The sequence below is a fragment of the Agrobacterium sp. genome, from assembly GCF_032092815.1.
Taxonomy (GTDB): Bacteria; Pseudomonadota; Alphaproteobacteria; order Rhizobiales; family Rhizobiaceae; genus Agrobacterium.
Window position 1 is genome coordinate 311 of record NZ_DAMDBP010000033.1, and the last position, 40,906, is coordinate 41,216.

The window sequence follows — 40,906 nt, forward strand, 5'->3', positions numbered from 1 at the left end:
AGACGCCCTCCGCGATATCCGGACACTTTTGGAACAGATACAACAATCACAAAAGGACTGGGCTGAGATCGCAGAAGCAACGCGAAGGATTCGCCAGCTCCGCAATACGATTGTCCACACACTTGCGTCATCGGAAACACAGGACAAACCCCGCCCTGCCTACTCACTGGATGGGGATGACGATGCCTGACGTTTCCATTCTAAAAATACGTCTGCACGGACAAGAGATCGGCACCATCACCTATGTCGGCGGCGAAAAGACCCTGTTCGCTTTCAATGACGACTATATTGAGAACCCTGACAGGCCGATACTCGGCCTGCGGTTCAAGGATCAGTTCGGGGAACTCCTGACCGACTTTCGACCCTACAAGGTCAGGTTGATGCCATTCTTCTCTAACCTTCTCCCTGAGGGCCATTTGCGCAAATACCTTGCTGCGAAGGCGGACACCCATCCTGATCGCGAATTTTTCCTTTTTTGGGTACTTGGGCAGGATCTCGCAGGTGCTGTCAGCGCAGTGCCAGCCGATGGTGAAGCATGGCCGGACCAAGTTCACCAGGAACTCAATAAAGACGATGGTCAAGCGGCGGCGCGAGACGCATTGCGGTTTTCGCTGGCGGGAGTGCAACTAAAGTTTTCCGCTGTGAATGATGCGAACGCGGGACTGACAATCCCGGCGAACGGCATCGGTGGTGACTGGATCGTAAAACTTCCCTCACGAGAATTCGCTCATGTTCCCGAAAACGAGTTCTCAATGATGACGCTGGCCAAAATGGTCGGTATGGACGTACCCGCGATTGACCTAGTCGATGTGAGTTCGATCCGCAATTTGCCGAATGGTATCGAGCGGATAGGCCCCAAGGCGTTCATCATTGAACGGTTCGACCGTACCGAAGATGGCGGAGCGGTTCACATCGAAGATTTCGCCCAGGTCTTCGACGTTTACCCCGAAGACAAATACAAGAAGGCAAGCCTAGGCAATCTCGCGTCGGTCATCGCAACCGAGTCGGATCATGCTGACGTCGCCGAATTCATCCGTAGGGTGACATTCAATGTCCTGATCGGGAACGGTGACATGCACCTGAAAAACTGGTCCTTGATCTACCCCGATCGACGACATGCGCGGCTTTCGCCTGCATATAATTTCGTATCAACGATCCCGTACATCAAGAATGACAAATCCGCCCTAACGTTCAGCCGGACGAAGGACTTCACGGGGTACACATTCGACGAGCTTGAGCATCTTGCCGCGAGAGCTGCGTTGCCGCGTAAGCTCGTCAGAGATACGGCAAAGGAAACCGTAGCCCTGTTCATGGAGCAATGGACCAACGAAAAAGACCATCTTCCGATGGATGGCGCGGTGACGGAAACTATCGGCAAGCATCTTGCAACGCTGCCCATCGTGCAAGGAGCGAGCTGATATATCGACCGCTCCGACAGCGGCGGTGCAGCGCGGTTAAACTCTGCGGAGGCTGGGACGGTTCTTTTCTTGCACGATCATGTGCGATAGTTGCCTAAAGCGAGACACCAGGTCCACCAACGTCGTTTGCGCTGGAGAGGATTGCGCGAGAATCTTGTTTTCCATGCGTCTGGCATAGTCGGCGAGGACAAAGACATCGATCTTATCGGTCTTCGATAGCTGGCCACAGGCGCGGGCGAACTGCCTGATCTGTTTGGCATTCACGCTTGCCGCCGGCACGTGAGATGCCAGCAAGGCATCCACAACAGGTCGCTCATAGCCGCCAGTCGGTTCCAGCACCAGGCGCACAACGTTATCCAGCTGAGCGATGAAGGCAAGAAATTGGGCGATGCCGCAGGCGTCGTTGGGAAAGCTTGCCGAGTTGATCTCGGGAAGCACGCAGATATCGAATAAGGATTTCGATATGTCGATGCCGATAAAACGGTTAGTATAGGTCATGAGGCTGAAGTCTCCCTTATACGCGAGCGCGAAGCTCTCTCAACGGTTCGACCAAGCCTCGAAATGCGCAAAGGGTTATGCTTTTTTACGAACGAGCGTTCAGGCCCGGAAGGACCACCCCCTTTGCGCATCGTCATCACGGAATTGCAACCACCCTGGTGACAAACGAGGCCGGAACATCATAACCGATGTTCCGGCCTCGCAATGTATAAGCACGGGCCTATGTTCAAGCGCTACAAGCCCTTAGGTACGTTCTTTCTGATCTGCATAGGATTGTCGGCCTAGACCAGATTGTCGTGTCGTGGACGGCGGACAATACAACCTTCCGCCTCAATTCACAACGTTCTACCTGATGATGGGTATGTGCACCGTGTTGAGCCGGAAGTGCTTACAAAGAACGCACTCGATCCCCTATCGTTTGAGATTTACTAAAACATCAAGGAGTTCGGAACCTGTCTGGAACACCTTTGAGTTTGCCGAATAGATACGTTGGCTTTCGACCATTGCCGTGAGTTCTGTTGCGATATCAACATTGGAACCCTCAAGGGCAGCCGATACAATCGAGCCCATGCCACCGGAGTTTGGTGATGAAATCGTAACACCGCCAGTGGTGTTGCTCAGAACAAACGCGTTCCCGTTTATCGGAACGAGCCCATCTGGGTTTGGTACATTTGCCAGTCCAATTTGGGAGATCGGGACCAATGTACCATTGCTGTAACGAACAGAAACCAAGCCGTCATTAGAAATGACGAAATCTTCCGCAAAGCTTGGTAAACTTCCGTTAACACCGGCCGTGATGATAGAAAAAGGCGACGCAACCGACTTTGTCCCGGATAGATCAAGAGTTACCACCTCTCCATTTGGAATAATAATATCAAGCTGCTTTCCCTCAACAAGGCCACTTGTTGCTGGGTCAAACTCCAATAGCGTGGTCGCTAATGGACCAGAACTGTAGGGAAAACCGCCGTTGGTCGCATGATCTTTGTTGAAGACTGTTACCTCCCAGACGTTCTCCGTACCCTTGGTATAATAGATGTCGAGCGGAACGGGCCGTCCGGAGTAGTCGTAGGCAATGACCGATGTTTTCTCTGAATAACTGCTGGACGCCAAGTTGTCGGCTGGTGTTGAACCCAACACATATGGGTCAATGACAGCTGCTGTGGTCGGTAGGTTGAAGGCAACCTGCAAACTGTCTTCCCATCCACTGGACATATCCGGTATCGAGACCGATCCGCCAAAATCGATAGGCCAAAGATCACCACCCGGAAGGTTCACATTGACGAGTCCTCCTCCAATCAGGGCTCCAGAGATTGGATCAAACGTCAAGGATTGCTGCGCTAGCGGCGGATCGCCTGGACTTCCATATGGAAAGCCACCGGCTGTAGCCTTGGCCCTGTCATAAACAGCGACTTCCCAAGTGTCAGCACTGATCTTCGTATAGTAGATATCCAGGAACACATTACTGGCGAACCCGGCATAGCCGGAAATGGTTTGTTTTGAAAGGTACTCGGCACCCGCAACATTGGCTGATGCAGGTTCATCTCCAGCCCCAAGGTCGATTGGAACGACATCGGACGGCATATTTATCTTTATCTGCATTGACTGGGGCGATCCAGAACCGGAGGCTGAACTCTGCTGGGACAGATTGGAAAAGTCGAGGAAATATGGTCCGTCGGGTCGGGATAAATCCGAGGATCGCCATCGACAATGGCGCCTGTAACAGGATCGAATGTCAACGTAGTCGTTCCCATTACGACATTTCCACCAGCTAGGTCGTAGGGGAAACCAGTAGGAGTGCCAGAATACTGAACATAGGCCGTGATTTCCCATGAGTTGTCATCGAGTTTCGTGAAGTAAATATCACTGCGCCCGGTCTCATCAACCTGTACCGTATGGTAGTTGAACCCTGAATTTGGGCTGTTTTGCGAAGGTGGTAGATTTGCGATTGCTGTCCCAACGGCTACTGCCTCAACGGGCAGATTGACGTTAATTACCCCTTTGGTGGAGGGATTCGTAATCACTGTGCCATCATCCAGCTTTACAGGCGAAAGGCCATTGAAGCCACTCGTCGCGCTCTGCCTGCTGTCACCTTCGTAGGGGTACCCTAGAAGTTTATATCCAGCAGAATTGACGAGATAGCCATCACCATCTTTGACGAATGATCCTGCTCTCGTAAGATATGAGCTACCAACAGAACCTTCAACAACAAAGAAACCAGTGCCATAAATGGCAAGGTTTGTGTTCGTTGTTGTGTAGGAAAGCCCACCCTGCTCCGCAATTGAGTATCTTATATTGGATGCTACTCCCCCAGAGGAATAGTTGCTCTTAGATGATGGAAGAACCATCGACGAGAAATCAACAGAGGCGCGCTTGTAACCCGTTGTTCCGGAATTAGCGATATTATCACCAACTGTTCCAAGTCTATTTGCTTGGGCATTCATTCCGGAAACGCCAGTTTTCATTGTGCCGAATAAACTCATATGCAACCCCATCAACCCAAAGGTGCACTCTTGCTATCGCGCGAACCTTGCGTGAAGCTGCAACTCAGGGAGGTTTTATCCTCTCAAGTGAGTACGAACGGGATCCAAGCAGTTCGCTTACAGCCCCGACCGGCGGGTGAAATCGGAACCAGTTGAGCTTCAACAGACCGATTGTTCTTAGCGGGTCTTATTGTAAAGATTTCTCCATGTGGATTTTTACATTTGATCGTCGTGACCAGGCCGATACAAAGCTTCGTAATCTCAGCCACCGTAGAACACGTTGAGAATCTCCACGTCCTTTTCGGCGCGATACTCGATGACCGCTCGACGCTCAAACGGAACCGTTCGCAGACCCGGCTCAAGATCATCTCGTGGCGCTCCTCCATGAGGAGCATTCCCGATCTTACGACAACGCGCCATGATCCGATCCACGAAGTCAGACGCAACCTCATGGCTTCGGCTGACACCTGCCACGATGCGATAGATGTCTTTCAGGTCAGCAATCGCTTCCGGCCGATAGATGACCTTAGTACGCTGCATCAGGGAAAGCTTTAGCTTCATCTTTCATGAAGCGGTGCAATTCCGCCTCTGTCTCTGCGGCTGATAAGCTAGGGCGAGGATCATCAATCGAGCGGCGAACACGCGCACGGATGGCCTCAAGTCGCTCCGCGTCCTCGATGCGCTGACGCTGCCAGACCCGCACCGCATCGCGCATGGCTTCACTGGTGGTCGCAAACTCTCCGGCCTCGACACTTTCGCGGATGGCCTGCATTTGCTCACGCGCCATAGTGACGCTGACTTTTTCGGCGTTTTGCATGGTGAGTTCCTTTCATTACGCCCTTATATGGTAGGATAAAATCCTACCTGACGCCAGATTTTTCGTGAACGGGACCATGTTGCGGCAATATTGACCAATCGGGGGGCACCGTGATTGTAACAATGAAAGGCGCCGTGCAAGGATAACTCTATGGATGTGCTCGCGGGACTTCTCTGGCTCATTTCCGTCATGCTGCAAGGCATCTGGGCGGCGCTCTGCACCGCCCTTCTTCTTCCTTTCAATCTAAAGGGCACATAGGCTGCGCCGTAAGCCTCACGGCTAGGCGCGCTGAGCCAGCCGTTGGGAACACTGGTTACACAGCGCCATCCGCGGCGAGGGTGACCGACTACGCTCGCACGACCTGTAGAGCACCCAGCCGCGTCGTAAATCTGGGCGACATCATGCTTGCCTTCGTTTCGAAAGATTGTACTATTTCGAAGGGCTATGAGACAAACTCGTGGTGATTATAGCTTTTCGCGGAAGATTTCGTAAGGTTCTTCTCCCTTGAAAACTCCATGCGTCCTAGTTGTTTGGTCCCACGGTGTTATGGCGTATCATTATCGCGATCACACCGCGAGATGCTCATGGGCCAATTTCTTCATGGCAGCGCCAAGACCACGCACGCCATTCGAGCAGAGTTATAGCGATCGAAAGCTCCAACCCCGACGCTCGCACGGCGGTACGGGATCAGCGAAAAAACAGTGAGGAAACGGCGATCCAGGCCAAGCGTCGAGGATGATGCGATGGGTCGCAAAGAGCGTAGAAGTACGGCCTTGTCGGCGCTTGAAGAGGCCGCGATTGTTTCATTAAGAGTTCAGGCTCGGTTGCAACCCGACGACGTCTATATCGCTCTGAAAGATGCGATCCCCCATCTGCCCCGCTCGACCCCAATCGCTGTTTGCAGCGCCACGGCATCTCGCGTCTTCTGAAGGCGGATCGTGAGGAGCCCAAGCGGTTCAAATCCTAGAAGATCGGCTATTTCCATATCGATATTGCAGAGTTGCGATACGAGGGTGGTAAGGCTTTCCCTCTTTGTCACAGTCGACCGCACTTGACGTGCCCCCAATAAATTAGGCCATTTAGAACTGGAATTTTCCACTTATGATCCCTGCAAGGAAGAAGAGCATAATTCAATCAAGGCGTCCAAGGTTTCGGAAGTGCAGATCGCGTTTGTTTTGAAGCAGGCAGAGGATGGAACGCCAATAGGTGAGGTGTGCCGTGAGGCATAGCGCCTGATAATAGGCTTCTATTGCATCATCGAGCGTCACGCACGAGGCAGGTTTATCCCTTATAATCTGGCCTTAACTGGCTTGGAGAAGGCCGCGAGATTTGCGCGGCTGTCAGGCCGTTTAAAGGACCGGGCCGATCAAAGCAAAAACTTTGAATTAGAAAATCATATTTGCGCGAATTCGATGCGTTGAATTTGTTTTCGTGTGTTCAAACTCAAAGGGTCTTGTCATTTGTCGACATTTTGTATACTGAATTATCAACAGACAAAAGGAGACTGCGATGACCACTGGCTGGCGCGGCGTTTTTCCCGCGGTAACGACCCAATTCAACGAAGATTTTTCCATCGATTTCGAAAGCACGCGCCGCGTTCAGGACGCGTTGGTCAATGATGGCGTAAACGGCCTGATCATCATGGGCACCTGCGGCGAGAACAACTCACTCGACCCCGACGAAAAGCGCTCCATTCTCAAGGGTGCCGTGGAAGTGGTCAACGGCCGTGTACCAGTGGTAACAGGCGTCTCGGAATTTGATACACGCCGCGCCATTGCCTATGCCCGCGACGCGGAAAAGATCGGCGCGGATGGCCTTATGCTTCTGCCTGCCATGGTCTACGTGCCAAAGCCGGAAGAGCTGGTTGCTCATTTCAAGGCCGTGGCCGAAGCGACCTCATTGCCAATCATGCTTTACAACAATCCGCCGGCCTACCGCGTCAATATCGGCACCGATGTTCTGCGCCAACTCGAAGGCGTGAAAAACATCAAGGCCGTCAAGGAAAGTGCACCTGACACACGTCGTTTTACCGACCTGATCAATGCATTTGGTGATCGTTTCGATATCTTCGCCGGCCTGGATGACGTGGCACTCGAAGGCATGATGCTCGGTGCCAAGGGTTGGGTCTCCGGCCTGACAAGCGCCTTCCCGGAAGAATCCGTTCAGCTCATTGCAGCCTTTGAGCGCGGTGACATTGAAGAGGCGCGCAGCATCTACCGGTGGTTCATGCCTCTTCTGCACCTCGATGCAGAACATGACCTGGTCCAGACGATCAAGCTTGCAGAGCAGATCATGGGCCGTGGTTCGGAACGGGTTCGCATGCCACGCATGGCGCTGACCGGCGCACGCCGCGACGAGATCATCGCAATGGTCGAAAAGGCCGCAGCAACGCGCCCCTCCCATAAAGCCAAGGCTGCCTGATTGGCTCGGACCTGAGAAGATACAAGCCACCGGAGAAATCCGGTGGCTTTTTCATATTTTTTCGCACCTATCTACGAAACAAAGGTTCATAACTGAGCGAAGACCCGGCTGGGTGGATGACCCTCTCCGAGTTTAGCAATTTTTAGAATGACGGTTTGGAAACTTCCGGCGCGCTGTCCAGCCCAATTTCCAAGTCGCTGTCGATATCGACATCTGGGGTCGGTGTCAGCATCCGCCCATGGCGGATCAAAATGACGTCAACCTGGGAGCCATCGTAGATGTAGTCGAGGAGATAGTCGCCTGCCACCAACGTGAGGCTTCCGGCCACCTGAAGACCATGCATGCGGTTTCCTGCCTCAGGAAAGCTCTGAAGCGTCCGCTTGGCGTTCTTCATTGCCAATGAAAACTTCTTTGCCGCTACTGGATTTCGCTGTCGTAAGTACTCTGATTCCGCCCGGACGTAATTTGCTGCATCTCTCGAAAGCTTGACTGGAGTCATGCCACCTTCCCGGCAATAATCCGATCCATATCGGCGATGACATCATCCATGTCTTCGTACTCGCCAGTAGCAATCTGCTCGCGCCCCTTGAGAGCAGCGAGAATATCGGAGCCTTCATTGAGAAGATACGTTCTCAGTGCACGAACGATAATATAGCTCCTGGAGCGTTCTGTCGCTTCGGCGATAACCTCGATGTCCGACAGTACATCGAGTGGAACCCGCAGGGTGACTGATTCTGACATGTTGGTTTTGGCCATCAGTTGCTCCTCTCGCAATGTAAGACATTGTAAGACAGATCAGCCATTGATGCAAGCTTCATGGCGTGGATACCGACGGGGCAGATTTGAACCCTGGCGCAATCGGCGGCGGCCACTCCATCCCGCCCTTTGGGAAGCGTCGGACTTGTCGTCCGACAGCCTTCTTCAGAAGGTTCTTCAGTTGCTCCTCGAAGCTGATGTAGCTCAGCTCCAGCGACACGCGCCCGCCTTTCCGATAGGCTCTCCGTTTGATTTCCCGTTGGTTCATGCGGAAGATGATCTCGTCGATGTAACGTTGGAGATGGCGCGGACTGAGAAAGTGGAATACGCCTAGCTGCGCTCTCTTCAAAACGGACGCCAGGTTTTCGGCGGTATTAGAATGAACCTCGCCATCAGCGTATTCGTGATCACGGTGGGTCACCGTTTCATGTCCTGAAAATGCCTTCGCGGCGCGGCCGATTGCCGTGTCGTCGTCAGACATGATGACGGCATCCTTGGAGACAAATCGGTCGAGGAAGCGGCCTATCGTGCCTGCGTCCGCCCGATTGATAACCTGAGCGGCAACGCGGCCATCTCGACTGGCAGCGACGGCGATCTGCGGTCTTTTGGTTCCACGCCCGCGCTTGTGCTTGATCAGCGTGTTATCTCTTGATTTCTTCTTCCGCGGTGGAGCGCCCATGTAGGTCGTATCGACCTCGACGATCCGTCCCAGTAAATGGTTTTGGCCGTTCCTGCCGTCGGTCATTTCCCTGACGGCGTGAGCCATCTTCCACGCCGTCGATTGCCGGACACCGAGCTGTTTTCCCAGGATAACCGAAGACACACCCTTCGAGGACACGAGAATCAGATAAATAGCCTTGAGCCACAGTCTCAACGGCAGTTTGGTGGCGTGCATCGGTGTCTTGGTGGTGACGGTAAACTGGCGGCTGCAATGTTGACACTCGTAAAGTCCAGGTCTGGACTTCCTCCCCTTCTCACGGAAACGCCATGCTTCCGCCGATCCGCAATGGGGGCAGTGTGGTCCATCCGGCCAGACGAGGTTTTCGACGAATTCACGCGCCGCGTCTTCGGTCGGACATCGCCAGTCCAACCATGCCAAGCTATCGCGCCTCGGTTCCCTTGTCTTCGCCATGCCGTCCCTCAACCAAGAAGGCCAGCATGTGGGCAGAAACTGAACGAGATTCAACGGGCTAGCGGAATTTGGATAAAGGCTTGGTTAATTTTGGATATTAGGCAGAATGCCTTTGTTTCGCAGATAGGTGCGTATTTTTTTCACACGGATGCTGAAAACAACGAAACCCCGAGAGATCATCTCCCGGGGTTTTCATGGCAAAACGGTATTCGCACCTATCTACGATATTATGGTGCTTTGGTTTGATCTCCGAAATTAACCAAGCCTTTGTGCAGAATCCGAGTCCAACCGAAGACGCAACGCGGGAATTCGTCGAGAACCTGGTGTGGTCTGATTGTCCGCACTGCCCCCATTGCGGAAAGGCGGGCGTGTTTCGCTGGAACTGAGCTACCTCAGCTTCGAGGGCCAACTCAGAAACCCGCTACAGTGGGCCATCGGGCGACAAGTCCGCCGCTCTGTAGAGGGCGGGATTGAGTGGCCGCCTCCCATCGCGCCGGGATTCGGCTCAGCGCCATCGGCGACTTGACGTGACATCACATACGATATCATATTAACACCACGATTGTTGTTGATGCTAACGTCGTGCTATCAGCTCTGCGGTCGTCCAAAGGAGCGTCGCACCTGCTTTTGCGGGAGATGCTTGTTGGCAAAGTTCCCTTTGCTGTGTCACCCGCCGTGGCCTTGGAGTATGAGGACGTTCTGAAGCGGGAAGGAATTCTCGGTGATGACCCGTGGATACGTCAAGACGAGATCGGCACGGTGCTGGACGCGGTTTTCAGCCGGGCTCTTCTCGTGTCCCCCTGGTTTCGTTTCAGGCCGTTCTTGGCCGATCCGAAGGATGACATCTACATCGAATGCGCTTTGACGGCTGGTGCGACATTCATCGTAAGTAGTGACAGGCATTTCCGACATCCAGCCGTAGGGGCATTTGGTATGTCGGTCATGAGAGCCGGAGATTTTGTGGCCGAATTGACGAGAAGGAGACAGCCAACATGAGTACCTATCCTCTCAGAATAGCAGATCATGTCATGGAAGAAGCCAAGCGAGCAGCGGCGGAAGACAATGTTTCGCTCAACCAGTTGCTTTCAGCGTTTATCGCCGATGGCATCGGTCATCGCCGCGCCATTATGAACCTGAGAAATCGGGCGGCACGCGGAAATGTCGACGCCGCGCTTGCGATCCTCGACCGTACACCAGATGTAGCTCCCGACCCTGGCGATGAACTGGTCGAGGCGCAGGGATCATCAGGCGTTCGTCCGTTCCGTCCATAAATAGGCTAAAGGCGGCTCAATTCGCCGCCTTTTTTTGTCCCCGAGTGGCTTTGTTTGGTAGATAGGTGCGAAGATTTTACGATTCCTCAGTCAGTTGGCAAGCGAACGGCCGGTTTCGGCATCGAAAAGATGCATCTGGTTCATGTTAAGGGAAAACGGCATGACCGCCCCTGCCCGCAGCCCGTCCTGTGGCTCGATGCTGGCACAAAGACTTGCCGACCCCAAATTGAAATAAACCATGGTCGAGGCACCAAGCGGTTCAACCAGATCAATCGTTGCATCAAGAGACACATAACCCGGGCGTTCCTGCCTTGCAGAAATCGACTCTGGGCGAATGCCGAAGGTCACAGGCATGCCGGCATGGGCCGCATAACGGGCAACTTTTTCAGCCGGTACGGACAAACGTTTTCCATCCTCCAGCACAACGCAAAGCCCATCCTTTTCCGCTTCGAGTTTCGCTTCCATGAAATTCATTGATGGTGAACCAATAAAACCGGCAACGAACTTGCTGGCAGGGTTGAGATAAAGCTCCTGCGGTGGTCCCGCCTGCTCGACCAATCCCTGGTTCATGACAACCACACGATCTGCCATCGTCATGGCCTCGATCTGATCGTGGGTGACATAAACAGTCGTCGTTGGCAGCAATTGGTGCAGGCGCTTGATCTCCGTGCGCATTTTCACGCGCAATTTGGCATCGAGGTTCGACAAGGGGTCGTCAAACAAAAACACCTTTGGATTACGGACAATCGCTCGGCCCATGGCCACACGCTGGCGCTGGCCACCGGAAAGCTGGCCAGGGCGACGATCCAGGAGATCACTGATATGCAGTGTCTCCGCCGCTTGTTTGATACGCTGCTCGATCTCCGGCTTTGGCAGCCGCTGCTGCTCCAGGCAAAAGGAAATATTGTCCCGCACGGTCATATGCGGGTAGAGCGCGTAGTTCTGGAAAACCATGGCGATATCGCGTTTGCCCGGTCCAAGCTTGTTGACGACCTGATCGTCAATGATGATCTCGCCGCCGGAAATATGCTCAAGACCTGCGATCATGCGCAAGGTTGTGGACTTTCCGCAGCCGGACGGACCGACAAAAACCACGAACTCCTTGTCTTCGATCTCGAGGTCGATGCCACGCACCGCCTCATAGATGCCATAGGATTTGATGACGTTTTTAAGCTGCAATCGTGCCATCGTCCCCTCCTACTTCTCAGCCAGCCAGACTTGCATCGCGCCTTCATCACGATTGGCCCAGAGATGATAGGGAATTGCTTTGAAGGAGCGCGTTTTCAATGCGGCCGGGCTTGTCCGGTAGAGCGTGCCCTTCCAGTCGGAGACATCGGCTTCCAATGCCTCTCCTTCCAGCACGGTCGCACCACCCAGAAATCCGGCGTCAAATCTCGGTGCAAACGTTGCCTGCGGCGAGATGCGCAGCTGCTGTGGTTCCGCGCCGATATCCGTCTGTTCCACACAATAAACAACCGGGCCACGCCGCAACGCCACCCGGCCTGCGTCTTCACCCACCGCCGGATTGGCGTAAAGTCGCTCCACAGGCATCTCGAAGGATAGGCGAATTTCATCGCCATCCTTCCACATGCGGGATATCGAGACATACCCCTTCTCGATCAATGACGTGATATCGACGCTCTCGCCGTTAATGCTGACCTTCGCCGAACGGCACCAACCGGGGACACGCAGTTTGAGTGTAAAAGCACTGTCGACTGAGAGACCAAAAGACAATCTGACATCACCATCCCAGGGATAGCCGGTTTGCTGTCGCAAACGCAGGAAACTGTCTCCGATTGTCAGTTCAGAGGTGTTTTCACCGTAGAGATGAACCGCGAGTGTGTCTTCGTTGGCAGAATAAAAGTACTGACCAAGCGACGTGATAAATCGGGCGATATTGGTCGGGCAGCAAGGGCAATAATGCCACTTCCAGCGGCGGTGCTGACCATGGCTTTCCAGCGCATTTTCGTAGAAATAATGCTCTCCATCCCGCGAAATGCCAGACAGCGCACCATTAAACAGCACGGTTTCCAGCGCATCAGTGAATTTGCCGTCAAGATCGATCTGCGCCATGCGGTGGCTCCAGAAACCAAGCGCAACGGCAGCGCAGGTTTCAGCATAAGCCGTTTCATTGGGCAGGTCATATTCGCGGGTGAACCCTTCGTTTGAGGCCGATGGCCCAAGCCCACCGGTTACATAGAGCTGGCGACCGGTCAGATTATCAAACAGGCGATCACAGGCATCTTTCAGGCTCTGGTCGTCATTTTCATAGGCGAGATCTGCCATGGCGGAAAACAGATACATGGCACGTACGGCGTGGCCGACAACCTGTGTCTGTTCACGCACCGGCATATGCGCCTGGCTGTAAGCATAGGTCTGGTAGACATATTTTGCGGGATCATCGCCGCGCTTGCGCGCCTCTTCGTCATAATAGGACGGCATCTGGCCACGTTCATCGACAAAATAGGTGGCGAGTTTCAGGTGGCGTGGATCCCTCGTCACTCGGTAGAGCTTGACCAGTGCCAGTTCGATTTCTTCATGCGCATCGTAACCACGCAACTTGCCCGGTTCCGTGCCGAAGGTATCGGCAATATGATCGACCGCACGGATCATTACATCCAAAAACTTGCGTTTTCCCGTTGCTTCGAAATAGGCGACGGCACCTTCCAGCAAATGCCCCATCGAATACATTTCATGCAGGTCACGCAAGTTGGTCCAGCGGTTTTCAGGCTCCCGACGGATAAACCAGCTGTTGAGATAACCATCAGCCATCTGGCCCTGTTCCAGTTTTTCGACAATGCCATCGATCTTGGCTTCAACATCCGGATTGGGATGTTTTTTCAGCGTATAGCTTGCGGCCTCGATCCATTTTCCAAAGTCGGAATCGAAGAAATGCTGCATGGAAAGGCCACTCGGCTGGATAGGGCGGGCAAGCGGTCCGGCCGGTTTGCCAAAATCCAGAACCTCCAGAAACCCTTCTTCTTCAAGACGCTTGTGCTGCGTGGGAATGGTGACATCGCGAACCGTATCAGACCAACTTTTCCAGAAGCCGCCATCAAATGACACGTTGGAATGATCAACCGGCACCAAGCGCTTGAAGCGACGCTGTGGCTGGCTGGCGGCTTGTTTTTTGAGAGATGAAGACATGGGAACTCCTTGTCGCAGGATCACTGCGTATTTACTTTACGGCGCCAGCGGTCAGTCCGCGCACGTAATAGCGTTGCAAAGCGAGGAAAAGCAGGATGCACGGCACCATGGTCACGGTAATCCCGGCCTGAAGAGCACCCCAATCAATGATGCCGTAAATGCCCGAGGACACGTTGACGAGCATGATCGGAAGCGTGAACTTGTTCTGGTCCGACAGGAAAATCAGCGCCGCCAAAAACTCGTTCCACGAATTGAGGAACGCAAACATTGCTACGGTTGCGACGCCCGGCAGCGCCAGTGGCAGCAGGATGCGGCGCAACAATGTCCATTGTGACGCGCCATCAATACGTGCCGCTTCAATCAGGGCGCCAGGCACCGCATCGAAGGCATTGCGCATCATGAAAATGGAAAACGGCAGCTGGAAAGTCGTGTAAACCAGCACCAATCCGAAGAGGTTGTTCTGCAGCCCTAAAAACTTCAGGATCAGGAACAGCGGCGTCAGAATGGATTGAAACGGGATCATCATGGTGGCCATGACAATCACGAAGATCAGCGACTGGCCGGGAAAGCGGAATTTGGAAAACCCGTAACCGGCCGGCACCGCCACCAGCACAGTCAACAGAATGGTGCCAAGCGCAATCAGTACCGAATTGCCGGCATAAACATACCAGCCCGCGCCTACACCCTCGAGACGACGATAATTCTCCAGTGAAAAGGCCTTTGAAAACAGCGCCACCGGATTGGCGAGCGCTTCTGCGGCCGGTTTGAACGAGTTGGCGAAAGACCAGATGATCGGCATCAGGAAGAAGATGGCAAACAGCAGGGATACCAGAATGAAGGTGATATGGCCCAGCCGTTCGGCAACGGTTTTGTCCTGACCGTTGGAATAGAAAATCTTCATCGACCTTCCTCCGGGCGTTGACGCATGAAGCTGAGCTGGATTGAGCTGATGGCGACGAGAACGACGAGCAGTGCGAAAGACAAAGCTGAACCGTAGCCGAGCCGATAGGATGAGAACGACGCCAGATAGATGGAGAACACCGCCGAAATGGTGCTGTTGCCCGGCCCACCCTGGGTGATGATGAAGAACTGGTCAAAAGCCAGCATTGATGAGGTGATGTTGAGAATAAGCGCCAGCAGCAGCGAATTGCGCATCAATGGCAGGGTAATGCGACGAAACCGGCTGAACACACTTGCACCATCGATTTTCGCCGCCTCGATAACATCAGGCGATATGCTCTGCAGCCCGGTCAACAGAATGACCATGGTAAACCCGGCCGTCTTCCAGACCACCATCAAAATGATCACCGCAAGGGCCGGCCAGAAACTTTCCAACGGTCGCGGCGCACTGTCCACCAAACCCAGTCCCAACAGCAGTCTGGAAAACACGCCACTATCGGGATTGAGCAGCCACATCCAGAGCGTTGATGCGGCCCCAAATCCGGTTACAACAGGCATGAAATAAACCGTGCGGAAAAACGATGCACTGCGCAGCGGCCGATCCACCAGCAGCGCCAGCGGAAACGCAACCAACAGGATCGCGGCTGTCACCAGTGCCGTGTAGAGCAATGTGAACCCGAGCGAGTTCCACAGCTGCGTATCGCCCATCAACTCCACGTAGTTTTCAAGGCCGATGAACTTCTTACGGCCAAGCAGGGGCCAGTGATACAGGCTCATCCACACCGTCATGACGAGCGGAATGAGGAAAAGCCCGATGATCAGCACCATACTGGGCAAAAGAAAAGCAAGCCCGAGCCAGCCATGTGGCTCGCGTTCATGAACGCCTGTTTTGTCGGGGCTCGCTTGATTGGTCGGGAACTTGGACACCACAGTGCAAAGTCCTTCTCTAAGCGTGAACGGAATATGTCGGATCACGCGGCTCAGATCATCGGACCCGAGCCGCCATGTCTGCTCGATGTCTCGCCTATGCAAATGCGCGGCGAAACCAACGTGAAGCAATCATCAGATGGGTCGGACGAATAATATCCGACCCCGTCACGTATTAGGGGTTGGTGCGCTCAAGGATTTTGGTGAATTCGTCCTGCGCCTTCTTGATCGACCCATCGACATCGTCACCGAAAATCGCACTCTGAATAAGGTTCAGAAATGGACCGGTGCGGCTGACGAACAGCTCATCCGAGGAGAAGGTGTATGGTGTCTTGGCCTTAGCCAACACATCGTAGGCAATTAGGTTACGCTTGTCGAACTGCGCATAGGCCTGATCCGCCACATCGGTACGCGGTGGCATGCCGGATTCCCTGGTGATGTAAACCTGTTGTTCCGGTTGCATGTAGAAATTGACGAAATCCAGCGCTACCTTCTTCTTTTCCTCACTGACACCCTTGATGAGCGCCAGAGTGTCACCGCCAGCAAAGCTCGAAACGCCACCCTTTGGACCGGGGATCGGCGCGACATCGAATTTCACGTCAGGATATTTGCTGGTCAGAAGGTTGACGATGTAAGAGCCTGTCATCAGCACACCAACCTTGCCGGACGCAAAGGCTTCAACGGCATTGTTGCCGTTGCCGGAACGCGAGGTCGGATGGATGGCGCCAGCCGTCCACATATCACGATAGGCAGCGATGGTGTCACGCAGTGCAGGCGTATCAACCGTTGCTTCGCGCCCGTCTTCAGAGAGAATGTCGGCGTCAGCGGCCCAGAGATGCGGCAGGAAATCATAGATCAGCCAGCTGCCGGAATTGGCCACGAAATAAAAGCCGTAGGTGTCGTCACCCAGCGCATCAATCTTCTTGGCATCTTCGGCAATTTCTTGAAGTGAGGCAGGTGCCTTCTTGGGATCAAGGCCAGCCTTTTCAAAGAGATCTGTGTTGTATGCAATGATGGATGCGTCCGGCAGCGCGGGTACGCCGTAGATTTTGTCTTCATAGGTCGCAAGGCGAATATGCGATGGGCTCAACGCGTCGGCATAGGGCAGACCTTTGACGAAATCCGTAATATCCTCAAGGCTTTCGTTGGCAGCAAATGTTGGCAGGTAGATCAGGTCAAGAACGGCACCGTCGGGAGGTGCACCGCCGGCAATGGCAGCTCCAAGCTTTGGCACCATCTGTTCGGCCGTGATTGGCGTAACGATAACCTTGTCGCTGTGTGCTGCATTATACTGGTCGGCAAGCCCCTGAAGCACTGCTGCAGACGAGGTACGCACCCACAGTGAAATCTCTTCCGCACTTGCAAGAGACGTGGATGCCGCAAGCGAAAGCGCCGCGAGCATGAGTTTGGTCTTGTGCATCGCATTCCCCTTTTGGTTGTCGTCAAAACCCTTGTCCGGTTGACGTGACGACGACGGTATTCTAGATTTTTTTCGTTGTCGACAGTATGTACCCAAGAAAAATGCAGAAAAGTGAGAAAACCTTTTCCCAACATTGAAATCGTTTGATAAAAGGTTTTCTCAAAAGTTTATGGGAGTGTTTGCTTGAAACCTCTAATGCCTCGGCGCACCACAATTCACGATGTCGCGGAAGCGGCGGGCGTCAGTATTTCGACGGCCTCCAAAGCGCTGAATGACAACGGCAGGATGCATCCTGACACCAGGGAACGCGTCAAACGTATTGCCGCTGAAATAGGATTTCGCCCCAACACACTTGCCCGCGGGTTGTTAAGCAGACGCAGCCTGACAATCGGACTTTTGACGAACGATACCTATGGCCGTTTCTCCCTTCCAATGATGGCCGGGGTGTCAGAAGCGCTGCTTGACAATGGCGTTTCGGTTTTTCTGTGCGCGACGAACGACAATCCGGAGCTTGCCAAGCTGCATGTCGAAGCCCTTCTCGACAAACAGGTGGACGGCATCATTTTCTCAGCCACCCGTCTTGACCGCAAGCCGCCAATGGATCTGTCGAACCTGCCCATTCCCGTGGTCTATGTGTTTGCGGAAGGCCCTGCTGGCAGCGTGACCATCATTCCCGACGATGAACAGGGCGCACGCCTTGCGGTCAATCACCTGATAGAAAAAGGACGCAAGCGGATCGTGCACATTACCGGTCCGGAAGACTTCCGTGCTGCCCGAGCCCGCTCGGCCGCTTATCACCGCATTTGCGGCAATGACGAGCCGACACTTTATGGAGAATGGACCGAGACCTGGGGACATGAAGCGGTAGAACGTCTCTGGTCCCGCGACACGCCAGCGCCTGACGGCATTTTTTGTGGCAACGACCAGATCGCACGCGGAGTGATCGACGCGCTCAGGGATCGCGACATTCAAATTCCAGAAGACGTTTCGGTTGTTGGCTTCGATAACTGGGAAATCGTGGCCGAACAGACCCGCCCCGCCCTCACGACAATCGACATGGAACTCAAGGAACTGGGCAGACAGGCAGGGCTTGCCGTGCTCGCACTTTCGAAAGGAGAAGTCACCGTCGGCGGCACCCGGAAGCTGCATTGCAGCCTCATTACACGTCAGTCCTGCTGATAAGACCCTGTAAGAATTACCCTAATTTCTTTTGTGGGCAATCTGTCGACAAATAAGTTGACAGTTAGTTCGGAATATCCAGAATGCGACGTCAGCGGCCTCATCAAAGACGCCGTAACAATCCAGGGAACGACAAAAAGGGGAATGGACAGATGAGTTTTCGCACGAAAAAACATGCATTGGGTCTGGCTGCTTTTATGCTGGCTGCATCCTGTTCGACGCTGGCGCTGGCGGCAGATCCCCAAACCGGTGGCGCTCTGAGAATTCTCGGCACAGCTGATATCGACCATTTCGACCCGACATCCGGTGCCCTGGTCACCACCAACAATTTCCTGCGCGCTGTTAGCCGCCAATTGATCAGTTACGAGGCATCAACCGACGAAAATTCCCGCCTTGAGCCAAAGGGTGACCTTGCAACAGAAGTGCCGCAGCCAACCAATGACGGCCTGACCTACACATTCACATTGCGCGACGGTGTGGCCTGGAACACGCCATCCGGTGAGCGAGCACTCACCGCGCAGGATTTCGAGCGCGGCATGAAGCGCATGTGCAATCCCTCGCTCGGTTCTGCCGCATTGACTTATTATGTCGACCTGATCAAGGGCATGCGCGAATTCTGCGACGGCTTTGCCAAGGTCGAACCAACCGTTGATGCGATGAAGGCCTATATTGAAGGAAATGACATATCCGGCATCGAAACGCCTGATGACAAGACCGTCGTCATCAACCTGACAGAAAAGGCCGGCGACTTCGTTTACATGTTGTCGCTGCCAACTGCGGCACCGGCGCCCGTCGAAGTTCTCGATTATATGCCGGATGGGCCGGATTACCGCTCCAACTTCATCTCCAGCGGCCCTTACACGATCGGCGAATATGTGCCGGACAGCCGCTTGCAACTGGTGCGCAATCCGGCATGGAAGGCTGAATCCGACCCGCTGCGCAAAGCCTATGTCGATGAAGTCGAAATCACCTTCGGCATTCAGCCTGATGCGGCAATCCAGCAGCTTCAGGCGGGTGATGGTGACATGACCTACGACATCGTCATCCCGCCAGCCACGCTGCACATGTTGACGACAGCCGGCGATGAGAAGCTGATGACCATGTCGGTTGGCCGCACAGCCTTCATCTTCATCAACACCGTTTCAGACAACAATAAGGGCGCTTTGAAAGACCTGCGCGTGCGCCAGGCGCTTCAATATGCCATTGACAAGGCCGCAACCGTTCAACAGCGTGGCGGACCAACGGTTGCCAAGCCGCAACATGGCATCTTTGGACCCGGTGTTCTCGGTTACCACGACTTCGATCTTTATCCGTCGGAAGGCTCAAAGGGTGATCCCGAAAAGGCAAAAGCCCTGCTGGCTGAAGCTGGTTTCCCAGATGGCATCACGCTGAAAATGCCGTACCGCAACCAGAACGCCGAACCCGCCATTGCCCAGACCATTCAGGCCAGCATGAAAAAGGCAGGTATTGAAATTGAACTGACGCCGGTAGCGCCTGCCGACTATTATTCCAAGTTCATGACCAACCCGCTGAACACCAAGGAAGGCAATTGGGATATCGCACCGGTCGGCTGGTCGCCAGACTGGGTTGGCGGCGCTGCGCGCTCGGTCTTCCAGCCCCAGTTCACCTATAACGGCACACACCAGACCTACAACTACACCGACTATAACAATGAGGAAGCCAACAAGTTTGCCCAGCAGGCAATCAATGCCACCACGTCGGAAGAGGCTGCAAAGCTGTGGGCACAGGTGGATGAGTTGGTCATGAAGGACGCACCGGTCGTTCCGTTCATTTCCGAACAGGTCGTGCTCTACCACGGCGAAGCCGTACAAAACTTCCAGCCCTATGCCATCGGTGCGCAGGGCGACTGGACCAACGTCTGGCTGGATCGTTGATCAAAAGGCCACCTGCTCCATGCAGGTGGCCTTTTTCGTTTCCAACAGAACATGTGAGGCGTGCAATCGCCTCCCGTGTTGTTTGTTTCAATGGTGCTGTCCGGTTATTTTTTGAAAACCGGATACGCCTTTGCAACGGTTGAGTTTCAGGGAATTGATCCATGACCATTCTGGAAACCCGCAATCTGAACATCCAGATCCCGACGGAAGATGGTATTGTTCAGGCAGCGCGAAACGTTTCATTTGAAGTCAAGCAGGGTGAGCTTTTCGGCATTGCCGGAGAATCCGGTTCCGGCAAAAGCGTTTTGACACAGGCTGTTATGGGCCTGCTGCCCAATGCTGAAATCACAGGCGAGGTTCTGTTTCAGGGCAAAAACCTGCTGACTCTGTCGCAGCGGGAAATGCGCAGCTATCGCGGTGCCTGCATCGGCATGATTTTTCAAGACCCGCTGTCCAGCCTTCATCCCTACTACACGATCGGTGCGCAGATCACCGAGATGATCCATGCCCATGAACGCGTCAGTTCCGATGAGGCAAAAAAACGCGCCATATCAATGCTGGAGCGGGTCGGCATACCCAATGCAGCCAGCCGGTTTGACAGCTACCCTCACCAGTTCTCGGGCGGCATGCGTCAGCGTGTGATGATTGCCATGGCACTGGTGCTTAATCCGCCGCTGGTTATTGCCGACGAACCGACAACGGCACTGGATGTTACGGTTCAAGCCCAGATCATTGAATTGCTCAACGAAATGCGTCGCGAAACAGGCACCACCGTCATCATGATTACCCATGATCTCGGACTGCTTTCCAGCATCGCCGATCATGTGATGGTGATGTATGCGGGCAACCGCATGGAGCTTTCCTCCAGCAATGCGCTTTTTTCACAACCAGCCCATCCCTACACGGCAGGTTTGCTGAATTCGTCTCCGGCCAATTACACACCGGGAACGGAGCTTGTCCCCATCCCCGGCCGACCGCCAAGCCTCATCCACCTTCCCAAAGGCTGCGTCTTCAAGGCGCGCTGTCCTGAGGCGCAGGCGATGTGCTCAAACCCGCCGCCGCTGCGCATCTTCAATGATGATACGCAAAGCCTCTGTTGGCGCGAGACACCAGCCTCTCTCAAACAGGCACAAGCGGCAGTTTCGCAAACAGAGCCCGATACTCATTCGGCACCGGCCAAGGTCATTGAAGCTCGTGGTGTGAAGCTGAGTTACAATCTCGGCGGCCCATTCGGTGGCGGCAACACGCTTGATGTGCTCAAGGGCATCGACCTTGATCTCTACAAGGGCGAAACATTGGGGCTGGTTGGAGAATCCGGTTGCGGGAAATCAACGCTGGCACGCGTTCTCGCTGGCCTCATTCCGGCAACCGATGGCAGCGTGATCGTCGATGGCAAATCGCTTGCAGCACTCAGCAGCCGTGAATGGCGCGAAATGCGCAAGCGCATCCAGCTTGTGTTTCAGGATCCGTTTGGCTCACTCAATCCGCGCCGCCGCGTCAGTTCGATCATTGGTGATCCGTTTCGTATTCACGGCGTGTTTTCCGGTGGCAGACGCAAAAAGGCCGTTCAGACATTGATGGAGAAAGTCGGCCTTAACCCCGAGCATTACAATCGTTTTCCATCCGAGTTTTCGGGCGGTCAGCGCCAGCGTATCGGCATTGCCAGAGCATTGGCACTTAATCCGGAGCTGATCATTTTCGATGAGCCAGTGTCGGCACTGGATGTGTCCATTCAGGCGCAGGTACTGAACCTGATGCGACAATTGCAGCAGGAATTGAACCTGACCTATCTGTTCATTTCTCATGACCTGTCGGTCGTGCGTCATGTCTGCAACCGCATCGCCGTGATGAACAAAGGGCAGATCGTCGAGCTTGCCGATGCTGAAAGCATCTATTCCAATCCGCAGGATCCCTACACAAAAACGCTGATCGCCGCGTCCATCCACACACCCAACATGATTGCGGCCCCTGATCGGCAGCTTGTTCGCTCTATTCCGGGAGAGGCAGCATGACAGACCTATCCCATTCGACACAGGAAACGGCCGTTGTTCAGCGCGGCCCCTTCGAGTTGACAATGCGCCGCTTCGCCAGGGATCGTGCCAGCCTCATTGCCCTGCTCTTCATTCTGGCGCTGATCGTGCTTGCCATCTGCGCACCGCTGATTGAAACCGCAACGGGCCATTCGCCGATCGAGCAATATCGAACCACGGGTTTAAGCGAGATGGGTTTGCCGGTTGCACCCAATGATGAGTTCATCCTGGGCACTGACCATCTGGGACGTGATGTCATTGTGCGCCTTGCCTATGGTGCGCGCGTATCGCTGCTGGTTGGCGTTCTTGCATCACTGACTGCCGCCTTTATCGGCCTGACCATCGGCATGATCGCCGGATATGTCGGCGGCGCAACCGACATGGTCCTCAGCCGCCTGATGGACCTCGTCATGAGTGTGCCTTTCCTGCTCTGCGCTTTGGCGCTCGTTTCTGTCTTCGGGCCGAGCCTGGGCTTGAGTGTCGGGGTTATCGTGTTCTTCAGTTGGACGACGATGGGGCGTGTCATACGCGCCGAAGTCAATTCTCTGCGTCGCCGCGAATTCGTGGAAGCCAGCCGCTCGCTCGGCGCTGGCCCGATCTCCATCATGCTCAGGGATATTCTGCCCAATCTGAGCGTTCCCATCATCGTCTACACCACCATGATGATCCCGAGCGCCATCGTGTTTGAAGCAACCCTCTCCTTCCTTGGGCTTGGCATCGTGCCACCAACACCAAGCTGGGGCGGCATGCTGGCAGACGCGGCCACCAATTCGATTTACCTCGTTGCCTGGTGGCTCGTCGTCTTTCCCGGCATGGCGCTACTGTTCACCACGCTTTCCTTCAACATTCTGGGCGACGGACTGCGTGACGCGCTTGATCCGAAAGCGCGCCCCGTCCGCATGAGCCGGTTTTTGAAAAAGGCCGGAAAGGCCGGAAAGCCATGATCCGATATCTTCTGAAGCGACTTGGCTTCTCGGCACTGATCCTGTTTACCCTCAGCGGTTTCGTGTTCTTTCTGTTTTTTGTGGCGCCCGGTGACCCTGCCCGTGTGATCGCCGGAGAAAAGGCAACCGAAGCACAACTGGTGCAGATCCGCACCAATCTTGGCCTCGACCGTCCCATCCCGGAGCAATACCTCACCTTTGTCAGCAAGGCAGTTCAGGGCGACCTTGGTTTCTCCTATCGAAACCAGCAGCCGGTCACCAAACTCATCGTCAACCGCATTCCCGCCACCGTCTCATTGGTGATTGGCGGTGTTATCTTCTGGTTACTGATTGGTATCCCTGTGGGTGTCATGTCGGCCCGCCATCCCGGCGGTCTCAGGGATCGTCTTGGCCAGGGCTTCATTCTGTTGGGCCTCAGCTTTCCAACCTTTGTTCTCGGTATGCTGTCGCTTTACGTGTTCTACTTCCTGCCGAAACAGGCTGGCTTCACGCTTTTTCCTCCCGGAGGATACAAGCCATTCCTGCGGGACCCGATCATCTGGGCATGGCATCTTTTCCTGCCATGGATGACGCTTGCCTTGGTTACAGCTGCGGTCTATGCCCGTCTCACACGTGGCCACCTGCTGCAGGTCATGGGAGAGGATTATATCCGCACGGCCCGTTCCAAGGGACTTTCAGAGCGAACAGTGCTCTTCAAGCATGGTCTGCGCAGCACGCTGACACCGCTTGTTACACAGCTTGGTGCCGACATTGCCCTGCTTCTGGGCGGAGCAATCGTCATCGAACAGATATATGGTTTGCAGGGTGTGGGTGCATTGGCTGTGCAGGCTGTCAACAATCAGGATAGGCCGATCATCATCGGCGTGGTTTTGCTTGGCGGCCTCTTTATTGTGGTGACGAATATCGTCGTCGATCTTCTTTACGCTGTTCTGGACCCACGGGTCAGAAGATAGGAATGCAAACAAATGGCTCTTTCCGAATACGTCATTCCCGGCATGTTCATTCGTGATCACATCGTCACGGTTCCGCTCGACTGGAGCAAACCGGATGGTGAAACAATCGAGGTTTTTGCCCGCGAGGTTTGTGACCCGACCAAGCGCAACGCCACACTGCCACTGCTTGCCTTCCTGCAGGGTGGTCCCGGAGGCAAATCCCCGCGTCCGACAAATGGTGGTCCCTCCTGGCTGGCGGAAGCGCTGAAAAGCCACCGTGTCATTCTGGTTGATCAACGTGGCACGGGCCGCAGCAGCCGCATTGAAAGCGCCACCATGGCCCGTTTTGGTGATGACGGCGCAAAGGCGGGGAACTACCTTGCCTGCTTCCGCGCAGACAGCATCGTTGCGGATTGCGAACACATTCGCAAAACCCTGTTTGGTGGCAAAAAATGGGAGACGCTTGGCCAGAGTTATGGTGGCTTCCTGACGCTCACCTATCTGTCAAAGGCGCCCGAAGGGCTGTCCGCCTGCTACGTCACCGGTGGTCTTGCCGGCATTGATGCGACGGCCGATGATGTTTACCGCTGCACCTATCCGCGCGTTGCGGCCAAAACGGCACGTTATTACGACCGTTATGCCACTGACCGCGCCAGAATTGGCAGGATTGCCGATTTCATCGCCAACAATGACGTCCGCCTGCCGGATGGCGACCGTCTGACCGTTCGCCGTTTCCAGACACTTGGCATCGATTTTGGCATGGCACCAGGATTTGAAAACATTCACTGGCTGGTCGACGAGGCATTTTCATCCAGCGCCGAGGATCGTCTGTCCGATCACTTCCTGGCTTCGGTCATGAACCTCACCTCCTATGACAGCAATCCGCTTTTTGCCGTGTTGCAGGAAAGCATTTACGGCCAGGGTCAGGGGGCGACCAATTGGGCAGCAGAACGCATTCGCGCAGAGTATCCCGACTTCGATGAAAAGAACCGACCATTGCTGTTCACCGGCGAAATGATGTTCTCGTGGATGTTTGATGACATTCGCTCACTGAAACCATTCCGTGCCGGCGCCCGTGCTTTGGCCGAGCGGCAGCACCACAGTGAGCTCTATGACGATTCTCGCCTTGCCAGCAACGAAGTTCCGGTGGCCGCAGCCGTCTATTTTGATGATATGTATGTCGACGCCGGCCTGTCATTGGATACGGCAAAGCGCACCGGCAATGTCGAGGCGTGGGTAACCAACGAATATGAGCATGATGGCGTACGTCAGTCCTCACGCGTCTTCCGGCGCCTGCTCGATATGGTCCGTGACAAGGGCGGCCCGCTCTCCTGAATGAAAGCAAATTAGCATGACCGCTTCTGCTGATATCAAAAAGCGGCTTGCCGCACTTCGTGCTGTTTTGGCCTCCAAGGGGCTGGATGGCTTTGTCGTACCCCGTGCGGATGCCCATCAAAGCGAGGTGGCCTCACCGCGGGACGATTGCCTTGCCTATATCACCGGTTTTACCGGCTCTGCTGGATTGGCACTTGTGCTGGCTGACAAGGCATTGATTTTCGTGGATGGCCGCTACGACATTCAGGTGCGTCATGAGGTGGATCAGACGCTGTTTGAAATCCACCATCTGCACCATGATCCGATTGATCGATGGCTGCGTGCCCATGCAAACAAGGGCATGAAAATTGGCTTTGACCCGATGCTGATCAACGGTGATCTGCATGTCAGGATATCGAGTGCCATGATCGAGGCCAATGCTACCCTTACACCCGTTGCGGACGACTTATTCGATCAGATATGGACGAACCGCCCACCGAAACCCATCGGACCTATCCGGGCTATGCCGTTGCATATTGCCGGAGAGACGTCTCAAACCAAGAAACAACGGGTCGCCGCTGCCATAAAGCAAGCCGGTGCGGACCTGATGGTCGAAACCCTGCCGGATAATATCGCCTGGCTGCTCAACGTGCGCGGTTCGGATGTGCCGATGAACCCGGTACCGCATTCGTTCCTGACGCTCGCGGCAGATGGCTCTGCGGAATGGTTTGTCGATCGTCGCAAACTTGGCAATGACCTCTCGGCTTTTGAACTGAACAACGTCAAACTTCTTGATCCCGCAAACTTCATCGATCGTGTCGGTCAGAACGCCTCGGGCAAGGCCGTGATGATCGATCCGCAATTCTCACCAGTTGCGGTGCGACTGGCCGTACAGGCCGCAGGTGGCAAGACGGTCAGCAAGACAAGCCCAACGACAGTGTTGAAGGCGGCCAAAAACACCGTCGAACTTGAAGGCTATCGCCGTTGCCATATTGAAGATGGTGTTGCGGTCACCAATTTCCTGGCATGGGTGCTCAAGGAAGGACGTGCGCGGCAAGGCACGACAAATCCGCTTACCGAACTTGAGGCCGAGGCAAAGCTGTTGGATTTTCGCCAGGAAGGCGACGGTTTTATAGAGGCCAGCTTCCGATCCATTTCCGCATCCGGCGCAAACGCAGCCATGTGCCACTACAATTCTGCAGAAGATACCAACGCGGCTATCGACGACAAGTCGCCCTATCTGATCGATTCAGGCGGGCAATATATTGACGGCACAACAGATATTACCCGCACCCTAATGCTTGGGCCTGCCAACGATGCCGTCAAACGAACCTATACGGCCGTCTTGAAGGGGTTTCTCTCGCTGATCATGGCAAAAATGCCAAAGGGCACACAGGGGCATCAACTGGATGCATTTGCAAGACGCCCCCTATGGGACCTGGGCCTCGATTATGATCACGGCACCGGACATGGTGTCGGTCACAACCTCCTCATCCACGAATATCCGCACCGCTTTGCCAAGATCGCCAACCCTTTCGGGCTGGAGCCCGGCAACATCATGACCATTGAGCCGGGATATTATGAGGCAGGGCAATATGGATTGCGCATTGAAAACCAGGTTGAGGTCGTTGCGATCACGCCAACTTTCTGCAGCTTCGCATCCCTGACCCTGGTGCCGATCGATCTGACCGCCGTGGATATTCAAAAACTGTCTGATGAGGAAATCATCTTCCTGAACGAATACCATCGGACAGTCAGAGATGTGCTTGCACCAAAAGTGAAGCGCGAAACGTTATCGTTTCTTATCGAGCAGACCGAGACGATCACGCGCTGAAGCAACATGAAAGTGAGGGCGAAACATCTTGCGACCTCACGTGCACGTGAATCGCGGCACAAACAATCAGAGATTGTCCTAAACAAGCATAAACGACACAACCTAAAAAAGGCGAAAAAGCGTCAAAATTGCGCTTTTGCGTGGCACATCTGACAGTTTCCTTTAAAAGAGACTTGTCTTTTTATAAGTGTATTCAGACCGATACCGATAGTTATAGGTATGAATTAGTGCCGCGCTTTAATTGCGGATTAACTATCTTCCGACAGAATACAACCCGAAGCGGAAAACCTGGCGTGACATTGCTCACGCACTCTCCGAGCTCTCAACTGATGGCATGACGCCACTCGGAACACTTTCAAAAAATGTCCAATCTTAACGAAATTCACCGTTTTCACGGACCGTTTTCGTGCGCCTATTTTTAAGTTGAAAACGGCATTCGGGGGCCAAGCGTGCATATTGTATTGGTAGACGACAGCAGGTCTGCTCTTTTTGCACTTGATATTGCTGTCCGGGAAATTCCCGGCGTGCATGTTACTGCATTCGAGGATCCAGCCACGGCGCTGGAACACTGCCTGAAATCCCCTATAGACCTTTTGATTGTTGATTTTACAATGCCCAAATACACGGGCATTGAGTTGGTGGCCGAACTCAAGCGCCAAAATGTTCTGGTCCATATTCCCGTCATCATGGTGACATCGGAGACGGAACGCAGCATCCGCATTCAAGCGATTGAAACCGGCGTTACAGACTTTATCGGTAAACCGTTCGATTCCATCGAACTGAAGGCACGTGTGCGCAACCTTCTCGCATTGCGCAAGGCGCAGCGTGATCTTTCGCACCGTGCAAACCGTCTCGTTGATGAAGTTGACAAGGCAACCGAAGAACTTGCCGAACGCGAAGAAGAAATTATCTGGCGGCTAGCCCGCGCCATCGAGTTTCGCGACGGCGATACCGGTGACCATATCTCTCGTGTCGCGCATATCAGCAAGCTGATCGCGAGGGATCTTGGTCTATCCAGCGAACATTGCAGGATGATCTATCTCGCAGCACCTTTGCATGACGTCGGCAAAATCGGCATTTCTGACAGCGTGTTGTTGAAACCCGGTCGTTTGACACCGGAAGAGATTGCCGAAATGCGCAAACATGTCGAAATCGGCGTGCGCATTCTGGAAAACGGCACGTCCGATCTCGTCCGTATCGCCGAAGCCGTGGCTGGTGGCCATCACGAAAAATGGGATGGCACTGGATATCCCAAGGGTATTTCAGGGCAAAACATCCCGATCGAAGCCCGGATTGTCGCCGTTGCCGATGTGTTTGAAGCCCTGTGCTCCGAGCGCCCTTACAAACGTGCCTGGCCAATCGAAGAGGCTCGCGATCACATCATTGCACAAAGCGGCAGTCATTTCGATCCCGCCTGTGTGGTCGCGTTCCAAAACCAATGGACCCGCATCGCGGCACTGATGGCGCAAGACGCGCCCAAGACGATCACTGTCGAGGTTCCCAGCATGGAAACACCTGACGAACCGGTCGGCACATTACAGTCACCTTTCAAAATTCACGTCGAAGAACCAGTACGGGAAACACCTGATGTCAAGTAATGCGGCGGCTGAAACTCTGGTGTTACCGTCCACACTTTCCATACGCCACATATCAGGAGCTCATGAACTCCTGCTGCGGCAGCTTGAAAAAGAAGATGCCCTGCTTCTCGACATCTCCGACGATGCCGACATTGATCTGAGTTTCATCCAGTTGGTTGAAGCCCCCCGCCTATATGCAAAAAACCACGGAAAAACAGTCAGCCTGACACACCCCGCCGGTGAAAACCTCCTGCAGACACTCCGCCGCAGCGGGTTCCTGTCGCGCATGGACAAGGCTTCACAGCAGTTCTGGCTGCATGGAAAGGACCTATAATGAGCGCCCACATTCTCACAGTTGATGACTCTGCAAGCATTCGCATGACCACGAAAATCGCGCTAACCAATGCCGGTTATCAGGTCACAGAAGCGGTTGATGGCCAAGATGGCCTTGCCAAGGCCAAGGGCGCTACATTCGACCTTATCATCACAGATCTGAACATGCCCAACATGAACGGTCTGGAAATGATTGAAGCCCTGCGCCAGTCGCCAGCCCACACCGGCATTCCGATCATCTTCCTTACAACGGAATCGGATGCAGACATGAAGGCGCGCGCAAAGGCCGCTGGCGCTACCGGCTGGCTCACCAAACCTTTCGACGCTGAAAACCTCGTCAAGATTGCCAAAAAGGTACTCGGGAAATGACCACGCTTGACCCTATTCAGGTTTTCAGGACGGAAGCGGCAGAGCTATTCGAGCAGATCGAAAGTGGCCTGCTCGATCTACTTCACGACCTTTCCGATCAAGATCAGATCGATGCCGTATTCCGAGGCCTGCACACCCTGAAAGGGTCTGGCGCGATGTTCGGGTTCGAGGCGCTCGCTGCCTTTACCCATCATTGCGAAACTGCATTCGACCGGGTGCGTAAGGGCGAAGTGCCTGCCACCAGCGAACTTGTGGCTGCCGTTCTTGAAGCTCAAGACCATATGCGTGCATTGGTCGAAAATCCGCTTGGTGTGCCTGGCAACCACGGTGACAAGTTGCTGGCAAAGCTGCACGAAGCCGTTGGTGAAGGTAGCCGTGGCTCCGTGACTCACGTGCCTGTAGCTGCAGTCAAAACACCGGCCGCCCCAAAACCCAAGGCGACCACCTGGAAGGTGACGTTCCGCCTACCCGTCAATGCCATGGCCAACGGAACAAATCCACTTGGTCTGCTGGATGAGCTCGATGAATTGGGCGAGTGTGAAATCGTTGCAGACATTTCCAAGGTCCCGGCACTCGATACGCTCAACCCGAGCGATCTTCACATTGGCTGGTCTGTGACGCTCACCACCGAACAGCCCCAATCCGCCATCGAAGATGTTTTCATCTTCGTCATGGACGATATGGAAATCGATATTCGCAAGCTCGATGAAGCAGAGGCCGTGGCCGATGTCGCTGTAGAGGAAACAGTTGCAGCTCCGGTCAAAAGCGCAGCTCCGCCCACATCGGGGCCCGCCACCCAGAATGACGGCAAAAACGCCAAGGCCACGGAAAATGTCCGTGTTCCAGCCGAGCGTCTGGACGAACTGATGGACCGTGTCGGCGAATTGGTCATTGCCCAGTCGCGTCTGTCCCAGTTGGCAGGTGGCAGTGCAGACATTCTGCTTCGGTCCGTGTCCGAAGATGTAGAGCGTCTTTCTGGCGAGTTGCGCGATACGATGATGGTGTTGCGTATGGTGCCGATCGCCCAGCTTTTTGGTCGCTTCCGCCGCCTCATACATGACCTTGCCCGGGAAACCGGCAAGCAGATTGAACTGGTCACCGAAGGTGAAAGCACCGAAGTCGACAAGGCCGTGATCGAACGCCTTGCAGATCCGCTAGTTCACCTGGTGCGCAATTCTTGTGACCATGGTCTTGAAACCATGGAAGACCGCATTGCTGCCGGTAAATCTCCGATCGGCCGCATTACATTGATTGCGCGTCAATCTGGTGGTGATGTCACCATTACCATCCGCGACGACGGCCGCGGCATCGACCGCCAGAGAGTGAGAGCAAAAGCTGAATCGTCCGGCCTGATCGCCGCCAATGCGCAAATCAGCGACCAGGAACTTCTCCAAATGATCTTCCAGCCGGGATTTTCAACGGCTGCTGCGGTCACCAACCTTTCCGGCCGCGGCGTTGGCATGGATGTCGTGAAGAAGTCCGTCGAGGCTTTGCGTGGCACCATCAACATCGTCAGCACGCCCGGTCAGGGTTCAGAAATTTCTCTCGCCATTCCATTGACGTTGGCCATCATCGACGGCCTGCTCGTTCGGGTGGGCAATGGCTGCTACGTCATTCCGCTTTCTGCGGTTGAGGAGTGCCTTGAGCTTTCGCCCGAAGATGATCTGCGTTCGCGTGGCCGCTCCTTCATTTCGCTGCGTGACAGTCTGGTGCCCTTCATTCGGCTCAGGGAACTTTTCAACACGGGCACCAAGCCGGACCAGTATCAAAAGGTCGTGGTCATCTCGACCGGCTCGGAACGTGTCGGTCTCGTCGTTGACCAGATCATCGGCGACCACCAGACCGTGATCAAGGCAATGTCGAAACTGCATCATGACGTGGCGACGTTCTCAGGCGCGACCATTCTGGGCGATGGCAGCGTGGCCCTAATCCTCGACGTCGGCCATCTGGTGGCCGCGGGACAACACCAGGAGGCGCAGTTGCGCGCAGCAGGATGAACCAGCACATCGCAATTAAAGCAGGCACCATCTGGAACAACAACGACGATGTTGAAGTGCTTACCTTCAGCCTCGCCGGAGAAACCTTCGCCATCGAGGCGGTCAAGGTTCAGGAAATCCTTGATCTCCTGCCGGAGACCTCTGTACCTGGCAGCTTGCCATTCGTTGGAAGCGTCATCAACTTTCGCGGCAAGGTCATTCCGCTCGCTGACATCAGGTTGGCGTTTGGAATGGAGGCTGGGGAAAAGACGATCGACAGTCGGATTGTCGTCATCGAGCTGCCTCTTGGTGACGAACGCACACTGATCGGAATTCGTACCGACAGGGTCTTTGAGGTTACCACTTTTTCCAAAAGTGCCAGCGAGGCTCCGCCGAGCGTCGGAATGCGTTGGCGCGCTGATTACATCGATTGCCTGATCAAGCGGGAAAACCAGTTTGTTATCCTGCCCAACCTGGCAGCAATTTTCTCAAATCACAATTCGCAGTCAGCAACCGGTCCCTCCCACGGTTGAACTGATCCAGCAATGGAGAACTAACATGCGTGCTTCGATCAAGTTGAAACTTGGACTGGCCTTCGGATTCATCATTACCATGCTCGTTGCCACTGCGAGCTACGGAATTTTGAGCCTCGGAAATCTCAACGATACGCTGGAAAGCGTTCTGCAGGGTCCGGCTTTGCGCCTCAAACTGGCACAAAACCTCAGCAACGAACAGCTGCAGCAGTTGCGTCAGCAGAAGAACCTGCTTCTGGCTCCAGGTGCTGCGGAAATGCAGGGCTACATCACAGCCTCCGACAATGCACGTCGTGCTTTCGATGACAACTTTAACCAGGTCAACGCACGCGCGACAGAACAAGGCAAGGTCATATGGGCCAAGCTGGCCGATTACACGGCTGAATTCCGCCGCCAGGACGACCGCATTCGCTCCTTGATGCTGGCTGGCAATACGCCGGCAGCATTGCAGGTTTCCACCAACGAAGCACGCAAGGTCACGAACGAGATTGACGCCTTGCTGAGCGAAGTCGTTACATTGGAAGAAACACGCTTGACGGAAGCACAAACGGCGGCCGATGAGACCTACATCTCGACCAGAACGATCATGATTTCTGTCGCCGGTCTTGTTCTGGTCGTCGCTGTAGCAGCTGCATTCTGGATTGCACTTTCGATCAACCGTGGTCTTCGTAACGCCGTGCGTGCGGTACAGAACGTGTCCGAAGGTGATTTGACGGAATTCGCTACCATTTCGAGCAAAGACGAAATCGGTGAAATGCTTGGCCATCTGAATGGTATGATTGAAAGGCTGCGCGGCGTTGTGGGCGACGCACTTTCGGCCTCAGACAACGTGTCTTCGGGCAGCCAGGAACTGTCTGCAAGCTCGGAACAGCTCTCGCAAGGCGCAACCGAACAGGCATCGTCAGCCGAAGAAGCGTCCGCGTCCATGGAGGAAATGGCTGCCAACATCAAGCAAAACGCCGACAACGCTGCACAGACCGAAAAGATTGCCCGCCAGTCTTCCAAGGACGCTGAAGTCAGCGGTGAGGCTGTTGCGCGTGCAGTCGGCGCCATGCGCACCATTGCAGAAAAGATTTCGATCGTTCAGGAAATTGCTCGTCAGACCGACCTTCTTGCCCTTAACGCTGCGGTTGAAGCCGCACGCGCTGGCGAACACGGCAAGGGTTTTGCTGTTGTTGCATCCGAAGTGCGCAAGCTTGCTGAGCGCAGCCAGGCAGCAGCATCCGAGATCAGCTCTCTTTCCGGTGAAACCGTACAGGTCGCTACGGAAGCTGGTGAAATGCTGAACCGTCTGGTTCCTGACATCCGCAAGACTGCCGAACTGGTGGCAGAAATTTCCGCTGCTTGCCGCGAACAGGATATCGGTGCATCGCAGATCAATGAAGCGATCCAACAGCTCGACAAGGTAACGCAGCAAAACTCCGGCGCATCGGAAGAAATGTCTGCGACGTCGGAAGAGCTTGCCGCGCAGGCTGAAGAACTGCAGAGCAGCATCGCGTTCTTCAAGGTTGAACGCGCGGTTGCCACCCAACATGTGCCAGCACGCAAGCCAATCCAGAAGCCACAGGCTGCAGCACGCCCAGCGGCAAAGACCTCTTCGTTCCAAGCTTCGTCCAACGGCTCGATCAAGGCACAGCAGGCCCGCGCAAAGGGTTTTGCACTCGACATGTCGATGGGTGGACCAGACGCCGGTGATGCTGACTTTAAAGAAAGCGCGTAATCCATGAGCAATGTGTCCTCCGAAGGTCAGTTCGTAACATTCAGCCTTGGCGATGAGGTCTTTGCTGTCCCGGTTGAAGTTGTTCGTGAAATTCTCGATCACGAAGACACCTTCAAGATACCCCATGGCCCGGAATATCTTCTGGGCCTGCGGGATGTGCGAGGACAGGGTGTGCCGATCATTGATCTGAGGCTGCGCCTCGGCATGACGCGCACGGTCAAGACACCCCATACGCGCATACTCGTGCTGGATATTCCGTTCCCGTCGCGGACACTGGCTGTCGGTCTTGTTGCCGACAAGGTGTTCGAGGTCACGCCATTCCGGCGTGACCAGATGGAAACAGCACCGGATATCGGTGTGCATTGGAATTCCGACTACATTGCTGGCGTTGTTAGACGCGAAGGTGATTTTGTGGTGATTATCGATCTGGCGCGCCTGTTTTCTGACGAAGAAAACGCATTGGCCCGCCAGACCGGCAAACCGGTACAAGCCGCATGAGGGAAAACGCATACGCAGCCGACCTCAATGCCAGCAGTCCCGCGCAGGATGGTCTGAATCATCGCGATTTTCGTAAACTGGCGGAATACATCTACAATTACAGCGGCATAAAGATGCCAGACACCAAACGCACAATGCTCGAAGGACGTTTGCGAAAACGCCTTCGAGCAACCGGGCATCGCTCTTTCGGGGACTATTGCAACTTTCTGTTCCGCGACAACGGACTTGAAAGTGAGGCAATCTACCTCATCGACGTGGTGACCACCAACAAAACAGACTTTTTCCGTGAACCGAACCATTTCGAATACATGGAAAAACATGCACTACCAGCCCTGGCGGCGGACGGCCACAAGCGCATTCGCGCCTGGAGTTCGGCCTGCTCTACAGGTGCCGAACCCTACACCATAGCAATGATCATGGCAGAGGCGGTCAATGCGCAGGTCATCAATGATTACACGATCCTGGCGACTGACCTCTCCACGGATGTGCTGAGAAAGGCACACAGTGGCATCTACCCAAGGGACCTGCTGGAGCCGGTACCATCTGCCCTGATGCAGAAATACGTCATGCAGCCCAATGACGCACAGCGTCGGGATGTGCGTATTTCACCGCGCCTGCGCTCAAAAATTGGCTTTGCCCGCCTCAATCTGATGGATCCCACCTACCAGATAGGCGACGCCGTGCAGATCATCTTCTGCCGCAACGTACTGATCTATTTTGACAAAAAGACACAGGCGCATGTCCTCACCCAACTCTGCAACCGCCTTATCACCGGCGGATATCTGTTTATTGGGCATTCCGAGACGATTACCGGTATCAACTTGCCATTGCGGCAGGTGGCAAATACGGTCTTCCAAAAACAATAGCGGTAAAGCTCATGGGTAAAAAAGTCCGTGTACTCGTTGTCGATGATTCAGCCAGCGTCAGGCAGACGCTTGTCTCTATTCTCGAGGCAGACCCTCAGATCGAAGTGATTGGAACAGCGTCCGATCCCTTTATGGCGGCCAAACGCATTCAGGAGGAAATTCCTGATGTGATGACGCTTGACGTGGAAATGCCGCGCATGGACGGCATAACCTTTCTGCGCAAAATCATGTCGCAGCGCCCCATTCCCGTCGTCATGTGCTCGTCTCTGACTGAAGCCGGCTCCGAGACTCTGCTGCAGGCGCTGGAAGCAGGTGCTGTCGACATCATCCTCAAACCCAGGATTGGCGCTGCAGATCACCTGGCGGAATCGGCACTGCGCATTTGCGAGGTTGTCAAAAGCGCGGCACAAGCGCGCCTCGGCCACACACGTCCTTCTATCAGGACTGGGTCTGCAAGCGGCCCTGCCGCCAAACTGACGGCTGATGCTGTTCTGCCCCCTCCATCGGGCAAAGCCATGGCACGCACCACGGAAATGGTGGTCTGTGTCGGCGCGTCCACCGGTGGAACAGAAGCATTGCGGGAAATGCTGATCAAGTTGCCGGCCAATGCGCCGGGCATGGTCATCGTTCAGCACATGCCGGAAAAATTCACCGCAGCCTTTGCCAAACGCCTCAACAGCCTGTGTGAAGTCGAAATCAAGGAAGCGACAGACGGTGATCCCGTCTTACGCGGTCACGTGCTGATTGCACCCGGTGACAAACACATGCTCTTGGAACGGCAAGGCGCCCGCTATCACGTCTCGGTTCGCACCGGACCTCTGGTTTCACGCCACCGCCCATCGGTTGACGTCCTGTTCCGCTCGGCGGCACGCGCAGCCGGTGCAAATGCCATGGGCGTCATCATGACCGGCATGGGAGACGATGGCGCACGTGGCATGCTGGAAATGCATCAGGCTGGAGCGTTTACGGTTTCACAGGACGAAGCGACATCCGTCGTTTTTGGCATGCCGAAGGAAGCGATCGCCCATGGTGGGGTCGACAAGATCCTGCCACTTGATCGCATCGCTGCAGAAATTCTGGCGGAAGATCGTCGGCGATAATCAGATTTACGACCACTATTTCACGCTTCATTAACCATAGTGACGAATGATCGGCATACCACCATGTCACCCGGTGCGTCCTGTTGAGGCATGAACGTCTCTGTCTAAATTGCGGATCTGCAGCCATGTCAATTATTACGTTTGCAAACACCAAGGGCGGCGCGGGCAAAACAACTGCAGTGCTGTTGCTGGCAACAGAGCTTGCGCGTCGTGGTTTCCGTATTTGTGTGATTGACACCGATCCACAGCGCTGGATTTCCAAATGGCGTGACGCCGCCGACTACCGGGTGAATTTTACCGTCATTACCTATGTGACTGCATCGTCATTGCAGCAGCACGTTCTCGATAGCCGCAAGGCATTTGACCATGTGATCATCGACCTGCCCGGCGCGCAGTCACCTTTGCTGGCGACAGCACTTGGTCTCTCGGATCATGTCATGATCCCGGTTCAAGGCAGCACGATGGATGCACAGGGCGGCGCCCAGGTGCTGGAACTGCTGCGTTATCTCTATGAAAAGGCCAATATCAGCATTCCACACTCGGTGGTGCTGACCCGCGTAAACTCGCTGGTCACGACCCGTGCCCTGCAGGCCGCCCGCCAGTTGCTAGCCTCACGCAATGTCCATGTTCTTGATACGCCGATCATCGAACGTTCCGCGTTCCGCGACATGTTCGAATATAACGGTTATCTGCACATGATGAACCCGGCGCAGGTCAGCAATCTCGACAAGGCCATTCACAATGCCGGTTGTTTTGCTGACGAAATCCTGCGTCTTCTGCCGGCATCCGCCAGCAAACGCAAATCCGACATGATGCGCGCTGCCTGATCCGGGTTACGGATCGGCAGCGCTACGCGTTCCTTAAAACAGCGCGTCTGCGAAGAGGTCATCATCCTCATCGACCGAGGTTGACTGGACAGTTTCCTTTGCCGGTGCCAAATCGATTGGCAAATACTGCGCGTGGATGTCACGCTCCTGCGCCATCGTGTAAAGCTTGTAGATGCGGTTCGAGAACGGCTGAATTTTTTCAGCCATAAAGGACACATCAATCGAACCCCCAGCCATGATGCCGGCAGACAGTCCGCAGCATTCATCAAGCACATTGCCAAGTTCGTTTTCGAAATCGAGCTTGACCACAGCAGAACTGATGCGGCTGAACACCGCCTGCCCTTCCCGACCCAGCTCCTCCATCCCCGCTTCCATTTCAGTCTTCGCACCGGTCACGGTTTCAAGCGCATCACGCAGCGGCTTGCTGAGATCACCAGACGGATTGGCCTCATCCAGACCGAGTTTGCCAATCGCGGTTTCGATTTGCTGCAGGTCGGACACGATGGCATCGGCCGGGCTTTCCAGCTTTTCAGCGAAGACCCGCAATTCGGCGCTGACAACATTGACTGACCGCCCCTCGTCGCCCAGTTTCGAGCAACGAAGATTGGAGTTCAGCGCCATATAGTGAATTTCGGTCTTGATGGACCGCAACACGGCCATGCCGCGAAGAAGATCATTGGCGGTCTGGGTGACGGAACCAACGACGGCATCAGCGTCTGTGCTGCTTTCCTGCACGCGCCCCGCCAGTTCGCAGGCCTTTGAGATATCTCGCTCCATCAGCTGCAACGCACTGCCGCCGCCATGACGGGAATTTTCAATCAGGTTGTCGCGCAAGGACAGAATGCGGGCGGCATCATCGGCAAAGCTCGAGATGCCCGCAAAAATCTTGCGGCAATCACGCTGAAGATCGCTTGTTGCCTCTTCCAGCTGCGCGTTGACAAGCGCTGCAATGGCTTCCCTCAGCGTATCGGCTTCCATATCAGCAAGTTCCCTGCCCTCATCCGACTGCAAGTAGTCTTCAAGCAGCTGAATGGTCGACTGGACATGTTCGATGCGCTGACGTGTGATGTCGCCAATCTGCAGAGAAGACAATGTCATTGCAATTTTGCCCTGAACGCCTTGGGCAATGGTTTTTACTTGCGCCGCCATCTGCTTCATTTCGCGATGCTGCGCACTGACAAGCGCGGAGTTCCGCTTCAAACCGTCGATGATTTCAGGGATCGTTGCCTGAAAATCCTTCAAGATCGCGGCGGAAAAATTGCGTGCCTTGCCAAGCTGCTGGCGCATGGTTTCCAGATAGGTGCCAAACTTTCCAACCTCATCAGCACCAAACTGGATGCGCTCCCGGATTTCATCGGCAAAGGATGAAAACTCGGCAATACCGGCGCCAGTGATCTTCACGGTGATCGCAAAGGTCTTGAGATAACGAATGGTTTCTCTGATGTCATCAAGTTGGTTATCGGTCGACTTGCAGAATTCCGCCATCGCCTCGAAAGCCACCTGACGCTGCTGTTCCGTGTCGGGCAAGCGCGCAAGATCTTCAATCGTCTTCTGCATGCCAGCAATCGCGGCATCCGCCGTGCCACCATCCATGGTACCGGTCATACGGTCCAAAATCGCAATAAGATCGTTGAGAATTTCCATGACGGAAACGAGTACCGCGCCGCCATCCAGAAATGTCTTTTCAATGCGTGCATGCGCAACTGACAGACCCGCCGTCAGATTTGCCCGTGTATCAAATGCTTCGGTTGTGATTTTACGTTGTGCGTTCACTATTCTTTTCCCAACCCGCCCTGTTTGAGGGCAAGCTAGGTGGAATATGGAAATGACAGGTAAATGCTATCAGCTGTTCCGAAACAGAGCAATTTGAGGGTTAATGAACTGCCTCGCATGTCATTAAAATTGCAATCAATCTGTTGTGCTACGGCTTCCAACGACGGAAGACTGACGGGTAAGGGTTCACGTCTATGACAGACGGTTGAGGCGTTTACTGCGCGGGATGATGAAAGATCGCCACGATCTGGCGCGCAATGTCTTCAGGGGAAAGACGCCCCTCCCGATACCATCCGGCAACCTTGTTCAGCAGGGTGAGCAACAGCAGTCGGTAAACACTGCGATCGAGTGCTGGATCGAGCGGCAATGCATTGACCAGTTCGGTAAACAAGGCCTCGAATGCATCACGTTTCAGGATCAGCTTTTCACGCACCGCAGGCGGCACAGACTGAAAATCATTCATCAGGGGCAAGGTCAGTGAATTCGGATCAAGCTGGATGTCCAGCATCGTGATGCAGGCTACTTCCAAACGCTTCCAGGGATCGTCAACGTCTTCAATGGCAGAGCGAATACGGTCCTCACCCATTTGCAAAGCCATATCATGGACTTTAACGAACAGGGCTTCCTTCGATTTGATGTAGTGATAAAGCGATCCACCGAGGAGACCGACCTTTTCGCCGATGTCACGGATCGATGTTGCTGCAAATCCGCGCTCGGCAAACAGTGCGCCTGCTGCTTCCAGCACCTCGAGATGGCGGTCTGTGAGCTCATCTGTGCCAGCACCTTTGACGCTGCGGTCCTTTGCGGATTTACGCAAAGCTTTGGTCTGTACAGCCATCAATATTCTTCCCAGAAACTACGTGTCATCCGCAAGCTGCAACATTGCGCATAAATTCGCTCGCACGAATAGAGGCATGGCATTTTCATCTGTCGCGCAGCAACAAGAAAAAACGTGAATGCACCAACCGCCTCGGAGCGTGTCACCTTTCGATAGAGTAATAGTCCTTGTACCACTCCACAAAACGAGCAACGCCTACGGCAACGGGAGTGTTTGGATTGAACCCGACCCAGCGTTCAAGTTCATCAGTATTTGCTGCGGTTGCCGGCACATCACCCATCTGCATTGGCAAATAGTTTTTCTCAGCTTTCATTCCCAATGCGCTTTCAAGCGCGCCAATGTAGTCCATAAGGTGGGTTGGCTGATTATTGCCGATGTTAAATATGCGGTACGGCACATTACTCGTTGCAGGATCAGGATTAGCTGCATCAAAGGCAGGATCAGCCTCAGCGGGACGGTCATTCACCCTGATGACGCCCTCGACAATATCATCGATATAGGTGAAATCTCTCACCATCTGCCCATGATTGAACACATCAATCGGTTTGCCGTCCAATATCGCTTTAATGAACAGAAAGAGCGCCATATCCGGCCGTCCCCACGGGCCATATACAGTGAAGAACCGCAGACCAGTCGTCGGGATATTGAAAAGATGGCTATATGTGTGCGCCATGAGTTCATTGGCTTTTTTGGTCGCCGCATACAGACTGACGGGATGGTCTATGTTTTGATGTTCGCTGAATGGCAAAGCTGTGTTGCCGCCATAAACCGACGACGAACTTGCATAGGCCAAGCTCTCAACTGCGTTATGTCGGCATCCCTCCAGAATATTCAGAAACCCCTGAATATTGGAATCAATATAGGCATGGGGATTTTCCAGCGAGTAGCGAACGCCGGCTTGCGCGGCCAAGTGAATGACACGCTGCGGACGATGCTGTTTGAAAGCCTCAGCAATCCCGTCTTTGTCCTCAACATCCAATTTCAAGAAAACGAAGTTCGGATATTGTTTCAACCGCGCCAGACGCGCTTCTTTCAATGAAACATCGTAGTAATCATTGAGGTTGTCCACACCGATTACTGTGTCGCCGCGATCTAGCAGACGAATGCTGGTGTGCATCCCGATAAAACCCGCCGCTCCGGTAAGCAGTATTTTCACGCCAGAGGCTCCAACTCGCAGTTTG

Annotated in this window: 39 protein-coding genes and 1 pseudogene; 24 read left to right on the forward strand and 16 right to left on the reverse strand. The window is 54.4% G+C overall.

Annotated elements, in window-relative coordinates; all coding sequences use genetic code 11:
* Both RT613_RS17360 and RT613_RS17365 read left to right on the forward strand, forming a co-directional pair.
* On the forward strand, positions 1–190 hold a 190-nt coding region (locus RT613_RS17360), incomplete at its 5' end, for a hypothetical protein (RefSeq protein WP_409558844.1).
* Positions 183–1,418, forward strand: coding sequence for a type II toxin-antitoxin system HipA family toxin (locus RT613_RS17365; protein ID WP_313617350.1), 1,236 nt, complete (start codon positions 183–185; stop codon positions 1,416–1,418). The genes RT613_RS17360 and RT613_RS17365, both read left to right, overlap by 8 nt.
* Positions 1,419–1,454: 36 nt before the next feature.
* Here the strand turns inward: RT613_RS17365 and RT613_RS17370 are convergent, their stop codons facing one another.
* The 5 genes from RT613_RS17370 to RT613_RS17390 all read right to left on the reverse strand — a co-directional run bounded on the left by RT613_RS17370 (position 1,455) and on the right by RT613_RS17390 (position 5,213).
* Positions 1,455–1,916, reverse strand: coding sequence for a transposase (locus RT613_RS17370; protein ID WP_313617352.1), 462 nt, complete (start codon positions 1,914–1,916; stop codon positions 1,455–1,457).
* Positions 1,917–2,327: 411 nt separating this feature from the next.
* Positions 2,328–3,515 (reverse strand): flagellar hook-basal body complex protein, encoded by a 1,188-nt coding sequence (locus RT613_RS17375; RefSeq protein WP_313617354.1) that lies wholly within the window; start codon positions 3,513–3,515, stop codon positions 2,328–2,330.
* The gene (locus tag RT613_RS17380; RefSeq protein ID WP_313617356.1) at positions 3,506–4,396 is read right to left on the reverse strand and encodes a flagellar hook-basal body complex protein; all 891 of its coding nucleotides are present in this window, start codon (positions 4,394–4,396) and stop codon (positions 3,506–3,508) included. Before RT613_RS17380 ends, RT613_RS17375 begins: the two co-directional genes overlap by 10 nt.
* 261 nt (positions 4,397–4,657) lie before the next feature.
* A complete protein-coding gene (locus RT613_RS17385; protein WP_313617358.1) occupies positions 4,658–4,936 on the reverse strand; it encodes a type II toxin-antitoxin system RelE/ParE family toxin in 279 nt (92 codons plus the stop codon).
* Positions 4,923–5,213, reverse strand: a complete 291-nt coding sequence (locus RT613_RS17390) for a type II toxin-antitoxin system ParD family antitoxin (RefSeq protein ID WP_313617360.1) — start codon at positions 5,211–5,213, stop codon at positions 4,923–4,925. Before RT613_RS17390 ends, RT613_RS17385 begins: the two co-directional genes overlap by 14 nt.
* 584 nt (positions 5,214–5,797) lie before the next feature.
* On the opposite strand from RT613_RS17390, the pseudogene RT613_RS17395 reads away from it, so the two are divergent.
* Positions 5,798–6,265, forward strand: a pseudogene (locus tag RT613_RS17395) (IS481 family transposase); the annotation flags it as partial.
* Positions 6,266–6,722: 457 nt separating this feature from the next.
* Complete coding sequence (locus tag RT613_RS17400; protein ID WP_313617361.1) at positions 6,723–7,634, forward strand: dihydrodipicolinate synthase family protein; 912 nt, start codon at positions 6,723–6,725, stop codon at positions 7,632–7,634.
* Positions 7,635–7,776: 142 nt separating this feature from the next.
* Here RT613_RS17400 and RT613_RS17405 read toward each other — a convergent pair whose 3' ends face one another.
* From RT613_RS17405 to RT613_RS17415, 3 genes are read right to left on the reverse strand one after another with little or no spacing between them, the layout of a single operon-like run.
* Positions 7,777–8,133 (reverse strand): type II toxin-antitoxin system RelE/ParE family toxin, encoded by a 357-nt coding sequence (locus RT613_RS17405; protein WP_313617363.1) that lies wholly within the window; start codon positions 8,131–8,133, stop codon positions 7,777–7,779.
* The gene (locus RT613_RS17410) at positions 8,130–8,390 is read right to left on the reverse strand and encodes a ribbon-helix-helix protein, CopG family (protein WP_313617364.1); all 261 of its coding nucleotides are present in this window, start codon (positions 8,388–8,390) and stop codon (positions 8,130–8,132) included. The genes RT613_RS17405 and RT613_RS17410 overlap by 4 nt, the downstream gene beginning before the upstream one ends.
* Positions 8,391–8,448: 58 nt before the next feature.
* Complete coding sequence (locus RT613_RS17415; protein WP_313617366.1) at positions 8,449–9,489, reverse strand: IS1595 family transposase; 1,041 nt, start codon at positions 9,487–9,489, stop codon at positions 8,449–8,451.
* A 227-nt stretch (positions 9,490–9,716) separates the two neighbouring features.
* Between RT613_RS17415 and RT613_RS23865 the strand changes: the two genes are divergently transcribed.
* The 3 genes from RT613_RS23865 (at position 9,717) to RT613_RS17425 (ending at position 10,793) form a co-directional block, all read left to right on the forward strand.
* Positions 9,717–9,908: a transposase gene (locus RT613_RS23865; protein WP_409558845.1), complete on the forward strand. Its 192-nt coding sequence runs from the start codon at positions 9,717–9,719 to the stop codon at positions 9,906–9,908.
* A 175-nt stretch (positions 9,909–10,083) separates the two neighbouring features.
* The gene (locus tag RT613_RS17420) at positions 10,084–10,518 is read left to right on the forward strand and encodes a PIN domain-containing protein (protein WP_313617416.1); all 435 of its coding nucleotides are present in this window, start codon (positions 10,084–10,086) and stop codon (positions 10,516–10,518) included.
* Positions 10,515–10,793 (forward strand): hypothetical protein, encoded by a 279-nt coding sequence (locus RT613_RS17425; RefSeq protein WP_313617368.1) that lies wholly within the window; start codon positions 10,515–10,517, stop codon positions 10,791–10,793. Before RT613_RS17420 ends, RT613_RS17425 begins: the two co-directional genes overlap by 4 nt.
* Before the next feature lie 90 nt (positions 10,794–10,883).
* On the opposite strand, the gene RT613_RS17430 is transcribed toward RT613_RS17425, so the two are convergent.
* The 5 genes from RT613_RS17430 to RT613_RS17450 form a co-directional block, all read right to left on the reverse strand.
* Complete coding sequence (locus RT613_RS17430; protein WP_313617370.1) at positions 10,884–11,981, reverse strand: sn-glycerol-3-phosphate ABC transporter ATP-binding protein UgpC; 1,098 nt, start codon at positions 11,979–11,981, stop codon at positions 10,884–10,886.
* Positions 11,982–11,990: 9 nt separating this feature from the next.
* Positions 11,991–13,940, reverse strand: a complete 1,950-nt coding sequence (locus RT613_RS17435) for a beta-L-arabinofuranosidase domain-containing protein (RefSeq protein ID WP_313617372.1) — start codon at positions 13,938–13,940, stop codon at positions 11,991–11,993.
* A 31-nt stretch (positions 13,941–13,971) separates the two neighbouring features.
* Positions 13,972–14,841 (reverse strand): carbohydrate ABC transporter permease, encoded by an 870-nt coding sequence (locus tag RT613_RS17440; RefSeq protein ID WP_313617374.1) that lies wholly within the window; start codon positions 14,839–14,841, stop codon positions 13,972–13,974.
* Complete coding sequence (locus RT613_RS17445; protein ID WP_313617418.1) at positions 14,838–15,767, reverse strand: sugar ABC transporter permease; 930 nt, start codon at positions 15,765–15,767, stop codon at positions 14,838–14,840. The genes RT613_RS17440 and RT613_RS17445 overlap by 4 nt, the downstream gene beginning before the upstream one ends.
* A gap of 175 nt (positions 15,768–15,942) precedes the next feature.
* Positions 15,943–17,187, reverse strand: a complete 1,245-nt coding sequence (locus RT613_RS17450) for a sugar ABC transporter substrate-binding protein (protein WP_313617376.1) — start codon at positions 17,185–17,187, stop codon at positions 15,943–15,945.
* 183 nt (positions 17,188–17,370) lie between these two features.
* On the opposite strand from RT613_RS17450, the gene RT613_RS17455 reads away from it, so the two are divergent.
* The 17 genes from RT613_RS17455 to RT613_RS17535 all read left to right on the forward strand — a co-directional run bounded on the left by RT613_RS17455 (position 17,371) and on the right by RT613_RS17535 (position 37,114).
* Positions 17,371–18,366, forward strand: coding sequence for a LacI family DNA-binding transcriptional regulator (locus RT613_RS17455; protein ID WP_409558846.1), 996 nt, complete (start codon positions 17,371–17,373; stop codon positions 18,364–18,366).
* Positions 18,367–18,518: 152 nt separating this feature from the next.
* Entirely contained in the window at positions 18,519–20,261 is a 1,743-nt protein-coding gene (locus tag RT613_RS17460; protein ID WP_313617378.1) for an ABC transporter substrate-binding protein, read from the forward strand.
* A 161-nt stretch (positions 20,262–20,422) separates the two neighbouring features.
* Entirely contained in the window at positions 20,423–22,273 is a 1,851-nt protein-coding gene (locus RT613_RS17465) for an ABC transporter ATP-binding protein (protein ID WP_313617380.1), read from the forward strand.
* Complete coding sequence (locus RT613_RS17470) at positions 22,270–23,235, forward strand: ABC transporter permease (RefSeq protein WP_313617382.1); 966 nt, start codon at positions 22,270–22,272, stop codon at positions 23,233–23,235. The genes RT613_RS17465 and RT613_RS17470 overlap by 4 nt, the downstream gene beginning before the upstream one ends.
* Positions 23,232–24,188 (forward strand): ABC transporter permease, encoded by a 957-nt coding sequence (locus tag RT613_RS17475; RefSeq protein WP_313617384.1) that lies wholly within the window; start codon positions 23,232–23,234, stop codon positions 24,186–24,188. The genes RT613_RS17470 and RT613_RS17475 overlap by 4 nt, the downstream gene beginning before the upstream one ends.
* Before the next feature lie 12 nt (positions 24,189–24,200).
* Positions 24,201–25,502 carry an alpha/beta fold hydrolase gene (locus RT613_RS17480; protein WP_313617386.1) on the forward strand — a complete coding sequence of 434 codons (1,302 nt, stop codon included), beginning with the start codon at positions 24,201–24,203 and terminating at the stop codon, positions 25,500–25,502.
* 16 nt (positions 25,503–25,518) lie between these two features.
* Positions 25,519–27,315 (forward strand): aminopeptidase P family protein, encoded by a 1,797-nt coding sequence (locus RT613_RS17485; protein ID WP_313617388.1) that lies wholly within the window; start codon positions 25,519–25,521, stop codon positions 27,313–27,315.
* A 449-nt stretch (positions 27,316–27,764) separates the two neighbouring features.
* On the forward strand, positions 27,765–28,913 hold the full coding sequence (locus tag RT613_RS17490; RefSeq protein WP_313617390.1) for an HD domain-containing phosphohydrolase: 1,149 nt from the start codon (positions 27,765–27,767) through the stop codon (positions 28,911–28,913).
* Positions 28,903–29,226 (forward strand): STAS domain-containing protein, encoded by a 324-nt coding sequence (locus tag RT613_RS17495; protein WP_313617391.1) that lies wholly within the window; start codon positions 28,903–28,905, stop codon positions 29,224–29,226. The genes RT613_RS17490 and RT613_RS17495 overlap by 11 nt, the downstream gene beginning before the upstream one ends.
* Positions 29,226–29,594, forward strand: a complete 369-nt coding sequence (locus RT613_RS17500; RefSeq protein WP_192489258.1) for a response regulator — start codon at positions 29,226–29,228, stop codon at positions 29,592–29,594. Before RT613_RS17495 ends, RT613_RS17500 begins: the two co-directional genes overlap by 1 nt.
* Entirely contained in the window at positions 29,591–31,591 is a 2,001-nt protein-coding gene (locus RT613_RS17505; protein ID WP_313617394.1) for a chemotaxis protein CheA, read from the forward strand. The genes RT613_RS17500 and RT613_RS17505 overlap by 4 nt, the downstream gene beginning before the upstream one ends.
* Positions 31,588–32,103, forward strand: coding sequence for a chemotaxis protein CheW (locus RT613_RS17510; protein ID WP_313617396.1), 516 nt, complete (start codon positions 31,588–31,590; stop codon positions 32,101–32,103). Before RT613_RS17505 ends, RT613_RS17510 begins: the two co-directional genes overlap by 4 nt.
* Before the next feature lie 25 nt (positions 32,104–32,128).
* Positions 32,129–33,823, forward strand: a complete 1,695-nt coding sequence (locus tag RT613_RS17515) for a methyl-accepting chemotaxis protein (protein ID WP_313617398.1) — start codon at positions 32,129–32,131, stop codon at positions 33,821–33,823.
* A 3-nt stretch (positions 33,824–33,826) separates the two neighbouring features.
* Positions 33,827–34,321, forward strand: coding sequence for a chemotaxis protein CheW (locus RT613_RS17520; protein ID WP_313617400.1), 495 nt, complete (start codon positions 33,827–33,829; stop codon positions 34,319–34,321).
* Entirely contained in the window at positions 34,318–35,187 is an 870-nt protein-coding gene (locus RT613_RS17525) for a CheR family methyltransferase (RefSeq protein ID WP_313617402.1), read from the forward strand. The genes RT613_RS17520 and RT613_RS17525 overlap by 4 nt, the downstream gene beginning before the upstream one ends.
* 11 nt (positions 35,188–35,198) lie before the next feature.
* Complete coding sequence (locus tag RT613_RS17530) at positions 35,199–36,287, forward strand: chemotaxis response regulator protein-glutamate methylesterase (RefSeq protein WP_313617404.1); 1,089 nt, start codon at positions 35,199–35,201, stop codon at positions 36,285–36,287.
* 125 nt (positions 36,288–36,412) lie between these two features.
* Entirely contained in the window at positions 36,413–37,114 is a 702-nt protein-coding gene (locus tag RT613_RS17535) for a ParA family protein (RefSeq protein WP_313617405.1), read from the forward strand.
* Positions 37,115–37,147: 33 nt separating this feature from the next.
* Here the strand turns inward: RT613_RS17535 and RT613_RS17540 are convergent, their stop codons facing one another.
* From RT613_RS17540 to RT613_RS17550, 3 genes are all read right to left on the reverse strand, one after another.
* A complete protein-coding gene (locus RT613_RS17540; protein WP_313617407.1) occupies positions 37,148–38,887 on the reverse strand; it encodes a chemotaxis protein in 1,740 nt (579 codons plus the stop codon).
* A gap of 214 nt (positions 38,888–39,101) precedes the next feature.
* Positions 39,102–39,725, reverse strand: coding sequence for a TetR/AcrR family transcriptional regulator (locus RT613_RS17545; protein ID WP_313617409.1), 624 nt, complete (start codon positions 39,723–39,725; stop codon positions 39,102–39,104).
* 142 nt (positions 39,726–39,867) lie between these two features.
* Positions 39,868–40,842 (reverse strand): NAD-dependent epimerase, encoded by a 975-nt coding sequence (locus RT613_RS17550; RefSeq protein WP_409558847.1) that lies wholly within the window; start codon positions 40,840–40,842, stop codon positions 39,868–39,870.
* Positions 40,843–40,906 lie beyond the last annotated feature (64 nt).

What these genes read in the sequence shown, in the direction of transcription:
- RT613_RS17365 (WP_313617350.1), top strand. Translation starts at nt 183, where the DNA reads ATGCCTGACGTTTCCATTCTAAAAATACGTCTGCACGGACAAGAGATC.
- RT613_RS17370 (WP_313617352.1), bottom strand. Translation starts at nt 1,916, where the DNA reads ATGACCTATACTAACCGTTTTATCGGCATCGACATATCGAAATCCTTA.
- RT613_RS17375 (WP_313617354.1), bottom strand. Translation starts at nt 3,515, where the DNA reads ATGCAGATAAAGATAAATATGCCGTCCGATGTCGTTCCAATCGACCTT.
- RT613_RS17380 (WP_313617356.1), bottom strand. Translation starts at nt 4,396, where the DNA reads ATGAGTTTATTCGGCACAATGAAAACTGGCGTTTCCGGAATGAATGCC.
- RT613_RS17385 (WP_313617358.1), bottom strand. Translation starts at nt 4,936, where the DNA reads ATGCAGCGTACTAAGGTCATCTATCGGCCGGAAGCGATTGCTGACCTG.
- RT613_RS17390 (WP_313617360.1), bottom strand. Translation starts at nt 5,213, where the DNA reads ATGCAAAACGCCGAAAAAGTCAGCGTCACTATGGCGCGTGAGCAAATG.
- RT613_RS17400 (WP_313617361.1), top strand. Translation starts at nt 6,723, where the DNA reads ATGACCACTGGCTGGCGCGGCGTTTTTCCCGCGGTAACGACCCAATTC.
- RT613_RS17405 (WP_313617363.1), bottom strand. Translation starts at nt 8,133, where the DNA reads ATGACTCCAGTCAAGCTTTCGAGAGATGCAGCAAATTACGTCCGGGCG.
- RT613_RS17410 (WP_313617364.1), bottom strand. Translation starts at nt 8,390, where the DNA reads ATGGCCAAAACCAACATGTCAGAATCAGTCACCCTGCGGGTTCCACTC.
- RT613_RS23865 (WP_409558845.1), top strand. Translation starts at nt 9,717, where the DNA reads ATGGCAAAACGGTATTCGCACCTATCTACGATATTATGGTGCTTTGGT.
- RT613_RS17425 (WP_313617368.1), top strand. Translation starts at nt 10,515, where the DNA reads ATGAGTACCTATCCTCTCAGAATAGCAGATCATGTCATGGAAGAAGCC.
- RT613_RS17430 (WP_313617370.1), bottom strand. Translation starts at nt 11,981, where the DNA reads ATGGCACGATTGCAGCTTAAAAACGTCATCAAATCCTATGGCATCTAT.
- RT613_RS17435 (WP_313617372.1), bottom strand. Translation starts at nt 13,940, where the DNA reads ATGTCTTCATCTCTCAAAAAACAAGCCGCCAGCCAGCCACAGCGTCGC.
- RT613_RS17440 (WP_313617374.1), bottom strand. Translation starts at nt 14,841, where the DNA reads ATGAAGATTTTCTATTCCAACGGTCAGGACAAAACCGTTGCCGAACGG.
- RT613_RS17450 (WP_313617376.1), bottom strand. Translation starts at nt 17,187, where the DNA reads ATGCACAAGACCAAACTCATGCTCGCGGCGCTTTCGCTTGCGGCATCC.
- RT613_RS17460 (WP_313617378.1), top strand. Translation starts at nt 18,519, where the DNA reads ATGAGTTTTCGCACGAAAAAACATGCATTGGGTCTGGCTGCTTTTATG.
- RT613_RS17465 (WP_313617380.1), top strand. Translation starts at nt 20,423, where the DNA reads ATGACCATTCTGGAAACCCGCAATCTGAACATCCAGATCCCGACGGAA.
- RT613_RS17470 (WP_313617382.1), top strand. Translation starts at nt 22,270, where the DNA reads ATGACAGACCTATCCCATTCGACACAGGAAACGGCCGTTGTTCAGCGC.
- RT613_RS17475 (WP_313617384.1), top strand. Translation starts at nt 23,232, where the DNA reads ATGATCCGATATCTTCTGAAGCGACTTGGCTTCTCGGCACTGATCCTG.
- RT613_RS17480 (WP_313617386.1), top strand. Translation starts at nt 24,201, where the DNA reads ATGGCTCTTTCCGAATACGTCATTCCCGGCATGTTCATTCGTGATCAC.
- RT613_RS17485 (WP_313617388.1), top strand. Translation starts at nt 25,519, where the DNA reads ATGACCGCTTCTGCTGATATCAAAAAGCGGCTTGCCGCACTTCGTGCT.
- RT613_RS17495 (WP_313617391.1), top strand. Translation starts at nt 28,903, where the DNA reads ATGTCAAGTAATGCGGCGGCTGAAACTCTGGTGTTACCGTCCACACTT.
- RT613_RS17500 (WP_192489258.1), top strand. Translation starts at nt 29,226, where the DNA reads ATGAGCGCCCACATTCTCACAGTTGATGACTCTGCAAGCATTCGCATG.
- RT613_RS17505 (WP_313617394.1), top strand. Translation starts at nt 29,591, where the DNA reads ATGACCACGCTTGACCCTATTCAGGTTTTCAGGACGGAAGCGGCAGAG.
- RT613_RS17510 (WP_313617396.1), top strand. Translation starts at nt 31,588, where the DNA reads ATGAACCAGCACATCGCAATTAAAGCAGGCACCATCTGGAACAACAAC.
- RT613_RS17515 (WP_313617398.1), top strand. Translation starts at nt 32,129, where the DNA reads ATGCGTGCTTCGATCAAGTTGAAACTTGGACTGGCCTTCGGATTCATC.
- RT613_RS17520 (WP_313617400.1), top strand. Translation starts at nt 33,827, where the DNA reads ATGAGCAATGTGTCCTCCGAAGGTCAGTTCGTAACATTCAGCCTTGGC.
- RT613_RS17525 (WP_313617402.1), top strand. Translation starts at nt 34,318, where the DNA reads ATGAGGGAAAACGCATACGCAGCCGACCTCAATGCCAGCAGTCCCGCG.
- RT613_RS17530 (WP_313617404.1), top strand. Translation starts at nt 35,199, where the DNA reads ATGGGTAAAAAAGTCCGTGTACTCGTTGTCGATGATTCAGCCAGCGTC.
- RT613_RS17535 (WP_313617405.1), top strand. Translation starts at nt 36,413, where the DNA reads ATGTCAATTATTACGTTTGCAAACACCAAGGGCGGCGCGGGCAAAACA.
- RT613_RS17545 (WP_313617409.1), bottom strand. Translation starts at nt 39,725, where the DNA reads ATGGCTGTACAGACCAAAGCTTTGCGTAAATCCGCAAAGGACCGCAGC.
- RT613_RS17550 (WP_409558847.1), bottom strand. Translation starts at nt 40,842, where the DNA reads ATGCACACCAGCATTCGTCTGCTAGATCGCGGCGACACAGTAATCGGT.